A 57,671-nucleotide genomic window follows, 5' to 3' on the forward strand; every position below is an offset into this window, starting at 1 on the left:
CGGCGCGGCGGTCGCCGCCTGGGGCGCGTACGCGGCGGCGCTGGCGGCGGGCCGGACCCGGGCCGTGCGCGAGCGGCCGGCGGGCGGCGAGGAGCACGAACTGGTCGTCGGCCTGTCGGCGCCGTCCGGGCCGGGCGCCGCGGCCGCCGCGTACCAGCAGGCCGAGCAGGCGCTGTCGGTGGCGCGGCGGCGCGGGCGGGTGCTCGTCGAGCACGAGCGGCTCGCCTCCGGCTCGGTGCTGCCGCTGCTCGCCGACGACGCGGTGCGGGCGTTCGCCGACGGGCTGCTGCGGGCGCTGCGCGAGCACGACGCGACCGGCCGCGGGAACCTCGTCGCCTCCCTGCGGGCCTGGCTGTCCCGGCACGGGCAGTGGGACGCGGCGGCGGCCGACCTCGGTGTGCACCGGCACACGCTGCGCTACCGGATGCGGCGCGTGGAGGAGATCCTCGGCCGGTCGCTGGACGACCCGGACGTGCGGATGGAGCTGTGGCTGGCGCTGAAGGCGACCGCCGGCGAGTAGCCGTACGCCAATCCGGCGCGTCCTCGCCGGTCACTGCTACGCCCCGGACAAACGACCCTCCGCCGTCCGGCCCCTACCGTGGATCCAGCAGATCATGTACCCACCCCCGATGCGGAAGGGCCGGAACCCACCCATGCCCCAGGAAAAGAACGTGGGGGCCACCCACGCCTTCTGGCTCGCCGGCCGCCAGGCCACCGGCGAGGACACCTTCGACGTCACCTCCCCGTGGGACGGCCGTCTCGTCGGCACGGTGAGCGTGCCGACCGACGCGCAGACCGAGGAGGCCGTGGCCGCCGCGTACGCCGTCCGGGACGAGTTCGCCGCCACCCCCGCCCACGCACGGGCCGCCGCCCTCGACCACGTCGCCCGGCGCCTGGCCGAGCGCACCGAGGAGATCGCGCGGCTGATCTCCGCCGAGAACGGCAAGCCGGTCAAGTGGGCCCGGGGCGAGGTCGGGCGCGCGGTGTCGGTGTTCCGGTTCGCGGCCGAGGAGGCCCGGCGGTTCAACGGCGGCGAGGCCCAGCGCCTGGACACCGACCCCGGCGGCCAGGGGCGGCTCGCCCTCACCCGCCGCTTCCCCAAGGGTGTCGTGCTCGGCATCGCGCCGTTCAACTTCCCGCTGAACCTGTGCGCCCACAAGGTCGCCCCGGCCGTCGCCGCCGGCGCGCCGATCATCCTCAAGCCGGCCCCGGCGACCCCGCTGTCCGCGCTGGTCCTCGGCGAGCTGCTGGCCGAGACCGAGCTGCCGGCCGGCTCCTGGAGCATCCTGCCGGTGCCCAACGACCGCATGCCCGCCCTCGTCCAGGACGAGCGCCTGCCGGTCATCTCCTTCACCGGCTCCGAGAAGGTCGGCTACGCGATCATGGACTCGGTGCCGCGCAAGCACTGCACGCTGGAGCTGGGCGGCAACGGCGCGGCGGTCGTGCTGGCCGACTGGGCGAGTGACGAGGACCTGGACCGGGCCGCGGCGCGCATCGCCACCTTCTCCAACTACCAGGGCGGCCAGTCCTGCATCTCCGTGCAGCGCGTGATCGCCGACGCCTCGGTGTACGACCGGCTGCTGCCGCGCATCGTCGCCGCCGTCGAGGCCCAGGTCACCGGCGACCCGAACGACGACGCCACCGACGTCGGCCCGCTGATCAGCGAGGACGCCGCCCGGCGGGTGGAGGCGTGGGTGGACGAGGCCGTGGCGGCCGGGGCCGCGCTGCTCACCGGCGGCAAGCGCGGCGGCGCCTCCTACGCGCCGACCGTCCTGGCCGACGTGCCGGCCGGCGTGACGATCTCCTGCGAGGAGGTCTTCGGGCCCGTCCTGACCGTGCAGAGGGCGGACGGGGAGGCTGCGGCCTTCGCCGCCGTCAACGACTCCAAGTACGGCCTCCAGGCGGGCGTGTTCACGCACGACCTGCAGGCCGCCTTCCGCGCCCATCGGGCCCTGGAGGTCGGCGGCGTGGTCATCGGCGACGTGCCCTCCTACCGCGCCGACCAGATGCCGTACGGCGGCGTCAAGCAGTCCGGCGTGGGCCGCGAGGGCGTGCGGTTCGCGATGGAGGACTACACCTACGAGCGGGTGATGGTCCTCACCGGACTCGCCCTCTAGCCGACGGGAACCCCCCCGCAGGCTCCGCGAAGGGGCCCGGCGCCGATGCCTCCGGCGCCGGGCCCCTTCCTGCCGTCGGTCCGCTCCGGACCCTCAGCCGGAGAAGCCGACGTGCGCGAGCCGCAGCGGGCCGCGCAGCCTCAGACGCACGTCGTGCACGCCCCGGGCGGCGGCCGGCGCGCCGAGGGTGGTGTAGTCGTACGGGCCGGAGGCGGGCGCCCCGGGGGTCAGCGCGGCGAGCACCGGACCGTCGTCGAGCAGGACCTCGACGGTGCCCTCGCCCGCCACCGTCACGGTCACCTCCGCGACGCCCGCCCCGAAGTCGCAGCGGCGGAAGACCAGTTCACCGGTCCGCCCGGCCGCGGGCGTCACCGCGTCGCCCGCCTCCTTCGTCCGGTCGACGATCTCGACGCCGCTCTGCTCGTCGAAGTCGGCCGCCGCCAGGCCGCGCCGCAGCACCGGGCGCGGCGCGGCCGGCTCGCCGTCGAGCGTGACGGTCGTCCGCAGCCGGACGTCCTCGCTGGAGGCGCCCGCCAGCAGGGCGTACGGGCCCGGCTCCACCCGCCACCGGCCGTGCGCCACGTCCCAGAACGCGAAGGCGGACAGCGGCACCTCGAAGTCCGCCTCGGCCGTCTCGCCCGGGGCGAGCGTGAGACGGCGGTGCCCCACCAGCTCGCGGCGCGGACGCGGGACCGACGGGTCGAGGGCCCGCACGTAGAGCTGGGCCACCTCGTCGGCGGTGACGTCGCCGGTGTTGGTGACCGTGAACGACACGTGCACCGCCGTCTCGCCCACCCGGGCCGCCAGGCCGCCGTAGGCGAAGGACGCGTACGACAGGCCGTGCCCGAACGGGAACAGGGGCGTGCCCTCGAAGTACAGGTAGGTCTGGCGGCCGCCGATCACGTCGTAGTCGAGCAGGCCGGGCAGGTCGGCGTCGTCGGCGTACCAGGTCTGCGGCAGGCGCCCGGCGGGGGAGACGTCGCCGGCCAGGACGCGGGCCAGGGCGGCGCCGGCGGCCTGGCCGCCGTGCGCCGTCCACAGCAGGGCCGGCAGGTCCGCGTGGTCGACGGCGTACGGGTAGGAGGAGACCAGCGCCAGCACCGTGTCCGGGTTGGCGGCGCGGGCGGCGCGCAGCAGCCGCTCCTGGTGCCCGGGCAGCCGCAGCGTCGTGCGGTCCTCGGTCTCGCGGCCGTTGATGTGCGGGTCGTTGCCCGCGACCACCACGACCACGTCGGCCCGGGCCGCGGCGCGCGCCACCGCCTCCTCGCCGCGCTCGACGACGACCAGCTCGAAGACCTCCGGATCCCCCTCGTCCGGGGCGGCAACCCGCACGCCGTCGGCGGCGACCGTCACGTGGCGGCCCGTTCCCGTGTGCCTGAGGAGGTGACCGTCGCCGTGGGGTTCCAGACGGAACGTCTCCTGCACGACCCAGCCCCCCGGCTGGTCCGCCGAGGCGCGGAGCCGGCCGTCCTCGGCGACCGAGAGGTAGCGGCCGTCGGGCGCGCGCAGGGTGAGGACGCCCTCGCCCCAGTCGGCCAGGGCGAGTTCGGTGCCGGCGGCACCGGTGGTCAGCGGGGGCAGGTCGGTGCGGCCGGCGAGCAGCGCCGGGTCGAGGGCGCCCTCGGCGCCGCGCACCTCCTCGGGGGCGTCCTCGGCCGCGGGCACCTGGAGGAACGTCCCCGCACGGGTCTTCAGCAGGATGCGGTCCACGCCCTCCGCGAACTCCACGTGCCCGGCGCCGAACCGCTCGCGCAGGCCCTCCAGCGGGGTGGAGCGGCGGATCAGCGTGCCGCTGTACCAGTCGAGCTTGCACTCGTCGGCGAGCAGGCCCACCACGGCGAGGCGGGTGGCGCCCGGGGCGAGGGGGAGCAGGCGGTCGTTCTTCAGCAGCACGACCGCCTGCTCGGCGGCCTCCTGCGCCAGGGCGCGGTGCTCCGGCGTGTCGAACGCGCCGGGGTCGTCGTGGGCGTCGAACTCGCCGAGCCGGAAGCGGACCGAGAGCTGGCGGCGGACGGCGGCGTCGACGTCGGCCTCGGTGAGCAGGCCCCGCTCCAGCGCCCGCCGGACCCGTCCGACGATCGTCGAGGAGTCCGTGCCGTGGTCGGTGAAGCTGTCCACGCCGGCCCGCAGCGCGGCGGCGGTCGCCTCCTCGTGGGTGGCGAAGTAGTGCTCGGAGTCGACCAGGTTGGAGGGCGCCCCCGCGTCCGAGCAGACCAGCAGCTCCTCGTCCGTCCAGGTGCGCAGGTGCTCGCGCAGATAGGGCGAGACGTGGTTGGGGCGGCCGTTGACCAGGTTGTACGCCGGCATGACCCCGGCCACCGCGCCCGCCTCGACGGTCTCGCGGAAGGCGCGCAGGTCGTACTCGTGCAGCACGCGCGGGCGGACCGAGCTCGACGTGGTGTCCCGGTTCGTCTCGTTGTTGTGCGCGAGCCAGTGCTTCAGCACCGGCGCCGTGCGCCAGTACACCGGGTGGCCGCCGCGCAGACCGCGGGTGTAGGCGGTGGCGATGGCCGAGGTGAGCTTCGGGTCCTCGGAGTAGCCCTCCTCGTTGCGGCCCCACAGGGGGTGGCGCAGCAGATTGACCACCGGCGCCCAGACGTTGAGGCCGACGCGCTCGTCCCGGGCCCGCATCGCGCGGGCCTCCTGGGACACCGCCTCGCCGACCCGCCGCACGAGGTCCGGGTTCCAGGTCGCGCCGAGCCCCACCGCCTGCGGGAACACCGTCGCCGGGCCCATCCACGCCACGCCGTGCAGCGCCTCCTGGCCGGTGCGGAAGGCGGCGACGCCGAGCCGCTCGACGGCGGGCGCGAACTGGTGCAGGAACGCCGTCTTCTCCTCCAGGGTGAGCCGCGACAACAGGTCGTCGACGCGCTTCGCGAGCGGCAGGCTCGGGTCGCGGAAAGGCGGTGCGGGCGGCGTGGGTTCGGTCACGTGAGGTTCCCTTTGCGAAGGAGCGGCGAGGCGCTTTCGAAGCGCTTCGATGCTCATTCGCCTCGGGTCGGGTGTCAAGACACTCCGACGCGACAACCGCGAATCCTCGCCGACATTCCAAGCCGGCCAGGAGAGCGGCCGGGTCCCTGGAGACCTCCGAGGAATCTTGGGAACGACCCTTGTGCGCCCCCAGGCGTTCACTTAACCTCGCAGCAACATCGAAGCGCTTCGACGAAGAGGTCGCCGCCGGGCGGTGCGCACTCGTCGGACGACCGCTTCAGCTCAGCCAGTTCCACTCGAGACACCGCAGCCGACGGCCCACCGCCGGGTGTCCTGGTGCGCCACGAAGGGTTGACGCAATGACGCCGAACGCCTCCGCCCCCACCCGGAGAAGCTTCCTCGCCTCCACGGCGGTCGCCACCGCAGCGGTGGCGGGAGGGATGCCCCTGCTCGCCGCGTGCGGCGGCGGATCCGGCGCCGGTTCGCGCGAGGGCACCACGTCGGGCAAGGACGCCAGGAAACTGCTGCCGGCGTACGTGGCCGGCAACGTCGTCACCCCCGACATCCCCAGCAAGAACGGCTCCGCGGTCGGCTTCACCGGCAAGCTCGACCTCGCGGACCTGAAGACGTCGGTGCCCGAGAAGCTGGGCAGGGGCAGCCGGATCACCGTCATGTCGCCGTTCTGGGGCTCCCCGCCCAAGGACGGCAACGCCTACTACAAGGCGATGAACGACCTCATCGGCGTCGACGTGGTCTGGCGGAACCAGGACGGCAACACCTACGACCAGAAGCTCGGCGCGGTCCTCGCCTCCAGCGACGTGCCCGACGTGGTGGTCGTGCCCGGCTGGAACATGACGGGCAAGATCCCCAGCGCCGTCATCGGCAAGTTCGCCGACCTGGGCCCCTACCTGTCCGGCGACGCGGTCAAGGACTACCCGAACCTCGCGGCGATCCCCACCGACGCCTGGCAGCGCTCCCTCTTCGGCGGCAAGCTGCGCGGCCTGCCCATGCCGTCCTCGTACGTCACCGGCATCGTGCCCCTGTACCGCAAGGACGTCTTCGACGAGGAGGGGTACGAGGTCCCCGGGTCGGCCGACGAGTTCATGGCGCTGGCCAAGGAGATCACCAACGCCAGGGCCAAGCGCTGGGCCTGCCTGGACATGAAGTGGACCGCCTTCAACGCCTTCGGCGTGCTCTCCGGCGAGGAGAAGTCGCTCGGCTGGAACGAGGTCGACGGCAAGCTGGTCTACCGCGTCGAGACCGACGAGTACCTCGAGGCGCTGGAGTGGACGCGCAAGCTGTTCGCCGCCGGCGTCGTCCACCCCGACGCCGAGCTGGGCAAGAGCAACGCCACCGACCCCGGGCCCAAGTTCGCCGCGGGCGAGTTCCTCATCTACAACCAGGACATGTCGCAGTGGTGGAGCCGCACCGCCGAACAGGCCACGCAGAACCCGGACTTCGAGATCTGGGGCATGGACATCTTCGGCCACGACGGCGGTGACCCCACGCTGTGGGCCAAGAACCCGGCCGGCATCTTCGCCTTCGTCAACAAGAAGGCGTCCGAGGACAAGATCCGCGACGTGCTGGCCGTCGCCAACGTCACCGCCGCGCCGTACGGCACCAAGGAGTACATGCTCACCAACTACGGCGTGGAGGGCACCCACTACACGGTCGAGGACGGCGTCCCCACCAAGACCGACCAGGGCAACATCGACGTGATGAACGCCTACGTGATGATCGCCAGCCCCGCTCCGACCATCGCCCACCCCGACTTCCCCGAGGTCGCCAGGGGCCAGGTCGAGTGGCAGCAGCGGATGGGCGCCTTCACCAGGAAGTCGGCGTTCTACGGCATGCAGATCACCGAGCCCGCCCGCTGGACCAACCTCTCCAACGACTTCGAGCAGCTGGAGGACGACTTCGTCCGCGGCCGCAAGAAGATGAGCGACGTGCAGCAGGCCGTCTCCGACTGGCGGAGCAAGGGCGGCGACGAACTGCGCGACTGGTACAAGAAGCTGCTCGACGAGAACGGCTCGGCGGCGAGCTGACCGGCACCGAGGCGAGGAGAACGGCCGTGTCCCACAGCACGGTGCCTCGGAGCGGGACCGAGGCCGACATGACGGAGAAGACCCCGGCGCCGCCCGGCGACGCCGCCGGGCCCGGGAAGAAACCGACCGGAAGACCGAGCCTGAGGCTCCGGTTCAGGCGCGACCGCGTCCTGCTGCTGATGACGCTGCCGGCCGTCCTGCTGGTGCTGCTCTTCAACTACGCACCGATCCTGGGCAACGTCGTCGCCTTCCAGGAGTACGACCCCTACGTCAGCGACAACGGGGTCGTCTCCATCCTGCACAGCCCCTGGGTGGGCCTGGACAACTTCCAGCGCATCTTCGAGGACTCGGCCTTCTGGAACGCCGTGCGGAACACGCTGGTGCTGTTCTTCCTCCAGCTGGTGCTGTTCTTCCCGGTCCCCGTCCTGCTCGCGCTGCTCATCAACAGCGTGGTCCGGCCCCGGGTGCGGGCGGTCGCGCAGGCCGTCCTGTACCTGCCGCACTTCTTCTCCTGGGTGCTGGTCATCGCCGTCTTCCAGCAGATCTTCGGCGGCGCCGGGATCCTCTCCCAGCTGCTGCGGCAGCACGGGTACGACGGGCTCGACCTCATGACCGACCCGGACACCTTCGCGCTCCTGATCACCGCGCAGAGCGTGTGGAAGGACGCCGGCTGGGGGATCATCGTCTTCCTCGCCGCGCTGGCCTCGGTCAGCCCCGACCTGTACGAGGCCGCCGCGATGGACGGCGCCGGACGCTGGCGCCGCATGTGGCACGTCACCCTGCCCGCGCTGCGCCCGGTGATCGCCCTGCTGCTGGTGCTGCGGGTCGGCGACGCCCTCACCGTCGGCTTCGAGCAGATCCTGCTCCAGCGCGACGCCGTCGGACCGGGGGCCGCGGAGGTCCTGGACACGTTCGTGTGGTGGAACGGCGTGCGCAACCAGGACTTCGGCTACGCGGCCGCCGCGGGCCTGATCAAGGGCGTCGTCAGTCTCGGCCTGGTCCTGGCCGCGAACAAGGTGGCCCACCTCATGGGCGAGCAGGGGGTGTACAAGAAATGACCGCCGTGATCGACGAACCCGCGCACCGGCCCGCCCGCGGGCCCGGCCGGTGGGCCGCGCCGCCCCGGCCGGTGTGGGAGGAGAAGCCCGGCCCGGCCGGACTCGCCGCCAAGGGGCTGGTGCTGGCCCTGGCCTGCCTGGCGATCCTGTTCCCGCTGTGGATCGTCGTGGTCACCAGCCTGTCCTCGCGCCGGGCCATCGACGAGGCCGGCGGCCTGGTGGTGATCCCCGAGGACATCACCTTCGTCGCCTACCAGGAACTGCTCAGCGGCGGCCAGGTCACCCGCGCCGCGGTCATCAGCGTCCTGGTCACCCTCGTCGGCACGCTGTTCTCGATGACGGTGTCGGTGCTGTGCGCCTACGGCCTGTCCCGCAGCGGCTCCCTGGGCCACCGCTGGCTGCTGATGCTGCTGCTGGCCACCATGTTCTTCAGCGCCGGCCTCATCCCCACGTACCTGCTGGTGCAGTCGCTGGGGCTGACGGACAGCTATCTGGCGCTGATCCTGCCGAGCGCGGTCAGCGTCTTCAACATCCTGGTGCTGCGCGGCTTCTTCATGGGCATCTCGCAGGAGCTGATCGACAGCGCCCGGATCGACGGCGCCGGGGACGTCCGCATCCTGTGGCAGATCGTCGTGCCGCTCTCCCGGGCGGTCCTGGCGGTGATCACCCTGTTCTACGCCGTCGGGTACTGGAGTGCCTGGTTCAACGCCTCCCTCTACCTGAACGACCAGGACATGATGCCGCTGCAGAACGTCATGATCCAGCTCGTGCAGAAGCAGGAGGCGCCGGTCGGCCTCGGCCAGGCGATCAAGACCGGGGAGCTGTCCGGCCTGGCCGTGCAGATGGCCGTCATGGTCATGGCCCTGCTGCCCGTCGCCGTCCTGTCGCCGTTCGTCCAGCGCCACTTCAAGAAGGGCATGCTCACCGGCGCCGTCAAGGGCTGACCCCCGCGCCGGACACCCGGAAGACCCCGCCGCGGCCGACCTGCTCCTGCCCAGCGGTCGGCCGCGGCGGCCCCAGACCCCCGAGCCGCACAGAACGAGGTATGTCATGTACGCGTCCCGTCTGAGCCGTCGTGCCGTTCTCGCCGGGACCGCGGCCACCGCCGCGTTCGCCGCCCTGCCGTCCGCCGGGGGACGGGCGCACGCCGCCGAACCGGCCGCCGCCCCCGCCTACCGCTGGCGCAACGCCGTCATCGGCGGCACCGGCTTCATCACCGGCGTCCTCTTCCACCCCTCGGTGCGCGGCCTGGCCTACGCCCGCACCGACATCGGCGGCGCCTACCGCTGGGACGACCGGGCCGCCCGCTGGATCCCGCTGCTGGACCACCTCGGCTGGGACGACTGGAACCTGCTCGGCGTGGAGGCGATGGCCGTCGACCCCGCCCACCCCGACCGGCTCTACCTCGCCGTCGGCACCTACGCCCAGCCCTGGGCGTCCGACGGCGCCGTCCTGCGCTCCGAGGACCGCGGCGCCACCTGGCGGCGCACCGACCTCACCGTCAAGCTCGGCGCCAACGAGGACGGACGCGGCTGCGGGGAGCGGCTGCTGGTCGACCCGCGCGACAGCGACACCCTGTGGCTGGGCACCCGGCACGACGGGCTGCTGAAGTCGGCCGACCGGGGCGCCACCTGGCAGCCCGCGGCCTTCCCGGCCGCCCCCCGCGCCACCGGCCAGGGCATCACCCTCCTGGTCGCCGCGGGCCGCGCCGTCTACGCCGGCTGGGGCGACGGCGACGGCACCGCCGCCGCCCTGTTCCGCACCACCGACGGCACCACCTGGGAGGCCGTCCCCGGACAGCCCGCCGGCCCCGCCGCGAAGGTCCCGATCCGCGCCGCCTACGACCGGCACGCCCGCGAGCTGTACGTCACGTACGCCGACGCGCCCGGTCCCAACGGCCAGTCCGACGGCAGCGTGCACAAGCTGCGCACCACCGACGGCCGGTGGACCGAGGTCACCCCGGTGAAGCCGGGCGGCACCACCGCCGAGGGAGCGGCCGACACCTTCGGCTACGGCGGCGTCGCCGTCGACGCCCGCCGCCCCGGCACCGTCGTCGTCTCCACCAACAACCGCTGGGCGGCCGTCGACACCGTCTTCCGCTCCACCGACGGCGGCCGCACCTGGACGTCCCTGAAGGACACGGCCGTCCTCGACGTCTCCGAGACGCCCTACCTGAAGTGGGGCGAGGACGAGCCCAAGTTCGGCTGGTGGATCCAGGCCCTCGCCCTCGACCCGTACGACTCCCGGCACCTCGTGTACGGCACCGGCGCCACCCTGTACGGCACCCGGGACCTGAGGAACTGGGCCCCGCGGATCCGCGGCCTGGAGGAGACCTCCGTGCGCCAGCTGATCTCGCCGCCCACCGGCCGGGCGCACCTGATCAGCGGGTCCGGGGACATCGGCGTGCTGTACCACGAGTCCCTCGCGGCGTCCCCCGCGCGCGGCATGGCGACCAACCCCGTGACCGGCACGGCGACCGGGCTGGCGCAGGCCGCGCTCAGACCGTCGTACGTGGTGCGCGCCGGCTGGGGCGACCACGGCAACGGCGCGTCCTCGCACGACGGCGGCCGCACCTGGGCGCCCTTCGCGAGCCAGCCGGAGATCGCCCGGAACGCGCCCGGGCCGATCGCGACGAGCGCCGACGGCGGCGTGCTGCTGTGGTCCTTCGTGCACGGGGACGGCACCGGGCACGCCGCCCACCGCTCGGCGGACGACGGGGCGACGTGGTCGCAGGTCGCCTCCTTCCCCAAAGGCGCCGTACCGGTCGCCGACCCGCTCGACCCCGCGCGCTTCTACGCCTACGACACCGGCACGGGCACGCTGTACGCCAGCACCGACGGCGGCCGCACCTTCACCGCGCGGGCCACCGGACTGCCCTCGGGGGACAGCCAGTTCAAGCTGGCCGCCGCCCCGGGCCGGTCCGGCGACCTGTGGCTGAGCGCCAAGGAGAACGGGCTGTACCGCTCCACCGACGGCGGCGCGGCCTTCACGAAGGCGGGCAGCTGCCGGGCCTCGTACTGCCTCGGCTTCGGCCGGGCCGCCCGCGGCGCCTCCTACCCGGCGCTCTACCAGGTCGGCTCGGTGGGGACCGGTGTCGCCGTCCTGCGCTCCGACGACGAGGCGAGGACCTGGGTGCGGATCAACGACGACGCCCACCAGTGGGGCTGGACCGGCGAGGCGATCACCGGCGACCCGCGCGTGTACGGCCGGGTCTACCTCGCCACCAACGGCCGCGGCATCCAGTACGGGGAGCCGGTGTGATGCCGGACCTGAGCGACGTCACCCGCGGCCGCATCCTCTACGGCGGCGACTACAACCCCGAGCAGTGGCCCGAGGAGACCTGGCACGAGGACGTCCGCCTGATGAAGGACGCCGGCGTCAACTCCGTCACCGTCGGCGTGTTCTCCTGGGCCAGGCTCGAACCCCGCCCCGGGGAACGGGACTTCGGCTGGCTGGACCGGCTGATGGACCTGCTGCACGAGGCCGGCGTCGGCGTCGTCCTCGCCACCCCCACCGCCTCGCCCCCGCCGTGGCTGGGCCGGCTGCACCCGGAGACGCTGCCCCGCGACGAGGACGGCCGCACCGAGTGGTGGGGCGGCCGGCAGCACTTCTCGCACTCCAGCGCCGCCTACCGCCGCCACGCCGCCGCCATCACCGAGGCCCTGGCCGCCCGCTACGCCGGCCACCCGGCCCTGACCATGTGGCACATCAACAACGAGTACTGCACCTACGACCACGGCGACGAGGCCGCCGCCCGCTTCCGCGCCTGGCTCCGGGACCGGTACGGCACCCTGGAGGCGCTCAACACCGCCTGGGGCACCGCCTTCTGGAGCCAGGGCTACGGCGACTGGGCGGAGATCCTGCCGCCCCGCCGCACCCACTACCTGAAGAACCCCGCCCAGGTCCTGGACTTCCGGCGCTTCACCTCCGACATGCTCCTGGAGTGCTACGCCGCCGAGCGCGACATCGTCCGCCGCCACACCCCGCACCTGCCGGTCACCACCAACTTCATGCCGCTGTGGTTCGGGCAGGACGGCTGGCGCTGGGCCGAGGAGGAGGACGTCGTCTCCGTCGACCTCTACCCCGACCCGCGCGACCCGCTCGGCGCCCAGGAGGGCGCCCTGGTGCAGGACCTGACGCGCTCGCAGGCCCGGGGGCCCTGGATGCTGATGGAGCAGGCGACGGGCGCGGTCGGCTGGCGGGACGTGGACCAGCCCAAGCCGCGCGGCCTGAACCGCCTGTGGTCCCTCCAGGCCGTGGCCCGCGGCGCGGACGCCGTCTGCTACTTCCAGTGGCGCCAGTCCCGGCAGGGCGCGGAGAAGTTCCACTCCGCGATGGTCGGCCACGCGGGGCCGCGAGGCCGCGCCTTCCAGGAGGTCAAGCGGCTCGGCGCCGACCTGGCGAGGATCGCCCCCCACGTGTCCGGCACGCGGATCGCGGCCGACGTCGCCGTCCTGCACGACTGGCACGCCTGGTGGGCCGCCACCCAGGAGGCCCGCCCCTTCTCCCGGGCGGATCCGCCCGTCGTCCTGCGCGCCTGGCACCGCGCCCTGTGGGAGGCGCACCTCACCACCGACTTCGCCCACCCCGAGCACGACCTGTCCCGCTACCGCATGGTGGTCGCCCCGCAGCTCTACCTGCTCACCGACGCGGCCGTCGACAACCTCCTGTCCTACGTCCGCGGCGGCGGCACCCTGGTGTGCGGCTTCCTCACCGGCATCGCCGACCGGGACGACCGGGTGCGGCCCGGCGGCATGGACGCCCGGCTGCGCGAGCTGTTCGGCATCCGCGTCCTGCACGAGTGGTGGCCGCTGCCCGCCGGGGAGACCGTCGGGTGCGACGGCTTCCGCGGCACCCTGTGGTCGGAGGAGCTGGAGGCCGACGGCACCGCCGACGAGACCGTCCCGTACCGCGGCGGTGAGCTGGACGGGCTGCCCGCCGTGCTGGGCAAGGGCCGCGCCTGGTACGTCTCGACGCTCCCGGAACCCGAGGCGCTGCGCGGCCTGCTCGCGGACATCGCCGCCGGCGCGGGCGTCCGTCCGGTGCTCGACCGGATCCCGGCGGGCGTCGAGGCCGTGCGCCGCGGCGACCTGCTGTTCCTGCTGAACCACGGGCGCGCGCCGGTGACCGTCGAGGTGCCGGGCGGCCACCGCGACCTGCTGACGGGGGAGACGGTCACCGACCGGGCCGAGCTGGGCCGCTACGGCGTACGGGTGCTGGCGTCATGACCGGCGGCCCCGTCCACGGCACCTGGGAACCCCGCCCGGCCGCCCGCTGGGAGGACGGCTTCCTCAGCGGCAACGGCCACCACGGCGCCCTGGTGTTCGGCGGCCCGGACGACGAACGGGTCGTCGTCACCCACCACACCCTCGTCCGCCCCCTGCCCGGCGAGCAGCGCCGGCCCCCGGAGCTGGCCGCCGCGCTGCCCGCCCTCCAGGACCGGCTGCTGGCGGGCGACCGCACCGCCGCCGAGGACTTCACCGACGGCCGCCCGCTGCAGTGGGTGCGCCCCTTCCACCCCGCCTTCCAGGTGCGGCTGCGCGGACAGGCCGGCGACGGGCGGCCCTACCGCCGGTCGGTCGACTTCACCACCGGCGAGGTGACCGCCGAGTGCGGGAAGCGGACCGGCCGGGTCTTCGTCTCCCGCGCCGACGACGTGATCGTCCAGCGGGTCACCGCCCCGCACCTCGCCCTCGGCCTCCGCCTGGACCCCCGCCTGCCCGGCGCCCCCACCGGGCTGCGCATCGGCCAGGGATCCGTCCTCACCCCCGAGGGCGCCCTGCTGAGCCTGCGCGTCCGCTACCCCGGCAGCGACCTCGCCTGCACCGGCGTCACCCTGATCGCCGTCACCGGCGGCACCACCGCCCTCGCGCCGCCCGGCGTGCGCGTCGAGGGCGCCCGGGAGGTGCTGCTGCTGACCCGGGTGCGCCGGCACACCGGCGAGGCGGACGCGGCCGCCGAGGGCCGCGCCCTGCGCGACCTGCTGCACGGGGCGTCGTACGACGACCTCCTCGGCCGGCACCTCGCCCTGCACCGCACCGCCTACGAGCGCGTCACCCTCGACCTCGCCGCCGACCCGGCCGAACGCGCCCTGCCCGGCTCCGAGCTGCTCCGGCGGACCGGCGGCCCGGCCCTGCTGGAACGGCTGTTCGCCGCCGGCCGCTACCACCTGCTGTCCGCCAGCGGTCTCAACCCGCCCCGCCTGACCGGGCTGTGGACCGGCGACTGGGACACGGCCTGGTCGGGCGCCTTCACCCACGACGCCAACCTCAACCTCCAGACCGCCTCCGCCGCCGCCGCGGCCCTGCCCGAGGTCACCGAGGCCCTGGCGTCCCTGGTCCACCGGCAGCTCCCCGACTGGCGGGACAACGCCCGCGCGGTCTTCGGCGCCCGGGGCGTGGTCGCGCCCGCGCACAGCGACGGCGAGAGCGGGCACGCGTACCACTTCAGCCGCGAGTACCCCCTGCACCTGTGGACCGCGGGCGCCGACTGGCTGCTCAAACCGCTCGTCGACCACGACGAGACCTACGGCGTGCGCGACCCGCGCACCGCCGCCGCCCTCGCCGAGGTCGCCCTCTTCTACGAGGACTTCCTCACCCGCACCGACGCCGACGGCCGGCTCGTCGTCGTCCCCTCCTACTCCCCGGAGAACCGGCCCGCGAACGCGAGCTGGGGCACCCTCGACGCGGCGATGGACCTCTCGGCCGCCCGGCACGCCCTGCGCACGGCCGCCGCCTACCACCCGGAGCACGCCGACCGCTGGCACGCCCTCGCCGACCGCCTCCCGCCGCACCGGGTCAACGCCGACGGCGCCCTCGCCGAATGGGCCCGGCCCGGCCTGGCGGACTCCTACGACCACCGCCACCTCAGCCACCTCTACGGCGTCTGGCCGCTCGACGAGATCACCCCGTACGACACCCCCGGCCTGGCCGCGGCCGCCCACCGGGCGCTGGAGCTGCGCGGCGCCGAGAACGACTCCGCGCACGGCCACCTCCACCACGCCCTCGTCGCGGCCCGCCTCGGGGACGGCGGGCGCGTCGCCCACGCCCTGCGCCAGGTCCTGGACGGCGACTTCTTCCACGCCTCCCTGATGAGCGCGCACTACCCGGACCGGGACGTCTACAACGCGGACGCCGCGCACACCCTGCCGGCCGTGCTGATCGAGACGCTCGTGCACTCCACGCCCGGCCGGCTGGTGCTGCTGCCCGCGCTGCCGGGCGCGTACCCGAGCGGCGAACTGAGGGGCGTGCGCACCCGGTTCGGCGCGGAACTGGACCTCGCCTGGAACCCGCGGGAGGCCACGGCCCTCCTCCGGCCGGCCCGCACCGTGCGCATCGAACTCAGGACCCCCTCCGGCGCGGAGCCGCTCGACCTCGTCGCCGGAGAAGACCGCGTCCTTCGCGTGAAGGCGCGGTGATCCACCGCGATCCCCCCACCCATGGAAGGGACACCATGGCAACACGCACACCGAGCCGTCTCGCCAAGGCCCTGCTGGCCCCGGCCCTGGCCCTGGGCGCCACCGTCGGCCTGGCCGCCGCGCCCGCCCAGGCCGCCGTCTGGAGCTCCTGCGACCAGTGGGGCAACACGACGCTCGACGGCTACACGCTCTACAACAACATCTGGGGCTCCGGCGCCGGCCGCCAGTGCATCTGGGCCGACTCCGGCACCAAATGGGGCGTCGACGCCGACCACCCGAACACCGGCGGCATCAAGTCCTACCCCAACGCCAAGAAGGTGATCAACAAGCCGATCACCTCCCTCACCTCGCTCACCAGCAGCTACAACGTCACCGTCCCGTCGGCCGGCGCGTACAACACCTCGTACGACATCTGGGACACCGACTACGACTACGAGATCATGCTCTGGGTGAACCACCACGGGGCCGTCGGCCCGCTGGGCACCTCCCAGGGCAGCGTCACCCTCGGCGGCCACACCTGGAACGTCTACAAGGGCGACAACGGCGCCAACGAGGTCTTCTCGTTCCTGCGCACCTCCGACTCCACCTCCGGCACGGTCAGCATCCTGCCGATCCTGAAGTGGATCAAGGACACCAAGGGCTGGATGGGCAACGAGACCATCGGCGACGTGCAGTTCGGCTACGAGATCACCTCGTCGTCCGGCGGCCTGGACTTCACCACCAACAACCTGACGGTCAGCAGCAGCTGACCCCGCACGGCCGCGCGGCCCGCCCCCTCCGGCCAAAGGGGGCGGGCCGCGCTCCGCCTCACCCGGCGACGGGCAGCCGGGCGTCGTCCCGCAGGAACAGCGGGATGCGGTCCAGCGGCGCGTCCACCGTCACCGGCCGGCCGCCCTCGTACACCTGCCCGGTCCAGGCGTCCGTCCAGCGCGCGCCCGCCGGCAGGTGGACCGTGCGGGCCGTCGCGCCCGCCTCCAGGACGGGCGCGACCAGCAGGTCCGGGCCGAACAGGTAGGCGTCGTCGACCGACCAGGCCGCCCGGTCCCCGGGGAACTCCAGGAACAGCGGCCGCATCACCGGCAGGCCCTCCTCGTGGGCCTCGCGCATGACCCGCAGGACGTACGGCTTCAGGCGCTCCCGCAGGTGCAGGTACTTCTCCAGGATCGCGCCGGCCTCCTCGCCGTAGGACCAGACCTCGTTCGGGCCGCCGGTCATCTCCGGGCCCAGCGGCATGCCCGGGTCGCGGAAGCCGTGCAGGCGCATCAGCGGCGACAGCGCGCCGAACTGGAACCAGCGGACCATCACCTCGCGGTAGGCCGGGTCGTCCGGGTCGCCGCCGTGGAAGCCGCCGATGTCGGTGTTCCACCAGGGGATGCCCGACAGGGCCGTGTTCAGGCCGGCCGCGATCTGGCGGCGCAGGGTCGCGAAGTCGGTGCCGATGTCCCCGGACCACAGGGCGGCGCCGTAGCGCTGGCTGCCCGCCCACGCCGAGCGGTTGAGGGTGATCACCTCCTCCTCGCCGGCCGCGCGCAGCCCCTCGTGGAAGGTGCGGGAGTTCTCGGCCGGGTAGAGGTTGCCGACCTCCAGGCCCGGGCCCGCCCAGTAGCGCAGGTTCTCCGGGAAGCCGGGCTTCAGCTCCGGCTCGCAGGCGTCCAGCCAGAACGCGGTGATGCCGTACGGGTCGAGGTAGTTCTCCTTCACCCTCGACCACACGAACTGCCGGGCCTCGGGGTTGGTGGCGTCGTAGAAGGCCACCTGGACCGGGGCGGCGACCTCCTTGTCCGGCCAGTCGGCGTGGGCCATCGGGCCGTACTGGGTGCCGATGAAGTAGCCCCTCATCTCCATCAGCCGGTGGTTCTCGCTCAGCGGGGACACCGAGGGCCAGACGCTGACCACCAGCTTGATGCCCAGTTCGGCCAGCTCGCGCACCATGGCCGCCGGGTCCGGCCACTCCTTCGGGTCGAACTTCCACTCGCCCAGGTGCGTCCAGTGGAAGAAGTCGCACACGATCACGTCGATGGGCAGGTTCCGCCGCTTGTACTCCCGCGCCACGGCGAGGAGTTCGTCCTGGGTGCGGTAGCGCAGCTTGCACTGCCAGAAGCCCGCCGCCCACTCGGGCAGCATCGGGGTGCGGCCGGTCACCGCGCTGTAGCGGCGCTGCGCCTGGGCCGGGGCGCCCGCGGTGATCCAGTAGTCGATCTGGCGGGCGGAGTCCGCCACCCACCGGGTGCCGTTGTGCGCCAGTTCCACCCGGCCGATCGCGGGATTGTTCCACAGCAGCGTGTAGCCGCGGCTGGAGGTGAGCACCGGGACGGAGACCTCGGCGTTGCGCTGCACCAGGTCCACCACCAGGCCCTTCTGGTCCAGCCGCCCGTGCTGGTGCTGGCCGAGGCCGTACAGCCGCTCGTCGTCGTAGGCGGCGAACCGCTGCTCCAGACGGTGGTGGCCGTTGCCGACCGCGGTGTGGAGGCGGGGGCCGGGCCACCAGAAGTGGGCGCGTTCCTCGGCGAGCAGCTCGGTGCGGTCGTCCGTGCGCAGGAAACGGATCATGCCCTCGGCGTCGATCTCGACGGTCAGCGCGCCGACCGTCAGCGTCCCCGTGCCGTCCACCACCTCGACCGTGCTCTCGGCGGCCGGCGGCTCGTCGAGCAGTGCGCCCGGCAGCCCTTCGAGGACCGGCCCGCCGAGCCGGGCCCGGACCCGGACCGCGTCCGGTCCCCACGGCTCGATCCGGACGGTCTCCTGGCGGCCGCTCCACTCCAGCGCGCCGTCCCGCTCGCGGAACGTGCCGACGGTGGGGGAGGACTGGGCGAGGCTGACCGCGCCCGGCTGGGGCCGTTTCTCGGCAGGCTGAGTCACGAGGGATGCTCCTGAGGAGAGTGCGGGCAGGGGAGTGCCGGCAGGGGCGCCGGCGGGGGAGCGCGGGCCGGGGGAGCCGGCCGGGGGAGGGGCGGGACGGGCCGGTGGAGGAGGCGGGCGGGAGGTGCCGACGGGAGGTGCGGGCGGGGGTGCGGGCGGGGCAGCGCCCCGGTGCGGGCGGACCGCCGCGCGGGCGGGCGGACCCGGGGGCTGCGGCCGGGCCGGGCGCTACGGCCGGCCGGGCGCCGGTCCCGAGCTCGCCCGGACCGTCAACTCGGGCGCGATCAGCACGACCTCGTCGCTGCCGCGCCCGTCGAGCTTGGCGACCAGGTGTTCCACGGCGTGCCGGCCCATCTCCTGCGCGGGGATGGCGACCGAGGTCAGCCGCACCGAGGCTTGGGTGGCGACCTGGTCGGGGCAGACCGCCACCACCGACACGTCCTCGGGCACGGCCCGCCCCTGCTGGCGCAGCAGGGCGAGCAGCGGTTCGACCGCCGCCTCGTTCTGCACGACGAAGCCCGTGGTGCCGGGCCGCTCGTCGAAGATCCGGGCGAGGGTCACGGCCGTCGCGTCGTACCCGCCCTCGCAGGGGCGGTGCAGCAGCCGCAGCCCCAGCTCCCGCGCCCGGGCGCGCAGCCCCTCCAGGGTGCGCTCCGCGAAGCCGGTGTGCCGCTCGTACACCGCGGGGGCCTCGCCGATGACAGCGATGTCGCGGTGCCCCAGCTTCGCCAGGTGCTCCACGCACAGCGCGCCGGTCGCCGCGAAGTCCAGGTCGACGCAGGTCAGCCCGGAGGTGTCGGCGGGCAGCCCGATCAGCACCGACGGCTGGTCGGTCGCGCGCAGCAACGGCAGCCGCTCGTCGTCGAGTTCGACGTCCATCAGGATCATCGCGTCGGCCAGCCCGCTGCCGGTGACGCGGCGCACCGCGTCCGGGCCCTCCTCGCCGGTGAGCAGCAGCACGTCGTACCCGTGCGTGCGCGCGGTGGTCGCCACCGCGATGGCGATCTCCATCATCACCGGCACGTACATGTCCGTGCGCAGCGGGACCATCAGCGCGATGATGTTCGACCTGCTGCTGGCCAGGGCACGGGCGCCGGCGTTCGGGTGGTACCCGAGCTCGCGGATGCTCCGCTCGACCCGCTGCCGGGTGGTCGCGGAGATGGACCGCTTGCCGCTGAGGACATAGCTCACCGTGCTCGCCGAGACTCCGGCGTGCTGGGCGACCTCGGCGAGGGTGACCATCCAGCTCTCCAAGCTTGTGAAGCGCTTCGACAGTGCGCGCTGCTGACAGATACGGTTGAGGGTGGTTCGACAGTAGCTCCAGCACGAGTGGGTGTCCATAGGCTGTCGAAGCGCTTCGACTCCTTTCCTTCACCACGCTGCGGCAGGGGCGGCGGCCCGCCCGGCCGACGGCCGCCGGGGAGCCGCGAGGAGCCGTGGGAGGGCACGGGGAGGACGTCACCGTCCCCCGGAACGGCCCCCGGCGCAACACCGGGGACCGCGGACGCCGGCGGCCTCCCGGTCGCTCGTTCGGCGCAGGCCGCCCGGCGGGCGGCGCGCGGGCCTCCGGCGCCGGGGCCCGCAAGGGCTCCGGCCGCCCCGGCGCCCGGCCGGCGACGGCCGGACGGCCGCGCGAGGGGTGGTGGGGTCGCCCCGGATCGGGTACATACGATCGGGTAGCACCCGTCGGTAACCAAAAGGCCCGAGAACCCGATTCGCGGCGAGGTGAGCCTCATGTCCGCTCCCACCACACCCTCCCGACCCGCCGTCACCGAACGTGAGGCCCGCCAGGTGGCGGAGGCGGCCCGGGAACAGGACTGGCGCAAGCCCAGCTTCGCCAGGGAACTGTTCCTCGGCCGCTTCCGGCTCGACCTCATCCACCCCCATCCGCTGCCGGCCGACGAGGACGTCCAGCGCGGCGAGGAGTTCCTCGCCAAGCTGCGCGACTTCTGCGAGACGAAGGTCGACGGCGCGGCGATCGAACGCGAGGCGCGGATCCCCGACGAGGTGATCAACGGGCTCAAGGAGCTCGGCGCCCTCGGCATGAAGATCGACACCAGGTACGGCGGCCTGGGCCTGACCCAGGTCTACTACAACAGGGCCCTCGCCCTGGCCGGCTCCGCCAGCCCGGCGATCGGCGCGCTGCTGTCGGCCCACCAGTCGATCGGCGTCCCGCAGCCGCTGAAGCTGTTCGGCACGCGGGAGCAGAAGGAGACGTTCCTGCCGCGCTGCGCCCGCACCGACATCTCGGCCTTCCTGCTGACCGAGCCGGACGTCGGCTCGGACCCGGCGCGCCTGGCCACCACCGCCGTCCCGGACGGCGACGACTACGTCCTGGACGGCGTCAAGCTGTGGACGACCAACGGCGTCGTCGCCGACCTGCTCGTCGTCATGGCCCGCGTGCCGAGGTCCGAGGGCCACCGCGGCGGCATCACCGCCTTCGTCGTCGAGGCCGCCTCCGAGGGCATCACCGTCGAGAACCGCAACGCCTTCATGGGCCTGCGCGGCCTGGAGAACGGCGTCACCCGCTTCCACCGGGTCCGCGTCCCGGCCGCGAACCGCATCGGCCCCGAGGGCGCCGGCCTGAAGATCGCGCTCACCACCCTCAACACCGGCCGGCTCTCGCTGCCCGCGATGTGCGCCGGCGCCGGCAAGTGGTGCCTGAAGATCGCCCGCGAGTGGTCCGGCGCGCGGGAGCAGTGGGGCAAGCCGGTGGCGCGGCACGAGGCGGTCGGCTCGAAGATCGCGTTCATCGCGGCGACGACCTTCGCCCTGGAGGCCGTCCTCGACCTGTCCTCGCAGATGGCCGACGAGGACCGCAACGACATCCGCATCGAGGCCGCCCTCGCCAAGCTCTACGGCTCCGAGACGGCCTGGCTGATGGCCGACCACCTGGTCCAGATCCGCGGCGGCCGCGGCTTCGAGACGGCCGAGTCCCTCCGGGCCCGCGGCGAGCGCGCGGTGCCCGCCGAGCAGATGCTGCGCGACCTGCGGATCAACCGCATCTTCGAGGGCTCGACCGAGATCATGCACCTGCTGATCGCACGCGAGGCGGTCGACGCCCACCTGTCGGTCGCGGGCGACCTGATCGACCCGGACAAGTCCCTGTCCGACAAGGCGCGGGCGGGCGCGCAGGCCGGCGCCTTCTACGCCAGGTGGCTGCCGAAGCTTCTCGCCGGCCCCGGCCAGCTGCCGCGCTCCTACGGCGAGTTCCGGCACGGCATCGACCTCTCGCCGCACCTGCGCTACGTCGAGCGCACCGCCCGCAGGCTGGCCCGCTCCACCTTCTACGCGATGTCCCGCTGGCAGGGCCGGATGGAGACCAAGCAGGGTTTCCTCGGCCGGGTCGTCGACATCGGCGCGGAGCTGTTCGCGATGAGCGCGGCCTGCGTCCGCGCGGAACACCTGCGCCGCCGGGGCGAGCACGGCCGCGAGGCCTACCAGCTCGCCGACGCCTTCTGCCGCCAGGCCCGCATCCGCGTCGAGGAGCTCTTCGGCCGGCTGTGGACCAACACCGACGACCTCGACCGCAAGGTCGTCGAGAACGTCCTGGCGGGCCGCTACGAGTGGCTGGAGCACGGCATCGTCGACCCGTCGGGCGACGGCCCGTGGATCGCCGACGCGACCCCGGGACCGTCCCGGAAGGAGAACGTCCACCGCCCCGTCAGGTGACCCGCGCCACGCCCGTCCCCGCCCCGCGGAACCCCGGGGCGGGGACGGGCCCCGCCCGGGGACGCGCTGTCCTGCCTCCCGCCCGGTGCGGCCACAATGGGGGAATGAGCGACAGCCCTGCCCCCCTCGCCGACCCGCACCTCGTCTACGACCCCGTGGCGGGCGACGGCCCGAAGGACGTGGTGATCCTCGGCTCCACCGGATCGATCGGCACCCAGGCCATCGACCTCGTCCTGCGCAACCCCGACCGCTTCCGGGTCACCGGCCTGTCCGCCAACGGCGGCCGGGTCGCCCTCCTGGCCGAGCAGGCGTACCGGCTGAGGGTGCGCACGGTCGCGGTCGCCCGCGCGGACGTCGTACCGGCGCTGCGCGAGGCGCTCGCCGCGCAGTACGGCGCGGGGGAGCCGCTCCCGGAGATCCTCGCCGGACCGGACGCGGCCACACAGCTCGCCGCCTCCGACTGCCACACCGTGCTCAACGGCATCACCGGCTCCATCGGTCTCGCCCCGACCCTGGCCGCCCTGGAGGCGGGCCGCACCCTCGCGCTCGCCAACAAGGAGTCGCTCATCGTCGGCGGCCCGCTGGTCAAGGCCCTCGCCAAGCCCGGGCAGATCATCCCGGTCGACTCCGAGCACGCCGCCCTCTTCCAGGCGCTCGCCGCCGGCACCCGCGCCGACGTGCGCAAGCTCGTCGTCACCGCCTCCGGCGGCCCCTTCCGCGGCCGGACCAAGGAGGAGCTCGCGCACGTCACCGTCGAGGACGCCCTCGCCCACCCCACCTGGGCCATGGGCCCGGTGATCACGATCAACTCCGCGACCCTCGTCAACAAGGGCCTGGAGGTGATCGAGGCGCACCTGCTCTACGACATCCCCTTCGACCGCATCGAGGTGGTCGTGCACCCCCAGTCCTACGTCCACTCGATGGTCGAGTTCACGGACGGGTCGACGCTGGCCCAGGCGACGCCCCCCGACATGCGCGGGCCCATCGCCGTCGGCCTCGGCTGGCCCGAGCGCGTCCCCGACGCGGCCCCCGCCTTCGACTGGAGCAAGGCCTCCACCTGGGAGTTCTTCCCGCTCGACAACGAGGCCTTCCCCTCGGTGGACCTCGCCCGGCACGTGGGCGGGCTCGCGGGCACGGCCCCGGCGGTGTTCAATGCCGCCAACGAGGAGTGCGTGGAGGCGTTCCGCGCCGGCGCGCTGCCCTTCAACGGCATCATGGAGACCGTGACCCGGGTGGTGGAGGAGCACGGCGTCCCGCGCACGGGAACCTCCCTGACCGTCGCGGACGTCCTCGAAGCGGAGACCTGGGCGCGGACCCGGGCCCGGGAACTGGCGGCACAGACGGCGGAGGCCCGTGCATGACGACCCTGATGTTCATCCTCGGCATAGTCGTCTTCGCGTTCGGCCTGCTCTTCTCGATCGCCTGGCACGAGCTGGGGCACCTGTCCACCGCCAAGATGTTCGGCATCCGCGTGCCCCAGTACATGGTCGGCTTCGGCCCGACCCTCTTCTCGCGCCGCAAGGGCGAGACCGAGTACGGCATCAAGGCCATCCCGATGGGCGGCTACATCCGCATGATCGGCATGTTCCCGCCCGGCCCCGACGGCCGGCTGGAGGCCCGCTCCACCTCGCCCTGGCGCGGCATGATCGAGGACGCCCGCGCCCAGTCCTTCGAGGAGCTGCGCCCCGGCGACGAGAACCGCCTGTTCTACACGCGCGCCCCCTGGAAGCGCGTGATCGTGATGTTCGCGGGCCCCTTCATGAACCTGGTCCTGGCGGTGGCGCTGTTCCTCACCGTCCTGATGGGCTTCGGCATCACCCAGCAGACCACCACGGTCAGCTCGGTCTCCCGGTGCGTCATCGCGCAGAGCGAGAACCGCGACGACTGCCGCGCGTCCGACCCGGCCGCCCCGGCCGCGGCCGCCGGCCTGAAGGCGGGCGACCGGATCGTCGCCTTCGACGGGGTGCGCACCGACAGCTGGAACGAGCTCTCCGACCTCATCCGCGCCCACCCCGGCGAGGACGTGCCGATCGTCGTCGAACGCGAGGGCGAGGAGGTGACCCTGCACGCGACGATCGCCACCAACCAGGTCGCGAAGAAGGACTCCAGCGGGCGGATCGTCGAGGGCGAGTACGTCACCGCCGGCTTCCTCGGCTTCAGCGCCGCCACCGGCGTCGTGAAACAGGACTTCGGCCAGTCCGTGACGTGGATGGGGGACCGGATCGGCGAGGCCGTCGACTCCATCGCCGCCCTGCCGGGCAAGATCCCCGCCCTGTGGGACGCGGCCTTCGGCGACGGCCCGCGCGAACCCGACTCCCCGATGGGCGTGGTCGGCGCGGCCCGCGTCGGCGGCGAGATCTTCACCCTGGACATCCCGCCGACCCAGCAGCTGGCCATGTTCGTGATGCTGGTCGCCGGCTTCAACCTCTCCCTGTTCCTGTTCAACATGCTCCCGCTGCTGCCGCTCGACGGCGGCCACATCGCGGGCGCGCTGTGGGAGTCGCTGCGCCGCAACACGGCGAAGCTGCTGCGCCGCCCGGACCCGGGCCCGTTCGACGTGGCGAAGCTGATGCCGGTGGCGTACGTGGTCGCCGGGATCTTCATCTGCTTCACGCTGCTGGTGCTCGTCGCGGACGTGGTCAATCCGGTGAGGATCTCCTAGCCGCGACGGGCTCGCGGCGGCCCGGGACGCTCCGGCCCGGGCCGCCGCCGTCCGCGCGGGCCGGGGAACGGGATGTGCCCGGCCCGGCGCCCGTGCCGTAATCTCGAAGCCTGGAGCCCGCTGCTCACGGGACCGGACCTTGATCCACGACTTGGGGTTGCACAGCAGATGACTGCGATTTCTCTCGGCATGCCGTCCGTTCCGACCAAGCTCGCCGAGCGCCGGAAGAGCCGGCAGATCCAGGTCGGATCCGTGGCGGTGGGCGGGGACGCGCCGGTGTCGGTGCAGTCGATGACGACCACGCGGACGTCCGACATCGGGGCCACGCTGCAGCAGATCGCGGAGCTGACCGCGTCCGGCTGCCAGATCGTGCGGGTGGCCTGTCCCACCCAGGACGACGCCGACGCGCTGCCGGTGATCGCGCGCAAGTCGCAGATCCCGGTGATCGCCGACATCCACTTCCAGCCCAAGTACGTCTTCGCCGCGATCGAGGCGGGCTGTGCGGCGGTGCGGGTCAACCCGGGCAACATCAAGAAGTTCGACGACCAGGTCAAGGAGATCGCCCGGGCGGCCAAGGACCACGGCACCCCGATCCGGATCGGGGTCAACGCCGGCTCGCTGGACCGGCGGCTGCTGCAGAAGTACGGCAAGGCCACCCCGGAGGCGCTGGTGGAGTCCGCGCTGTGGGAGGCCTCCCTGTTCGAGGAGCACGACTTCCGCGACATCAAGATCTCGGTGAAGCACAACGACCCGGTGGTGATGATCGAGGCCTACCGGCAGCTGGCCGAGCAGTGCGACTACCCGCTGCACCTGGGGGTGACCGAGGCGGGTCCGGCCTTCCAGGGCACGATCAAGTCGGCGGTGGCCTTCGGGGCGCTGCTGTCCCAGGGCATCGGGGACACCATCCGGGTGTCGCTGTCGGCGCCGCCGGCGGAGGAGGTCAAGGTCGGCATCCAGATCCTGGAGGCGCTGAACCTGCGCCAGCGGGGACTGGAGATCGTCTCGTGCCCGTCGTGCGGGCGGGCCCAGGTGGACGTGTACAAGCTGGCCGAGGAGGTCACCGCGGGCCTGACCGGGATGGACGTGCCGCTGCGGGTGGCGGTGATGGGCTGCGTGGTCAACGGACCCGGCGAGGCCCGGGAGGCCGATCTGGGGGTGGCCTCCGGCAACGGCAAGGGGCAGATCTTCGTCAAGGGCGAGGTCATCAAGACCGTCCCCGAGTCCAAGATCGTGGAGACCCTGATCGAGGAGGCCATGAAGCTCGCCGCACAGATGGAGAAGGACGGCGTGCCCTCCGGCGAGCCGTCGGTCGCCGTCGCGGGCTGACGGCCCCGCCGCCCCGGCAGGCACGGCGGCCCCGGCCGCCCACCGCCGTCCCGTCCGGACATCGCGCCGGCCCCCCCCCGGGGGGTCGGCGCGGCACATTTCCGGCAGGTACAGTGCGGAAATCAGCAGACCCCAGTGTGTGAGGCCCCGCACGTGTTGACGCAGACCACCTCCCGGGTCCTCGAACCGGACGACCTGGACGCCGCACTCGCCATACTCGACCGCGAGCCGGTCGCCAACGCCTTCGTGACGTCCCGCGTACGGGTCGCCGGGCTCGACCCGTGGCGGCTCGGCGGCGAGATGTGGGGCTGGTACGAGGACGGCACGCTGACGTCCCTGTGCTACGCGGGCGCCAACCTCGTCCCCATCTGCGCCACCCCGCGCGCGGTGCGCGCCTTCGCCGACCGGGCCCGGCGCGCCGGCCGCCGCTGCTCCTCCATCGTCGGCCCCGCCGAACCCACCGCCCAGCTGTGGCGGCTGCTCGAACCCAGCTGGGGCCCGGCCCGCGAGGTCCGCGCCCACCAGCCCCTCATGGTCACCGACCGCATGCCCGACGACATCGCCCCGGACCCCCGCGTCCGCCGCGTCCGCAAGGACGAGATGGAGGCGATCCTGCCGGCGTGCGTGGCGATGTTCACCGAGGAGGTCGGCGTCTCCCCGCTGGCCGGCGACGGCGGCCTGCTCTACCAGGCCCGGGTCGCCGAACTCGTCGGCTCCGGCCGCTCCTTCGCCCGGTTCGACGCCGACGGCAAGGTCGTCTTCAAGGCCGAGATCGGCGCCGCCACCGACCGCGCCTGCCAGATCCAGGGCGTGTGGGTGGCCCCCGAGCACCGGGGCCGGGGCCTGGCGGCACCGGGCATGGCGGCGGTCCTGCGCTACGCGCTGGCGGACGTAGCCCCCGTGGTGAGCCTGTACGTCAACGACTTCAACACGGCGGCCAGAAGGACGTACCGGCGCGTGGGCTTCCAGGAGGCCGGCGCCTTCATGAGCGTGCTGTTCTGAGGGCGCCCCGCGGCCGCGGGGCCCCGCGGTGCGCGCCTTCGCCGCGCGGGCACGCGCGCCCCGCGCCACCGGCCCCCCGGACGACGCCGCGACCCCTGTAGGCTCCCCGCCATGGACCTCGTGATCGGCCCCCTGGACCTCTCCGCCCACGTCGACGAGGCCCTCGCCGTCCAGGCGGTGGCGTTCGGCCTGGGCGCCGAGGAAGTCGCCGTACGCCGCCAGATCGTCCTGCGCCACATGACCCACCCCGGCGCCCGCGCCCTCGGCGCCACCACCCGGCAGGGCCGCCTCGTGGGGTTCGTCTACGGCATGCCCAACGACCGCGCCCACTGGTGGTCCACGATCGTCGAGCCGTACCTGCGCGCCGAGGGGCACGAGGGGTGGCTCGACGACTCCTTCGTGATCACCGAGCTGCACGTCCACCCGGACTGGCAGAACCGCGGCATCGGCCGCTCCCTGATCACCACGATCACCGACAGCGCCGCCGAACCCCGCTCGATCCTCTCCGCGATCGACACCGACAGCCCCGCCCGCGCCCTGTACCGCTCCCTGGGGTACCGGGACCTCGCCCGCCAGGTCCTCTTCCCCAGCGCCCCCAAGCCGTACGCCGTGATGGGCGCCCCGCTGCCGCTGCGCAGGCGATAACCGATTTCCGCCGCGCCGGACCGCCCGGTTAACCTCGTTTGCCATCACCCTCCCCGAGCTCCCGGCTCCGCCCGAGCGGGGAACCCCCAGCAGCAGGAGATACGAGAACCATGGCGAACGCACCGGTCCAGCGCATGTCCCAGTTGATGGCGAAGACGTTGCGCGACGACCCGGCGGACGCCGAGGTCCTCAGCCACAAGCTGCTCGTCCGCGCCGGCTACGTGCGCCGCACCGCCGCCGGCATCTGGTCCTGGCTGCCGCTCGGCAAGAAGGTCCTCGCCAACGTGGAGCGCATCGTCCGCGAGGAGATGGACGCGATCGGCGCCCAGGAGGTGCTGCTCCCCGCCCTGCTGCCGCGCGAGCCGTACGAGGCGACCGGCCGCTGGGACGAGTACGGCCCCGAGCTGTTCCGCCTGCAGGACCGCAAGGGCGGCGACTACCTCCTCGGCCCCACCCACGAGGAGATCTTCACGCTCCTGGTGAAGGACCAGGCGTCCTCCTACAAGGACCTCCCGGTCATCCTCTACCAGATCCAGTCCAAGTACCGGGACGAGGCCCGGCCCCGCGCGGGCATCCTGCGCGGCCGCGAGTTCCTGATGAAGGACTCGTACTCCTTCGACCTCGCCGACGAGGGCCTCGCCGAGTCCTACGCCCTGCACCGCCAGGCCTACCAGCGCATCTTCGAGCGCCTCGGCCTCGACTACCGCATCTGCGCCGCGACCGCGGGCGCGATGGGCGGCTCCAGGTCGGAGGAGTTCCTCGCCCCGGCCGAGGCCGGCGAGGACACCTTCGCGGACTGCCCGAACTGCGACTTCGCCGCCAACACCGAGGCGATCACCTACGAGCTGAAGCCGCAGGACGCCTCCGGCGTGCCCGCGGCCGAGGAGATCCCCACCCCGGACACCCCGACCATCGAGACCCTCGCCGCCTCCCTCGGCGTCCCGGCCTCCGCCACCCTGAAGAACCTCCTGATCAAGGTGGACGGCGAGATCGTCGCCGTCGGCGTCCCCGGCGACCGCGAGGTCGACATGGACAAGGTCGAGGCGCACTTCGCCCCGGCGGCCGTCGAGATGGTCACCGAGGAGGACTTCGCCGTCCGGCGGGACCTGGTCCGCGGCTACGTCGGCCCGCAGGGCCTGGAGAAGGTCAGGTACCTCGCCGACCCGCGCGTGGCGCCGGGCACCGCGTGGATCACGGGCGCCAACAAGGAGCACGTGCACGCGAAGAACGTCGTCGCCGGCCGCGACTTCGAGGTCGACGAGTACGTCGACGTCGTGGTCGTGCGGGAGGGCGACCCCTGCCCGAAGTGCGGCACCGGCCTGAAGCTGGACCGCGCCATCGAGATCGGCCACATCTTCCAGCTGGGCCGCAAGTACACCGACGCCCTCAAGCTCGACGTCCTCGGCCAGAACGGCAAGCCGGTCCGCGTCACCATGGGCTCCTACGGCATCGGCGTCTCCCGCGCGGTCGCCGCCCTCGCCGAGCAGCACGCCGACGACAAGGGCCTGGTCTGGCCCAAGGAGATCGCCCCGGCCGACGTCCACGTGGTCGCCGCCGGCAAGGCCCTGCAGACCGAACTGGCCCTCGACGTCTCCGGGAAGCTGGCCGCCGCCGGCGTCCGCGTCCTGGTCGACGACCGGGCCGGCGTCTCCCCGGGCGTGAAGTTCACCGACGCCGAGCTGATCGGCGTACCGCAGATCCTGGTGGCCGGGCGGCGCGCCGGCGAGGGCGTCGTCGAGCTGAAGGACCGCAGGACCGGCGAGCGCGAGGAGCTCACGGTGCAGGAGGCAATCGCCCGCCTGACGGCGTAGGCACGCCGGCGCCGGACCGCGCCCCCTTCGAAGGACGCGGCACACCGCCGGACACGGCCGGGTGCGCGTGCGGGGAAGGGGGCGCCCGGCCGGAACGGCTCCCGGCGCCCTACAGCCAGCCCGCGAACTCCAGCAGCAGTTCCGCGTCCCGTTCCCGCCCGACCCGCCGCGCCCGCACCCCCGACTCCACGGCCCGGAACAGCGTCCAGCCGCGCAGGCGGTCCTGGTCCACCTCCAGCGACTCCGCGAGCCGCTTCACCCTCCGCCGGGTCGTCGCCGCGCCCGACGGCCGGGCGATCAGGTCCTCCACCCGGTCCCGCACCAGCCGCGCCAGGTCGAAGGCGCACTCGCCGACCACCGGGTCCGGCCCCACGGCCAGCCACGGCATCCGCTCCCCGGCCAGCACCTTGCTCTGCCGGAAGGTGCCGTGCAGCAGCCGCTCCTCCGGCGGCGCGGCCAGCAGCTCCGCGCGGACGGCGAGCGCCGCCTCCACCAGGGGCGCCACCTCCGGATGGGCCGCGGCCCCCGCCCGCATCGCCTCCGCCTGCCGCCCCGTCCGCTCGGCCACGGTCTCGAACGGGTGAGCCGCGTCGCCGCCGGGCGGCTCGACCCACAGCCGCCGCAGCGTCCCCGCCGCCTCCAGCAACGCCTTCGCCTCCGGCAACGACCGCACGGAGACGTCCGGGCGCAGCCGCTCCAGCAGCAGCACGCCCTCGGTCACGGGGGACTCCAGCAGCCGTACGGCGCCCCGGCCGCCCCAGTGGGCGAGCGCCGCCCGCTCGCTCTCCGGGCGGGCCCGGCGCGGCGCCAGCTTGAGCACGGCGGGCGTCCCGTCCGGCCGCCGCACCAGCAGCACCAGGCTGCTGCGCCCGCCGGGCACCTGCACCCGCTCCACGGTCAGCTCGCGCAGCGCGACGGACTGCCGCACCAGGTCGGGCAGCCTCTCCAGCCAGCCGTCGCCGTCCGGCGCCGTCTCACCGAGCGCCCTGACCAGACGCTGCGGCGGTTCGAAAGCCATGCGCGAGTCGTCCCCTTCTGTTCGCGGTGTGCCGTGCCCGTCACGCCGAGGGCGCCGCCGGTGCCGAGGCGGCACCGGCCCGCTCGGCGAGACCAGGGAAGGCTACGCTCCCGCCACGCCAGCGCACCGCCCGCACCGCCGCCTCCCGCAGCGCCCCGGCGGCCGTCGCCCGCCGCTCGCCCCCGGCCGCCCGCACCAGGTCGGAGTAGACCCCGGCCACCCGCTCCTCCAGCTCGGCGGCCAGCCGCACGGCCGCGGCCGAGTCCGGCACCGGGAACGGCAGCGCGTACCCCGCGGCCGCGGCGACCGGCTCGCCGCCCAGGTCCCGCACCTCGCGCACCAGCGCGTCCCGGCGCGCCCGGTGCGCGTCGTACGCCGCGCGTGCCTCGGTGCGCCGCTCCGGCCGGACGCGCCCGCCGACGACGCCGTAGCCGTACACCGCCGCGTGCTCGGCCGCCAGGGCGGCCTGGAGGGCGTCCAGCTCCCCGTCCTTCGCCTTGCTCACCCGTCACCCTCCGTCAGCAGATACACGTGCGCCGCCCCGGCCGCCGCCACGGAGGCCAGCAGCCGCGCCAGCTCGCCCGGCACGTCCAGCAGCGCCGCGGCCCGCCGGTCGGCGAGCGTCCGCTCGTCCGCGGCGAGAGCGGCGAGGGCGTCCCGCGCGTCCTCCGGCACGGCACCGGGCCCGTCCCCCGGACCGGCGCCGGACGCCTCCCCCGGACCGGTGGCCGGCGCGGAGACGGAAGGCGCACCGGAAGCCGGTGCGGAAGGCGCACCGGAGGGCGTCGCGGACGACGGCGCCCCCACGCCTCCCCGGCCCCCGCCGAACGCCTCCGCGTGCCGCACGACCTCCTCCCGCAGCGGCCGCAGCCGCTTCGCCAGCCCCGGATGCGCCGCGATCACCGCGTCGTACCGCGCGGCCAGCCGCTCGCTGTCCCGGGCCGCACGCGCGCGGGCCCGTGCGGCGGCCGACGGGCTGCCGCCCGTGCCGCCGGAGTTCCCGGACCCGTCGGAGCAGCCCATGAGCAGGGCGGCCCCGGCGGTGGAGGCGAGCAGGCTCCTTCGGCGCGGCCCCGAGGGGGCACGCGGCGGTGTGGCGAACGGCACGGCAGACGTCCTCGGGAACTCGTGCGAAAACCGAAAAGGGCAGCGGAACGGGTGTGCGCCCGTGATCACGGTACCCGGGCATCTGTCCGACACCGCTCAGCGGCGCCGCCGCGCCCGGCGCGGACCGGTGGACGGCAGCACCCCGCGGAACCGGATACCCTTTGACCAGACAGCGACCATCCCACAACAGCACACGCGGCCGAGGAGTCACCCGGATGAGCACCACCCAGAGCGAGAGGCTGCGAGAACTGCTGGAACCGCTCGTCACCTCCCAGGGGCTGGATCTCGAAGAGATCGCGGTGGACTCCGTCGGACGCAAGCGCGTGCTGCGCGTCGTCGTCGACTCCGACACCGGTGCCGATCTGGACCGGATCGCCGATGTGAGCCGCGTGCTCTCGGCGAAGCTCGACGAGACGGACGCGATGGGCGAGGGGGAGTACACCCTCGAAGTCGGCACCCCGGGCGCGGAGCGCCTCCTCACCGAACACCGGCACTACGTGCGCGCCACCGGCCGGCTGGTGAAGTTCCAGTTGGCCCAGGGCGGCGAGCTGGTGGCCAGGATCCTGACCGTCGACGACGAGGGCGTCGACGTCGAGGTGCCCGGGGTCAGGGGGCGCAGGCCCACCGCGCGCAGGCTCGCCTTCGGGGACGTCGCCAGGGCGCGCGTCCAGGTCGAGTTCAACCGCAAGGACGACGAGTCCGGCCAGAAGGAAGAGGAGGCGTAGCCGTGGACATCGACATGAGTGCCCTGCGGGGCTTGGTACGGGAGAAGGAGATCTCCTTCGACCTGCTGGTCGAGGCGATCGAGGCGGCCCTCCTCATCGCCTACCACCGCACCGAGGGAAGCCGCCGCCACGCGCGGGTGGAGCTCGACCGGAAGACCGGCCACGTGACCGTGTGGGCGAAGGAGGACCCCGAGGACCTCGAGGAGGGCCAGGAGCCCCGCGAGTTCGACGACACGCCGTCCGGTTTCGGCCGTATCGCCGCCACCACGGCCAAGCAGGTCATCCTGCAGCGCCTGCGCGACGCCGAGGACGACGCGACGCTCGGCGAGTACGCCGGCCGGGAGGGCGACATCGTCACCGGCGTGGTCCAGCAGGGCCGCGACCCGAAGAACGTCCTCGTCGACATCGGCAAGCTGGAGGCCATCCTGCCGGTGCAGGAGCAGGTCCCGGGCGAGCAGTACCCGCACGGCATGCGCCTGCGCAGTTACGTCGTCCGGGTGGCCAAGGGCGTCCGCGGCCCCTCCGTGACCCTCTCCCGCACGCACCCCAACCTGGTGAAGAAGCTCTTCGCCCTGGAGGTGCCGGAGATCGCCGACGGGTCCGTGGAGATCGCCGCGATCGCCCGCGAGGCCGGCCACCGCACCAAGATCGCCGTACGGTCCACCCGGTCGGGGCTGAACGCCAAGGGCGCCTGCATCGGCCCCATGGGCGGCCGTGTGCGCAATGTCATGGGCGAACTGAACGGTGAGAAGATCGACATCGTCGACTGGTCGGACGACCCGGCCGAGATGGTGGCGAACGCGCTCTCGCCGGCCCGTGTCTCCAGGGTGGACATCGTGGACATGGCGACTCGCTCGGCCCGTGTGACGGTGCCCGACTACCAGCTGTCGCTGGCCATCGGCAAGGAAGGGCAGAACGCCCGGCTCGCGGCCCGGCTGACCGGCTGGCGGATCGACATCCGCCCGGACACCGAGCAGGCGTCCGAGCGAGCACCTGAGCGGCCCTCCGAGCGGACGTCCGAGCGGAGGCCCGGATAGAGGTCCGGGCGGATGTTCGGCCGGTCGTCCGAACGGCCGGAAGATTGCCGGGCGGCGACCGGGGAACATCGGGAATAGATCTGAGCCGCAGGTCGCTGAGAACACGACAACGACCGTTCGATTCCCGCCCCACAGGGGTGAGGTCGGTACGGGGAGGTAGACTGAGAAGTGTCTGGCCGGACACGTGCCCGCGTACGCCCTGAGCGCACCTGCGTGGGATGCCGGGAGCGGGCGGCCAAGACCGAACTGCTGCGGATCGTGGCGGCCGGGGACGCATGCGTCCCCGATCCTCGCGGTACGCTGCCCGGCCGGGGTGCGTACGTACACCCCGCCCTGGCCTGTCTCGACCAGGCGGTGCGCCGCCGGGCGTTCCCACGGGCGCTGCGCGTCCCGGGACCGCTCGACGTAAAGGCGTTGCGTCACCACGTCGAGCAGGCACAAGGTTGCTGAGCAGGCAACACGGCAAGAAAGACGTACCGCGCGGAACCCCGCGCGGTCTGGTACCTCGCGAGTCGAAAGCAGGTCGAGATTGCGATGAGCACTCGATGAGTACGCGATGAGTACGCCCATGAACTAGCGACGGTCCGGCCGCAACCCGGACCTCAAAGGAGCGAAGTGGCTAAGGTCCGGGTCTACGAACTCGCCAAGGAGTTCGGTGTCGAGAGCAAGGTCGTCATGGCCAAGCTCCAGGAGCTCGGTGAATTCGTCCGTTCGGCGTCTTCGACGATCGAAGCGCCCGTGGTACGCAAACTGACTGACGCCTTCCAGCAGGGCAGCGGCAACGGCAGGTCCGCCGCCAAGCCCGCAGCCCCCAGGAAGGCCGCCCCCCGTCCCGCCGCGCCCTCTCCGGCGCAGGCGGCCCGTCCGGCTGCCCCGAAGCCGCCGGCCGCACCCAAGCCGCCGGCCGCCCAGCAGCCCGCGGCCCCGTCGGCCCCCGTGCCGACCCCCGGCCCGCGTCCGACGCCGGGCCCCCGCCCCGCGCCGCGTCCGGCCCCGGCGGCCCCGGAGTTCACGGCCCCGCCGTCGGCTCCGGCCCCGTCCTCCGCGCCGAAGCCCGGCACCCGCCCCGGCGCGCCGAAGCCCGGCGCCCGTCCCGGCGGCGGCCAGGGCCAGCAGGGCCAGCGCCCCGCCGCGCAGGGCGGCCCGCGTCCCGGCGCCCCCGCGCCGCGTCCGGGCGCCCGTCCGGCCGGTCCCCGTCCGGGCAACAACCCCTTCACCTCCGGTGGCTCCACCGGCATGGCGCGTCCGCAGGCGCCGCGTCCGCAGGGCGCGCGTCCCGGCGGCCCCGGCGGCCCCGGCCGCGGGCCCCGTCCGCAGGCGCCCGGCGCCCAGGGCGGCGGTCCGCGTCCGCAGGCTCCGGGCGGTCCGCGTCCCCAGGCCCCGGGCGGTCCGCGACCGACCCCGGGCTCGATGCCGCGTCCGCAGGGCGGTCCGCGTCCCGGCCCCGCCGGTCCGCGGCCGAACCCCGGCATGATGCCGCAGCGTCCCGCTGCCGGCCCGCGTCCCGGCCCCGGCGGCCCCGCCTTCGAGGTGATCTACCTCCTGGAGGCCGAGGACGCGGCCGTGGCGCGGCTGCGGGAACGGCTCGACGCCCTCGGGGACTCGCTCGTCGTGGTCGGCGGGGACGGGCTGTGGAACGTCCATGTGCACGTGGACGACGCGGGCGCCGCCGTGGAGGCGGGCGTCGAGGCCGGACGGCCGCACCGCATCCGGATCACGCACTTCGGCGCCGGGGACGCGCACACCACCGGCGGCGAGCGGCCGGCCCGGGAGCGGGCCCGGCGCGCCGTCGTCGCCGTCGTGCCCGGCGAGGGCCTGGCCGGACTGTACGCCGAGGCCGGCGCGACCACCGTGCTCGCCCGCCCCGGGGAGCCGCCCGCCAGCGGGGAGCTCCTGGCGGCCCTGCGGCGGGCCCACGCGCACGAGGTGGTGCTGCTGCCCAACGACGCCGACCTGCGCCACACCGCGGCCGCGGCGGCCGAGCAGGCCCGCGCGGAGGGCATCCGCGTCGCCCTCATCCCGACCCGCTCCGCGGTCCAGGGCATCGCGGCGCTCGCCGTGCACGAACCCGGGCGGCGCTTCGACGAGGACGTCGTGGCGATGACCTCGGCGGCCGGCGCGACCCGGTACGCCGAGATCACCGTCGCCGAACGCCAGGCGTGGACCACCGCCGGCATCTGCCAGGCCGGCGACGTCCTCGGCCTCATCGACGGCGACGTGGCCGTGATCGGCCCGGACGTCACCGCCACCGCCGAGACCGTCCTCGACCGGATGCTCCGGGCGGGCGGCGAGATGGTCACCCTGGTCCTCGGCGACGAGGCGCCCGAGTCCGTCGCCGACCGCCTCGAAACCCGCGTCCGCGAGTCCTACCTCGCCGTGGACACGGTGGTGTACCGGGGCGGCCGGCAGGGGGCCCTGCTGCTCATCGGGGTCGAGTAGCGCCGGCGCCCGCCCGGGGCGTCGGCCGGCCCTCAGCCCGTCCGCTCCCGCGCCAGCCGGAGCAGCTGCTCCGCCTCCGCCCGCCGGGCCCGTACCGCCTCGGCCCCGCCGTCCGCGTCCTCGTACGCCGCCAGCACCGCACGCGCGCGTGCCGCCGCCCGCGCGGGGCGGCTCAGGTCGGTCTCCAGCCAGCCGGCGGAGAGCTCGGCGCCGGTGCGGCTGTGCAGGGCGGTGCCGCCCAGCGAGGCGAAGACCTCGATCGCCCGCTCCGTCCGGGCGAGGGCGGCCTCGAAGACGGCCCGGATCGCCTCGTCCCCGGCGTCGTCGGAGACGGACCGGGCGAGCAGGTCGCCGTACTGCCGGTGGGTGTGGCCGAGCTCGGCGACGAGCTGCCGGCGGGCCTTCGCGCCGTCCGCCGCGTCCAGCGCCGCCTCGCACACGCGCACCGCCTCCGCCATCAGCGCCTGCGCCTCCCGCGGGTCCTCCCGCGCGCGCAGCGCGAGCCACGCGCGGGCGCGCAGGGAGCGGACGAGGCCGTGGACGTCGCCGAGGTCGCGCCACAGGGCGCCCGCGCGCGCGTACGCCTGCTCCGCCTCGGCGGGCAGCCCCGCCCGCTCCAGGGACTCGGCGGCGAGATGGGCGAGGGTCGCGTGGTCGCGCTGCTCGGGCCAGTGCCGGGCGGTCTCCGCCGCCCGCAGCCGGTGCTCGGCCGCCGCCCGGTGCTCCCCGAGCTCGCTCAGGCAGTCCCCGAGCCACCACCGCGCCTGGACGACCGCGCCGTCGCCGTGCGTCTCGGCCGCCAGGTCGGGCAGCGCCGACTCCAGCACCTCGGCGGCCTCGGCCCACCGCCCCTGCCGCAGCAGGAACCCGCCCAGCAGGTGCCGCGCCCAGGCGCCGAGCGTCGGGCCCTCACCGGCCTCGTCGGCCCAGTGCGCGGCCTGAAGGGCGTGCTCGGCGGCCTCCTCGGCGAGGTCCCGGCCGCCGAGCACCTCGGCGAGCTGCAGGTGCAGCTGGGCCCGCCCGGTCGCCTCCAGGTGCGGTCCGCCGTGCTCCAGGGCCGACCGCAGGGCCCGCTCCGTCTCCGCGACGTCGCCGAGGTGGTGGGCCAGCTGGGCGAGCCGGGCCTCGTACTCGACCGCGAACCAGGGCAGCCCCGCGCCGGTGAACACCTCGGCGGCCCGCGCGAACAGCTCCGCGCCCGCCCGCACGTCCCCGCGGCGGGACGCCAGCTCCGCGAGCATCGCCAGCGCCTCGGCCTGCCGCGCGGCGAGCCGTACGTGGTCACCGGTGCGCCCCTCGACGAGCGCCAGCACCTCCCGCACCGCCGCCTCGGCCGCTTCGGCGGCCGACGGCTCGACGGGGCCCTCGGCCCCGTGCACCCGCCGCATCAGGATCCGCGCCCGGCTCAGCACCACGGTCGCCGTCTGCCGCAGGCCCGTGCCGCCCTCGGCGTACAGCGCGAGGACCCGGTCGTACGGCTCGGCGACCGCGGCCAGCGCCCCGTCGACGTCCCCGGCGAGCGCGCGGACGTAGGCGGCCCGCGCGCGTGCCGCCAGGGACTCGCCCGGGTCGCCCGCCTCCGCGTACAGCTCGGCCGCGCGTTCGAGCAGCTCGGCGCCGTCCGGGCCGAGGCGCATCGACTCGTGGTCGGCGATCTCCGCCCGGTCGCGCGCGTCCAGCTCGGCGTCCCGCGCGGCCCTGGCCACCGCCGCCCACGCCTCCATGGCGTGCGGCTGCAGGGTGTCCGACAGCCGCCGCGCCTCGGCGAGCAGGGCGGGCAGGTCGGGCGGGCCGGGCTCCTCCGGCCGCGCCGGAGCCGGCGAGGGGGCCGCCGGCGTCCCCGCCCGCGCCGCCCGCACCCCCAGCGGCAGCCGTTCCGCCAGCGGCGCCCGGTCCATCCGCGCGCGCACCCGCCGGCCCACGTGCGGCGTGCCGTTGCGCCGGTCGAAGCGCTCCGCGAGCGCCAGCGCCTCCGCGCGCGCGTGCGCGGCGAGTTCGCGCGCGGTCCACGCCCGGCCGGCCGGGCCGGGCACCCGCCGGTCGCCCAGCCCGAGCCCGGTCAGGCGGTCCATGAGCAGGGCCGTCACGGCCATGAAGTCCATCCTGCTGCGCGGGTGCCCGTCGTCGGTGAAGTACGCCGGCCGCTGGGCCAGCAGCTCCAGGCCGCGCGCCTCGTTGCCGGTCAGCGCGCAGAACTCCACGTGGTCCGCGTACGCGCCGCGCATGCTCTCCATGGCGCGGACCAGCCGGAAGCCCCGCAGGTGGTGGGTGCGCGCCTCCTGGAGGCGGCCCAGGCGCAGCAGCGGCAGCAGGGAGGACGCGAGGACGGTGTGCGGCTCGTGGGCGCAGGTGAACTCGCCCTCCAGCACCGGCCGCCACAGCCGCAGCGCCTCCTCGTCCCGGCCCTGCTCCGCCTGCCACCAGCCCTGCCCGTGCAGCTCGCACGCGTGGCAGTCGGCCATGTCGTCCCGGTCGGCGGCCAGCCACGCGGCGTACGCCCGCTCGGCCCGCGCCACGTCCCCGACGTGCGCGGCCACGCTGAACTCGGCGCTGCGCACCGCCCGCTCGGAGTATCCGGCGAGCCGGTAGCGGCGCTCCATCTCGCCGAGCCACTTCTCGACCGAGGCGAGCGGGATGTGCGGCTGGTCGAGCATCCCGGCCGACATCCACTTGAAGACCCAGTGCAGGGAGTGGGCCTCGTACGCGTCGAAGTCCTCGGGGCGCTCGTCCCACATGCGCAGCAGCCGCGCGAAGGGGACGAACATCTTGTCCTTCTCGGAGCTGTAGTTGTAGACCTTCAGCTGGTGCCCGAGCGCCTCGATCACGGCGAGCGGGACGCCCAGCCGCTCCGCCTCGGCGAGCAGCTGCTCCGCGCGCGCGTTGCGGGCCGGCCCCTCCGGCTGCCCGGCGTTCTCCGCCATCGCCCGGCGCAGGGATTCGACGTCGGTGATCCCGTCCATCAGCGACCGTCCTCCCGGTGCGTGGCCCACTCCAGCAGGCCGATGAACGCCCGGTTCAGCAGGGCCGAGTCCGCGGGCCTGAGCGGGCGCTGCGCCATCAGCAGGGCCTGTCCGTACAGGGACTCGGTGGCGGTGCCGATCAGCTCCGGGTCGCCGAGCGAGCCGATCCGCCGCACCAGCGGGTTGAGGTGGTTGAGCACCAGACGCGCGCGGGGGGCGCCGCCGCGCAGCGAGCCGAGGATGCCCGCCCACAGGTCGTCGGCCTGCTCCTCGGCCTCGGCGCGGGCCTGCTCGTGGCGGGCCTGGCGGTCGTCCAGGTGCAGCGCGGGCACCGACAGCGGGTGGAAGGCGCGCAGCACCACGTCGCAGCCCAGCGGGTCGAGCCTGTCCCGCGCGGCGGCCAGGAAGCCCGCCAGGGCCAGCTCCTCGGCCGGGTCGACGGGGTCCAGGTGCGCGGTCACGGTCTCCGCGTCCAGCTCGGCGACCACGGTGCCCGGCCGCACCGAGGGCAGCGCCTCGACCAGTTCGCCGTCGTACGTGTAGCCGCCGTTGACCACGCCGATGCCCTGCGCGGACGCGATGGGCGCGACCTGCCGGTACTCCTCGACGGTCCGGGTGAAGTGCACCACCGGGTGCCGCTGCGCGAACTCCTCCAGCGACAGCCGCCCGTCGGTGGTCTCGAACGGCAGCCACGGCAGCATCGTGCGCAGCATCTCCCGGTCGTGCCGGGCGAGGGACTTCACGCCCAGGTGGTGCACCGACAGGAAGGCGGCCAGCCGTTCCGGGTCACCGGCCGCCAGGCCCGTCAGCCACGCGCGGATCCGCTCGCCGAGCGCCTCCCGCACGGCGGCCAGCGTCTCGTCCTCGTACAGCGACTCGCGCGAGGCCGTGGGCCTGAGGCTGTCGGTGTCGATCACGCAGCGCACGAAGAACGCCCAGTCCGGCAGCAGCTGTTCGGCCCGCTCGGTCAGCAGCATGCCCTTCAGGTGCACCCGGTGGCCCGCGCGCCGGGCCGGGCTCACCGCCGACGGCAGGACGTACGCCACCCCGCGCACCCCGGCCAGCGGGACGTCCAGGTCGATCGAGTCCAGCGGGGCGAAGCCGAACAGGTCGTGGCAGTGGCGGGCGAGGGCCACCCGCCGGGCGGCGGGGGAGGGGTAGGACCGGTCCCACGGCGCCGGCAGGTCGGTGACCGCCTCGTCGCCCACCCGCACGTCGTACGGCAGCAGCGAGCCGAAGTCCCGCGCCAGCTCCCGCACGCGCTCGCCCGTCAGCCACTGCGCGGCCCCGGCCCGCGCCACCAGGTGCACGGTGGTGCCGGGTTCCGGCCGGGCGTCGGGCGGCAGGGTCCGCACCACGTAGGAGCCGTCGTCCCGGGCCGTCCACTCCACGGGCGGCGCGTCGGGCGTACGGGCGCTGCGGCTGACGACCCGGATCCGCTCGGCGACCACGAAACAGGCCAGCAGGCCGATGCCGAACTGGCCGAGGAAGTCGGAGCGGGCCTCCTGCAGGCCCTCGGAGCGCTTGGAGCTGCGCCCGATGGTCGCGAGCAGGCTGTGCACGTCCGCCTCGGTGAGCCCGATCCCGGTGTCCTCCACGCGCAGGGCGCCGCCGTCCGCGTACAGCCGTACGCGGGCCGGGGCGCCGGGCTGTTCGGCACGGCGGGCGGTGACGGCGTCCACGGCGTTCTGCAGCAGCTCGCGCAGGTACACCCGGGGACTGGAGTAGAGGTGATGGGAGAGCAGGTCCACCAGGCCACGCAGGTCGACCTGGAACGTGTGCGGCGACGGGGGGTGCTGGCTTGCCTGGGACGGCTGTGAGGTCTGGGAGTCCATCGTCACGGCGCCGGTGGGGGGACGGGCGACGGCGCGGGGTCGGGCGGTCCCGGTGAGGCGGTGACCGCGAGGGATGGCCGGAGCGCGTCATCCTACGGCCGGAACCAGCCGCCTGACCAGGGGTTTCCATGGACGTATACGACGCGGTCGCCCGGGCGTCCGCAGCGCTGTCAGTGGCGTGGTGTGCAATGGGTCCGTGCCCGCACTGGAAGAACCGCTGCAACAACCACTGAAGTCGGTGCTCGGCCCCGCCACCGCGAAGGTGATGGCCGAGCACCTCGGCCTGCACACCGTCGGCGACCTCCTCCACCACTACCCGCGCCGGTACGAGGAGCGCGGCCAGCTCACCCACCTCGCCGACCTCCCCATGGACGAGCACGTCACGGTGGTCGCCCAGGTCGCCGACGCCCGCCTGCACACCTTCGCCTCCGCCAAGGCGCCGCGCGGCAAGGGCCAGCGCCTGGAGGTCACCATCACGGACGGCAGCGGCCGCCTCCAGCTCGTCTTCTTCGGCAACGGCGTGCACAAGCCCCACAAGGAACTCCTGCCGGGCACCCGCGCGCTGTTCGCGGGCAAGGTCTCCGTCTTCAACCGCCGCCTCCAACTCGCCCACCCCGCCTACGAACTGCTGCGCGGCGACGGGGAGGAGACCGTCGAGTCCTGGGCCGGCGCCCTGATCCCCATCTACCCGGCGACGGCCAAGCTGGAGTCCTGGAAGATCGGCAAGGCGATCCAGACGGTGCTGCCGAGCGCCCGGGAGGCCGCCGACCCGCTGCCGCCCGCCCTGCGGGAGGGCCGCGGCCTGGTCCCCCTGCCCGAGGCCCTGCTGAAGATCCACCGTCCGCACACCAAGGCGGACATCGCCGACGCCCGCGCCCGCCTGAAGTGGGACGAGGCCTTCGTCCTCCAGGTCGCCCTCGCCCGCCGCCGCCACGCCGACGCCCAGCTCCCGGCGGTCCCGCGCGTCCCCCGCCCGGACGGCCTGCTCGCCGCCTTCGACGCCCGCCTGCCCTTCACCCTCACCGAGGGCCAGCGGAAGGTCTCCGAGGAGATCTTCGGCGACCTCGCGACCGACCACCCGATGCACCGGCTGCTCCAGGGGGAGGTGGGGTCCGGCAAGACCCTGGTGGCCCTGCGCGCCATGCTCGCCGTCGTCGACGCCGGCGGGCAGGCCGCGATGCTCGCGCCCACCGAGGTGCTCGCCCAGCAACACCACCGGTCGGTCGTCGAGATGATGGGCGAGCTGGCCGAGGGCGGGATGCTCGGCGGCGCCGAGCACGCCACCAAGGTGGTGCTGCTCACCGGGTCCATGGGCGTCGCGGCCCGCCGCCAGGCGCTGCTGGACCTGGCCACCGGCGAGGCCGGCATCGTCATCGGCACGCACGCGCTGATCGAGGACAAGGTGCAGTTCCACGACCTGGGCCTGGTCGTGGTGGACGAGCAGCACCGCTTCGGCGTCGAGCAGCGCGACGCCCTGCGCGGCAAGGGCAGGCAACCGCCGCACCTGCTCGTCATGACCGCCACCCCCATCCCGCGCACGGTCGCCATGACCGTCTTCGGCGACCTGGAGACCTCCGTCCTGGACCAGCTGCCGGCCGGGCGTTCACCGATCGCCAGCCATGTCGTGCCGGCCGCCGACAAACCGCACTTCCTGGCCCGCGCCTGGGAGCGGGTGCGCGAGGAGGTGGCCGACGGCCACCAGGCATACGTCGTCTGCCCCCGCATCGGCGACGAGGAGGACGATCCGAAGACCGCGAAGAAGGCGCCGGACGGCGAGGCCGACAAGCGCCCGCCGCTCGCCGTCCTCGACGTCGCCGACCAGCTCGCGAAGGGGCCCCTCCAGGGCCTTCGGGTCGAGGTCCTGCACGGCCGGATGCAGCCCGACGACAAGGACGCCGTCATGCGCCGCTTCTCCGCCGGCGACGCCGACGTCCTGGTCGCCACGACCGTCGTCGAGGTCGGCGTCAACGTCCCCAACGCCACCGTCATGGTGATCATGGATGCCGACCGCTTCGGCGTCTCCCAGCTGCACCAGCTGCGCGGCCGGGTCGGCCGCGGCTCGGCCCCCGGCCTGTGCCTGCTGGTCACCGAGGCGCCGGAGGCGAGCGCCGCCCGCCGGCGCCTGAACGCGGTCGCCGCCACCCTCGACGGCTTCGAGCTCTCCCGTATCGACCTCGAGGAGCGCCGCGAGGGCGACGTCCTCGGCCAAGCCCAGTCCGGCACCCGCTCCTCCCTGCGGGTGCTCGCCGTCATCGAGGACGAGGAGATCATCGCCGAGGCCCGCGAGGCGGCCGCGGCGGTCGTCGCCGCCGACCCGGAGCTGACCCGCCTGCCGGCCCTGCGCACGGCGCTGGACGCCCTGCTGGACGAGGAGCGGGAGCAGTACCTGGAGAAGGGCTGACAGACTGGAGACGGCCGCCGTGCGAAGCCGTCGCGGCGGCCCGCCGCCCCGGGCCGCCGCCCGGCGGGCACGCCGTGCGAGCACACGGCAGCACACCGACAGCACACCGACAAGGACCCACAGATGACCCGCGTGATCGCCGGCCGGGCCGGTGGACGCCGTCTGGCCGTTCCGCCGGGGAACGGCACACGCCCCACCTCCGACCGCGCCCGCGAGGGCCTGTTCTCCACCTGGCAGTCCCTGCTGGGCGGCCCCCTGGACGGCGAGCGGGTCCTCGACCTGTACGCCGGTTCCGGCGCCGTCGGCCTGGAGGCGCTGTCCCGGGGCGCGGGCCACGTCCTGCTCGTCGAGGCCGACGCCCGGGCCGCCCGCACCGTCCGCGCGAACGTCGGGGCGCTGGGCCTGCCCGGCGCCGAGGTCCGGGCGGGCCGGGCGGAACAGGTCGTCCGCGCGGCGCCCCCCGGCCGGCCGTACGACATCGTCTTCCTCGACCCGCCCTACGCCGTCTCGGACGACGATCTCCGGGAGATCCTGCTCACACTCCGCTCGCAGGGGTGGCTCGCGCAGGAGGCCCTCGTCACCGTGGAGCGCAGCACCAGAGGGGGCGAGTTCCGGTGGCCGGAGGGGTTCGAGGCGATCCGGGCCCGTCGCTACGGCGAGGGAACGTTTTGGTACGGTCGCGCCGCCTCTACGTGCGAAGACGCACGATGACCGGACCGGAGAGCGAGGGATCACAAGTGCGCCGCGCCGTCTGTCCCGGGTCGTTCGACCCGATCACCAACGGACACCTCGACATCATCGCCCGCGCCTCCAGGCTGTACGACGAGGTCTACGTCGCGGTGATGATCAACCAGTCGAAGAAGGGCCTGTTCGGGATCGAGGAGCGGATCGACCTGATCCGCCAGGTCACCGCCGAGTACGACAACGTCCGGGTCGAGTCCTTCCACGGCCTCCTCGTCGACTTCTGCAAGCAGCGGGGGATCCCCGCCATCGTCAAGGGACTGCGGGCGGTCAGCGACTTCGACTACGAGCTGCAGATGGCCCAGATGAACAACGGCCTCTCGGGCGTGGAGACCCTCTTCATGCCCACCAACCCCACCTACAGCTTCCTGTCGTCCTCCCTGGTCAAGGAGGTCGCGACCTGGGGCGGCGACGTCTCCCACCTGGTGCCGGAGGCGGTCCTGGACGCCCTCGCCAAGAAGCTCGGGCACGGCTGACCCCGCCCGTCGGGGCCGTCCGGAGGCCGGCGGACCGTCACCCGGTGTCCCCCGGCCGCCCCGGGGCCGTACAGTCGTCCCGTCCGTCTCCAACACAGCTGTAGAGAGTGGCGAGCACACGGTGGACGTGCAGAAGAAGCTCGACGAGATCGTCGCGGTGGTTTCCGGTGCCCGGTCGATGCCGATGTCGGCCTCGTGCGTGGTCAACCGCGCCGAGCTGCTCTCGATGCTCGAGGAGCTGCGGGCCGCGCTGCCCGACTCCCTCGCCCAGGCCCAGGAGCTGATCGGCGACCGCGAGCAGCTGGTCGCCCAGGCCCGCCAGGAGGCCGAGCGGATCATCCAGAGCGCGCACGCCGAGCGCGGCTCCCTGATCTCCGGCACCGAGGTCGCCCGCCGCTCCCAGGCCGAGGCCGACCGGATCCTCGCCGAGGCCCGCCAGGAGGCCGAGGAGATCCGCGCCGAGGCCGACGAGTACGTCGACTCCAAGCTCGCCAACTTCGAGGTCGTCCTCACCAAGACCCTGGGCTCCGTCGGCCGCGGCCGCGAGAAGCTGCTCGGCACCGGCCCGGGCCTCGACGACCAGGGCTACGAGGACGAGGACGCCCCCGAGCGCAGCCACGACCCGGAGACCCTGCGCCGCACCGCCGACGCGTACGTCGACGCCAAGCTCGGCGCCTTCGAGGCGGTCCTCGCCAAGACCCTGGAGGCGGTCGGCCGCGGCCGGGAGAAGCTGCACGGCCGGATCGCCACCGACGACCTGGGCGCCCTCGCCGACGACACCACCACCGTCCAGCACTCCAGCGACGCGGACTACCTGGCGGACCTGGCGGCCCTCGCGCAGACCCCGGCCCAGCAGCCCGCCCGGCCCGCCCGGGAACCCGCCCCGGCCTACGACTACCCGCAGCAGGACCCGCAGCAGGACCCGTACGGCGGCTACCAGCAGCCCGCGTACGGCGGGCAGGACGCGTACGGCTACCAGCAGGCGGACCCGTACTCCTCCGGCTACGCCCCGGAGGCCGGCGCCCCCTTCCAGGGCTACGACCCCCAGCAGGCGGCCTACGACCCGCAGCAGGCCCAGCAGGACCCCCAGAGCCACCACGGATACGCCCAGCCGCAGGCGCACGCCCTGGACGAGACCAGCCTCTTCGACACCAGCATGATCAGCGCCGAGCAGCTGAGGGCCTACGAACAGGGCCGCGGCCAGTAGACCGGCCGCCGGATTGGGCCGTCGGCGAAAGGTCCAGTATCCTGGCTGTTCGGTCGCGAGTACGTCCGCGATCAACGCTGCCCGGGAACACCGAACGGCGGCGTCCCTCTGAGCTCGAAGAACGAAAGCAGGAATGGCTCTGAACGCCCGCCTCGACCACCGCAACCCCCTCGTGTTCGACACGCACGAGCTGGGTCGGCGGCCCGGTGCGCTGCAGCGCCTGACCCGCACGGTCGAGGCTCCCGCGGACTTCGGTCTCCAGGGGGTCGTCGGGGTGCCGCAGGGCGCTCCGGTGGAACTCGACCTCCGGCTCGAATCGGTCATGGAAGGGGTGCTCGTCACAGGCACCGCCCGTGCCACGGCCGAGGGGGAGTGCGTAAGGTGTCTGGAGCCGCTTCAGCTCGATGTCGAAGCGGACTTCCAGGAGATGTTCTCGTACCCTGACGCCGACGACCGGGGCCGCCCCGTTGCGGAACCCGGCGACGACGCCGAGGACGACGAGGACAGGCTCTTTGTCGAGGACGGTCTGATCGACCTCGAACCCGTGCTGCGTGATGCGGTGGTGCTCGCACTGCCGATGCAGCCGGTGTGCCGGGAAGACTGCCCCGGCCTGTGCCCCGAGTGCGGGGCGCGGCTGGCGGACGACCCGGACCACCACCACGACGCCGTCGACATCCGTTGGGCGGCTTTGCAGGGACTCGCCGACACCATGAAGGCCGGCGACAAGGACGAGACGAGCGGCGCCGAACCGGGCGTCGACGAGAAGCAGGAGAAGTAGCCGTGGCTGTTCCGAAGCGGAAGATGTCGCGCAGCAACACGCGCCACCGCCGGTCGCAGTGGAAGGCTGCGGTCCCCACCCTGGTTGCGTGCGAGCGCTGCCACGAGCCGAAGCTGCAGCACATCGCGTGCCCGTCGTGCGGCACCTACAACAAGCGCCAGGTCCTCGAGGTCTGAGCGGCTGGTGAGAGGCACTGTGTCCACGCCTAAGAAGCAATCTCCCCGCGTGAGCGGGGGACCGGCGGACAACCAGGCCTCGTCCCACACGCTTCTGGAAGGGCGGCTCGGCTACAAGGTCGAGTCCGCCCTTCTGGTGCGAGCCCTGACCCACCGTTCGTACGCGTACGAGAACGGCGGTCTGCCCACCAACGAGCGGCTGGAGTTCCTCGGGGACTCCGTGCTCGGCCTGGTGGTCACGGACACGCTGTACCGCATCCATCCCGACCTGCCCGAGGGCCAGCTGGCCAAGCTGCGGGCCGCGGTGGTGAACTCGCGCGCGCTGGCGGAGGTGGGGCGCAGCCTCGACCTGGGCTCCTTCATCCGGCTCGGCCGCGGTGAAGAGGGCACGGGCGGACGGGACAAGGCGTCCATCCTCGCCGACACCCTGGAAGCGGTGATCGGCGCGGTCTATCTCGACCAGGGCCTGGACTCGGCGGCGGAACTGGTGCACCGCCTGTTCGACCCGCTGATCGAGAAGTCCTCGAACCTCGGTGCCGGCCTGGACTGGAAGACGTCCCTCCAGGAACTCACCGCGACCGAGGGGCTCGGCGTGCCCGAGTACCTGGTCACGGAGACCGGTCCCGACCACGAGAAGACCTTCACTGCTGCCGCCCGCGTCGGGGGCGTCTCGTACGGCACCGGCACCGGCCGCAGCAAGAAGGAGGCGGAGCAGCAGGCCGCCGAGTCCGCCTGGCGGTCCATCCGCGCCGCGGCGGACGAGCGGGCCAAGGCGGCCGCGGAGGCCACCGAGGTGGTCGAGAAGGCCGAGGCCGGGGCGGCGCGAGCCGTCGCCGAGGGCAACGCCGACGCGCCGTCGCCCTCCGCCTGACGCGAGGAACGCACCGAGCGCCCGTCCCCGCACCGGGACGGGCGCTCGGCCCTTCGGACGGCCCCCGCCGGCACGCACGGCCCGGGGAAGCCGGCCGGCCCCGCCCACATGGGCGGGAAAGCCATACGACGGCCCTGACAGGCAGGTTCGGGCCATACAGGTGCGGACGGGAGAGCCCCATGCCCGAGTTGCCCGAGGTCGAAGTCGTCCGGCGCGGCCTGGAACGGTGGATCGCCCACCGCACCGTCGCCGACGCCGAGGTGCTGCACCCGCGCGCGGTGCGCCGGCACGTCGCCGGCGCCGACGACTTCGCGCACCGCCTCAAGGGCCACCGCGTCGGTGTCCCCAGCCGTCGCGGCAAGTACCTGTGGCTGCCCCTGGCGGACACCGGCCAGTCGGTCCTGGCCCACCTCGGCATGAGCGGCCAGCTCCTGGTCCAGCCGCGGACGGCGCCCGACGAGAAGCACCTGCGCATCCGGATCCGCTTCGCGGACGACCTCGGCACCGAGCTCCGCTTCGTCGACCAGCGCACCTTCGGCGGCCTGTCCCTGCACGACACCACCCCCGACGGCCTGCCCGACGTCATCGCGCACATCGCCCGCGACCCCCTCGACCCGCTCTTCGACGACGAGGCGTTCCACCTGGCGCTGCGCCGCAAGCGGACCACGATCAAACGCGCCCTGCTCGACCAGTCACTGATCAGCGGCGTCGGCAACATCTACGCGGACGAGGCCCTGTGGCGTGCCCGTCTGCACTACGAGCGTCCCACGGCCACCTTCACGCGCCCCCGCACCCTCGAACTCCTCGGCCACGTCCGGGACGTGATGAACGCGGCCCTCGCCGTGGGCGGCACCAGCTTCGACAGCCTGTACGTCAACGTCAACGGCGAGTCCGGTTACTTCGACCGCTCCCTGGACGCGTACGGCCGCGAGGGGCGGCCCTGCCGCCGGTGCGCCACGCCGATGCGCCGGCGTCCCTGGATGAACCGGTCCAGCCACTTCTGCCCGAAGTGTCAGCGGGCGCCGCGCGTGGCGTCGTAACGCTCCCGGGCGGACAGGACGTCGTCCATGCTGTCCTCCACGAACCGGATGAGCGCCAGCAGCCGCTCGGCCACCCCCCGGCCCAGCGGCGTCAGCTCGTAGTCCACGCGGGGCGGGTTGGTCGGCTGGGCCTCGCGGTGCACCAGGCCGTCGCGCTCCAGCGCGTGCAGCGTCTGGGACAGCATCTTCTCGCTCACGCCGTCGACGCGGCGGCGCAGCTCGTTGAAGCGGAGCGAGCCCTCGTGCAGGGCGCCGAGCGTCAGCGCGCCCCAGCGGCCCGTGACGTGCTCCAGCGTGCCGCGCGAGGGGCACGCCTTGGCGAACACGTTGTAGGGGAGGTTCCGCTCCTCCGCGCGCTCCTGGGTGACGTCCATGCCTCAAGCCTACGCGAACGCAGCGCTAACCAACAGGTTGCACTAACCAGAAGTTAGTGCTTTCCTTTTTGCAGTGCTGCCGAGTCGGCGTGCGCGCCGTCCCGGCGCGTTCCCCGCCTTCCGCCGTGCTTTCCGGTGCTTTCCCGTGCTTTCCCGTTTCCCCAAGGAGTGCAGAACCGTGACCACCCCTGTCGTCGTCTCCATCGCCTACCACTCCGGCTACGGCCACACCGCCGTCCTCGCCGAGGCCGTCCGCTCCGGTGCCGCGGAGGCGGGCGCCGAGGTCCATCTGATCAAGGTCGACGAGATCACCGAGGAGCAGTGGGCCACGCTCGACGGCTCGGACGCCATCGTGTTCGGTTCCCCGACCTACATGGGCACCGCATCCGGGGCCTTCCACGCCTTCGCCGAGGCGACGTCGGCGCGCTGGGCCACCCAGGCTTGGAAGGACAAGCTGGCCGCCGGCTTCACCAACTCCGGCTCCAAGAGCGGCGACAAGCTGCACACCCTGCAGTTCTTCCAGATCCTCGCGGCGCAGCTCGGCATGCACTGGGTCAACCTCGGCCTGCTGCCCGGCTGGAACAGCAGCACGGCCGCCGAGACCGACCTCAACCGCCTCGGCGTCTTCGCGGGCGCCGCCGCCCAGACCAACGTCGACGAGGGCCCGGAGGCCGTCCACAAGGCCGACATCGCGACGGCCGAGCACCTGGGGCGCCGGGTGGCCCGGACGGCGCGGGTGTTCGCGAACGGGCGGGCCGCGACCGCCGCGTGAGCGCGGGCGGCCGACGACGGACGGGCGGCTCCCCTCCGGGACGGGGGAGAGCCGCCCGGAACCGGCGCCGGTGCTCCCCGGCAGGCGACGCTCGCCCCGCCGCGCCCTCCACCACCGCACGGGCGTCCGCTCCCCGCACCGGCCGAGAGCCCGAGTACGCCCGACCGGGGCGAGAGCTCCCGGCCGGCACGCCGGGAGCCCGCACCCGACGCCGCGTCGCCCGCCCCGCGGGCGGGCGGCGGGAAGGCGACGACCGGGTCTAGTAGCCGAAGTCCTGCGTCCACCAAGGGCCGCCCGCACCGAAGTGCACGCCGACGCCCAGCGTCCTGAAATCGCAGTTCAGTATGTTCGCGCGGTGCCCCGGGCTGTTCATCCACGCCGCCATCACCGCCACCGCGTCGGTCTGGCCCCGGGCTATGTTCTCCCCGCCCAGGTTGCTGATGCCGGCCCGCTCGGCCCGGTCCCACGGCGTCGCGCGGCTGGGGTCGGTGTGGTCGAAGAAGCCCTGCTCGGCCATGGCGTCGCTGAAGTCCCCGGCCAGCTCCGCCAGCGCGCTGCTCGCGGTGACCGGGCTGCACCCCACCTTGGCCCGCTCCTCGTTGACGAGACCGAGCACCTGGGCCTCGGCGGCGGACTCCGCGGACGCCGCCGCGGGAGCGCCGGACCGCTCCGGCGTCTGGGTGACCGTGCGCGCGGGCGGCGCCGGCGTCGTCGCCGGCTGCTCGCCGGGGGCCGTGGAGGGCGTCTTCGGCTTCTGCGACGGCGTCTCGGCCGCAGTGGCCGACGGGGCCGCGGGGGACGCCGAGGGGGAGGCGGAGCTGTCGGGGCTCCGGCCGGCGGAGGCGTCGCCGCGCCCGTCGGCCACTCCGGCCTCCCCGGTGTCGCCGGCGCTGCCGGAGGTGCCGCCCTGCTCGGTCGGCAGACCGGCCGGCGAGTCCTGCGCCTGCACGCCGCCGGCGGCGCCGGGGACGCCGCCGAGCTTGTAGCTGTCGAGACCGGGCACCACACCGGTGGACACCGCGACCGCGCCGAGGGCGACCGCCGCCGAAACGCCGAGCAGTCCGGTGCGCACCGGCGCCGCGGCCTTCTTCCCGCGGCGGTGCGCGCCGGCGCGCCGGGAGCCGCCGCCGGGGACGAAGCCGCCGCCCCCGGCGGCGGTTCCCGGTAAGGCGTGGTCCGGGGAGGCGGCGGTCTCGCCGACCGGGAGGCGGCCGTGGTCCCCGTCCGCGGCGAAGAGGCGGGTCCCGTCCTCCGGGCGGGTCCCGGCGTACGCCTCGGGGTTCAGGCGGGGAGCGATGCCACCGGCGGGGCGGTCACCCGCGTACGAGTCCAGCGGGCCGTGGTCCCCCGGGGTGGAGCCGGGCGTCCGTATGACCCCTGTGGCGTGGCCGGCGGCGGAGCGTCGGTGGCGTCCCATGTCCTGGCCTTCCTCGTCCGGCGGTCTCGCGGTCGACTCGTCCTCGGTGATCGATCGAAGTCACGGAACTCGCTCGAACGTGTGAGTTCCGTGGGGGGATTCATCGGGTGGGGACGGTACCGCATGGCACCGGTGAAGGAAGTGCCCGCAGGGACTTCGGCCCGTTAGGTTGCCTTCATGAGCGAGGATGCACGGCTGGTCGCCTGGGTGCGCGGACATGTCCAGGGCGTGGGTTTCCGCTGGTTCACCCGGGCCAGGGCCCTGGAGATCGGCGGCCTGAGTGGTTTTGCTCTCAATCTGGCCGACGGGCGGGTCCAGGTGGTCGCGGAGGGCCCGCGGGAGCGCTGCGAAGGGCTTCTGGAGTGGCTCCGCGGCGACGACACGCCCGGCCGCGTGGACGGGGTCACCGAGATCTGGGACACACCCCGCGGCGGCTACGACGGCTTCGCCGTCCGCTGATCCCGGGCCCCCGGGCGGGCGGCCGGGAGCCGCCGCGCCTTCCCCCGGCGGCCACCCGGAGCGAAAACGTCCTGGTGATTGCGGAGAACCGCTTGCCGTGGCAGGCTCCACACGCAAAGATGATCGCCACGCCCTGAGGGCCCCGCAGGAGTCGCAGCGCCGCCGTTTCCGGCCGCGCGCCCCCGGGCTGCCCGCCCGTACAGGGCGTGATCGTGTTGACCGTCAAACTTTTTGGTGAGACGCTGAAAGCCCGCGCACCTTGACTGTTTGGCATGAATGAACGGCAGCACAACTCCACAGTGCCAGGCGCTCCGGGTGCGAATCCCTCACGACCCACACCGCATCGGTCGGTCACTCATTGTGGAGGACCATCCATCATGGCAAAGGCGCTTCTCGGTTACGTCGGCGGCTCCGACCCTCGACTCCTCGCCGAGATGCGACGGCTCCAGCAGCGCGTCCAGGACCTGGAATCCGAGCTCGTACGGATCCAGGCGGAGAACGACGCGCTGGCGGCTGCCGCTTCTCACGACAGGATCATGGAGAGCGCTGACGCACACCAGGCGGAGCCTGCGCTCACCTGATCACTGCACCGCTCCACAAAAGCACAAGCAGTGGTCGGGCCGTCCGTACGACCGCTCATGTGTCAGAGTTGCAAGGGACGCCTCGGCGTCCCTTCTTTCTTGCTCCGCGCATCCTTTCACTCTCTTTAACGTTTGGTGTGCCCTGCCTGTTCAGCGGCGAAACCGCGGGTTCGTGGAGTGGGCCGGACCCGCAGAGTAGAGTCCGACGGCGTGCACCTCAAGGCCCTGACCCTGCGCGGGTTCAAGTCGTTCGCCTCGGCGACCACCCTCCGGTTCGAGCCGGGGATCACGTGTGTCGTCGGCCCGAACGGCTCGGGCAAGTCCAACGTCGTGGACGCGCTCAGCTGGGTCATGGGTGAGCAGGGCGCCAAGTCGCTGCGCGGCGGCAAGATGGAGGACGTCATCTTCGCCGGCACCACCGGCCGCCCGCCGCTGGGCCGCGCCGAGGTGTCCTTGACCATCGACAACTCCGACGGCGCGCTGCCCATCGAGTACTCCGAGGTCACCATCACGCGGATCATGTTCCGCAACGGCGGCAGCGAGTACCAGATCAACGGCGACACCTGCCGGCTCCTCGACATCCAGGAACTGCTGTCCGACTCCGGCATCGGCCGCGAGATGCACGTCATCGTCGGCCAGGGGCAGCTCGACTCCGTGCTGCACGCCGACCCGACGGGCCGCCGCGCCTTCATCGAGGAGGCCGCCGGCGTCCTCAAGCACCGCAAGCGCAAGGAGAAGGCGCTGCGCAAGCTGGACGCGATGCAGGCCAACCTCGCGCGCGTGCAGGACCTCACCGACGAACTGCGCCGCCGGCTCAAGCCGCTCGGCCGGCAGGCCGCCGTCGCCCGCAGGGCCGCCGTCATCCAGGCCGACCTGCGCGACGCCCGCCTGCGGCTGCTGGCCGACGACCTGGTGCGGCTGCGCGAAGCGCTCCGGGCCGAGATCGCCGACGAGGCCGCGCTCAAGGCCCGCAAGGAAGCCGCCGAGCAGCAGCTGGAGCAGGCGCTGCGGCGCGAGGCCCTGCTGGAGGACGAGGTCCGCCGGCTCGCCCCGCGCCTGCAGCGCGCCCAGCGGACCTGGTACGAGCTCTCCCAGCTCGCCGAGCGGGTGCGCGGCACGGTCTCGCTGGCCGACGCGCGCGTGCGGAGCGCCACCTCCGCGCCCGTCGAGGAGCGGCGCGGCCGCGACCCGGAGGACCTGGAGCGCGAGGCCGCCCGCGTCCGCGAGCAGGAGGCCGAGCTCGAAGCGGCTCTGGAGGCGGCCCGGCGCGCCCTGGAGGACACGGTCGCCCACCGCGCCGAACTGGAACGCGGACTCGCCCAGGAGGAGCGGCGCCTGAGGGACGCCGCCCGCGCCATCGCGGACCGTCGCGAGGGCCTGGCCCGGCTGAAGGGGCAGGTCGGCGCGGCCCGTTCGCGCGCCGCCGCCGCCCAGGCCGAGATCGACCGGCTGGCCGCCGCCCGTGACGAGGCCCGGGAACGCGCCGTCCGCGCCCAGGAGGAGTACGAGGCGCTGAAGGCCGAGGTCGACGGCCTCGACGCCGGCGACACGGAACTGGCCGAGCGGCACGCGGCGGCCGGACGGCGGCTCGCCGAGGCCGAGGCCGCCCTCACCGCCGCCCGCGAGGCGGCCACCGCGGCCGAACGCGGACGCGCCGCCACCCAGGCCCGCCACGACGCCCTGGCCATGGGCCTGCGCCGCAAGGACGGCACCGGCGCGCTGCTCGCCGCGCGGGACCGCCTGTCCGGTCTGCTCGGCCCGGCCACCGAACTGCTCACCGTGGCGCCCGGATACGAGGTCCCCCTCGCCGCGGCCTTCGGCGCCGCCGCCGACGCCCTCGTGGTGACCGGCCCGTCCGCGGCCGCCGACGCCATCCGGCTGCTGCGCGAGCAGGACGCGGGCCGCGCCGCCCTCCTGCTCGCCGGCGCCCCCGGTGACGCACCGCGCGAGGCACCCGCCGACGGGCCGCCGTACGCCGCCGACCTGGTGCGCGGCCCCGCCGAACTCATGCCCGCCGTACGACGGCTGCTGCGCGGGATCGTCGTCGTGGACACCCTGGAGGACGCCGAGGACCTGGTGCGCGCGCGGCCCGGGCTGACCGCCGTCACCGCCGGGGGCGACGTGCTGGGCGCGCACTTCGCGCAGGGCGGTTCCGCCGGGGCGCCGAGCCTGCTGGAGGTCCAGGCCGCGGTGGACGAGGCCGCCGCCGAGCTGGCGGAGCTGGCGGTGCGGTGCGAGGAACTGGCCGGGGCGCAGGCCGCCGCGGCCGAGCGGCGCACGGAGTGCGCCGCGCTCGTCGAGGAGCTGGGGGAGCGGCGGCGGGCCGCCGAGCGGGAGAAGTCGGCCGTCGCCCAGCAGCTCGGGCGGCTCGCCGGCCGGGCGCGGGGCGCCGCCGAGGAGGCCGAGCGCTCCGCCGCCGCGGCGGCCCGGGCGCAGGAGGCCCTCGACCAGGCCCGCCAGGAGGCCGAGGAGCTCGCCGAACGGCTCGCCGTCGCCGAGGAGATGCCGGTCGAGGAGGAGCCCGACACGTCGGTACGGGACCGGCTCGCCGCCGACGGCGCCAACGCCCGCCAGACCGAGATGGAGGCCCGCCTCCAGGTCCGTACGCACGAGGAGCGGGTCAAGGGCCTCGCCGGGCGGGCCGACTCGCTCGACCGGGCCGCCCGCGCGGAACGCGAGGCCCGCGCGCGTGCCGAGCGGCGGCGGGCCCGGCTGCGGCACGAGGCGGCCGTCGCCGCGGCCGTCGCCGCCGGCGCCCGCCGGCTGCTCGCGCACGTCGAGGTCTCCCTCGCCCGCGCGGACGCCGGACGCGCCGCCGCCGAGGCCGCCAAGGCGCAGCGTGAGCAGGAACTCGCCCGGGCCCGTGCCGAAGGGCGCGACCTCAAGGCCGAGCTCGACAAGCTGACGGATTCGGTGCACCGCGGCGAGGTACTCGGTGCCGAGAAGCGGCTGCGCATCGAGCAGCTGGAGACGAAGGCGCTGGAGGAGCTGGGTGTCGAACCGGCGGGGCTGGTCGAGGAGTACGGCCCGCACCGGCTCGTGCCGCCCGCGCCCCCCGCCGAGGGCGAGGAGCTCCCGGAGGATCCGGAGCACCCGCGCAACCGGCCCCGGCCCTTCGTCCGGGCCGAGCAGGAGAAGCGGCTGAAGGCGGCCGAGCGGGCGTACCAGCAGCTCGGCAAGGTCAACCCGCTCGCCCTGGAGGAGTTCGCCGCGCTGGAGGAACGCCACCGGTTCCTCAGCGAGCAGCTGGAGGACCTGAAGAAGACCCGTGCCGACCTGCTCCAGGTCGTCAGGGAGGTCGACGAACGCGTCGAGCAGGTCTTCACCGAGGCGTTCCGCGACACCGCCCGCGAGTTCGAGGGCGTGTTCGGCCGGCTCTTCCCGGGCGGCGAGGGACGGCTGGTGCTGACCGACCCGGACCACATGCTCACCACGGGCGTCGACGTCGAGGCGCGCCCGCCGGGCAAGAAGGTCAAGCGCCTCTCCCTGCTCTCCGGCGGTGAGCGGTCGCTGACCGCCGTGGCGCTGCTGGTGTCGATCTTCAAGGCGCGGCCCAGCCCGTTCTACGTCATGGACGAGGTCGAGGCGGCGCTGGACGACACCAACCTGCAACGGCTGATCCGGATCATGCAGGAGCTGCGGGAGACCTCGCAGCTGATCGTGATCACGCACCAGAAGCGGACGATGGAGATCGCCGACGCCCTCTATGGCGTGTCCATGCAGGGCGATGGTGTGTCGAAGGTCATCTCCCAGCGCCTCCGCTGATGCGTGTCACCTACACAGGCCTTCACCTGCGCTCCCAAGAATCTTCAACTCTTTAACCCAAGTCCGGAGAGTCGTGGCTGAAAACTCACATGACTTGGCCTATTGACTTCGAAACTTGAAGGCATAGTCTCTGCAACGTTGCTTTTACCTTCAGGTACCTTCAAGCGGCACCTCGAAGGGCTCACCCCCACCCCGGCAGCGTTGCCGGTGGCCCGAGGAGTACACGTGACCAGCACTGCGCAGGCACCTCAGACAGGAGCCAGGACGGCTCAACCCGATCATCTCGGGCACGTCATCTTCATCGCGGCGGCGGCCGCGATGGGCGGCTTCCTCTTCGGCTACGACAGCTCCGTGATCAACGGCGCCGTCGAGGCCGTCCGGGACCGCTACGACATCGGCTCGGCGGCGCTGGCGCAGGTCATCGCCATCGCCCTGATCGGCTGCGCCATCGGTGCCGCGACCGCCGGCCGCATAGCCGACCGCATCGGACGCATCCGGTGCATGCAGATCGCCGCGGTCCTCTTCACGATCAGCGCCGTCGGCTCCGCGCTGCCGTTCTCGCTGTACGACCTCGCCTTCTGGCGTGTCGTCGGCGGCTTCGCCATCGGCATGGCCTCCGTGATCGGCCCGGCCTACATCGCCGAGGTCGCGCCGCCCGCCTACCGAGGCCGCCTGGGCTCCTTCCAGCAGGCCGCGATCGTCGTCGGCATCGCCGTGTCGCAGCTGGTCAACTGGGGTCTGCTGAACGCCGCCGACGGCGACCAGCGCGGTGAGCTGATGGGCCTGGAGGCCTGGCAGCTGATGCTCGGCGTCATGGTCGTCCCGGCGATCCTGTACGGCCTGCTCTCCTTCGCGATCCCCGAGTCCCCCCGCTTCCTGATCTCCGTGGGCAAGCACGAGCGCGCCCGTGAGATCCTCGCCGAGGTCGAGGGCAAGGACGTCGACCTGGACGCCCGCGTGACCGAGATCGAGTCGGCGATGCAGCGCGAGGAGAAGTCCAGCTTCAAGGACCTGCTCGGCGGCAGCTTCTTCTTCAAGCCGATCGTCTGGATCGGTATCGGCCTGTCGGTCTTCCAGCAGTTCGTCGGCATCAACGTCGCGTTCTACTACTCCTCGACGCTGTGGCAGTCGGTCGGCGTCGACCCGACGAACTCGTTCTTCTACTCCTTCACCACGTCGATCATCAACATCGTCGGCACCGTGATCGCGATGATCTTCGTGGACCGCGTCGGCCGCAAGCCGCTCGCCGTCATCGGCTCGATCGGCATGGTCGTCGGCCTGGCGCTGGAGGCCTGGGCGTTCTCCTACGACCTGGTCGACGGCAAGCTGCCCGCCACCCAGGGCTGGGTCGCCCTGATCGCCGCCCACGTGTTCGTGCTCTTCTTCGCCCTGTCCTGGGGTGTGGTCGTCTGGGTCATGCTCGGCGAGATGTTCCCGAACAAGATCCGCGCCGCCGCCCTGGGCGTGGCCGCCGCCGCCCAGTGGATCGCCAACTGGGCCATCACCGCGAGCTTCCCGTCGCTGGCCGACTGGAACCTCTCCGTCACCTACGTGATCTACACGGTCTTCGCCGCGCTCTCCGTCCCGTTCGTCCTGAAGTTCGTGAAGGAGACCAAGGGCAAGGCCCTGGAGGAGATGGGCTGAGCCTCGCCAGGAGGCCTCGGCCCCGAGGAGACCCGAGGAGAAGGGCCAAGTCCCCGCTGCCCCTCTCCTCGCACCCGAAAGGCGTACCGCCCCGGCCCACCCGCGTGTGGCCGGGGCGGTACGCCTTCGCGGCGCCGCGCCCGTGCCGGCGCCCGCCCGGGACGGACGACCGGTGCGGGCCCCGCGACCGCCCGCCGGGCCCGGAGGGCGGATGACGGCGCGTCAGATGTTCGCCGGGGTGTCGTGGGGGTCCATGGCCGATACTGGACGGGTTATGGACATCGTCATCCTTGCTGTAGTCAT

At 73.8% G+C, this 57,671-nt stretch carries 44 protein-coding genes (1 of these 44 running past the window's edge); 34 read left to right on the top strand and 10 right to left on the bottom strand.

Annotated features, from left to right (window positions below; genetic code table 11):
• Positions 1–520, top strand: a 520-nt coding sequence (locus ABD363_RS16665; protein WP_344604173.1) for a PucR family transcriptional regulator, incomplete at its 5' end; no start/stop codon positions are given.
• A 151-nt stretch (positions 521–671) separates the two neighbouring features.
• The gene (locus tag ABD363_RS16670) at positions 672–2,117 is read left to right on the top strand and encodes an aldehyde dehydrogenase family protein (protein WP_344604353.1); all 1,446 of its coding nucleotides are present in this window, start codon (positions 672–674) and stop codon (positions 2,115–2,117) included.
• 93 nt (positions 2,118–2,210) lie between these two features.
• Here ABD363_RS16670 and ABD363_RS16675 read toward each other — a convergent pair whose 3' ends face one another.
• Positions 2,211–5,048, bottom strand: a complete 2,838-nt coding sequence (locus ABD363_RS16675) for a glycoside hydrolase family 3 C-terminal domain-containing protein (protein WP_344604175.1) — start codon at positions 5,046–5,048, stop codon at positions 2,211–2,213.
• 359 nt (positions 5,049–5,407) lie between these two features.
• Between ABD363_RS16675 and ABD363_RS16680 the strand changes: the two genes are divergently transcribed.
• The 7 genes from ABD363_RS16680 (at position 5,408) to ABD363_RS16710 (ending at position 16,317) form a co-directional block, all read left to right on the top strand.
• Positions 5,408–7,093: an extracellular solute-binding protein gene (locus ABD363_RS16680; RefSeq protein ID WP_344604177.1), complete on the top strand. Its 1,686-nt coding sequence runs from the start codon at positions 5,408–5,410 to the stop codon at positions 7,091–7,093.
• A gap of 26 nt (positions 7,094–7,119) precedes the next feature.
• The gene (locus ABD363_RS16685) at positions 7,120–8,151 is read left to right on the top strand and encodes an ABC transporter permease (RefSeq protein ID WP_344604179.1); all 1,032 of its coding nucleotides are present in this window, start codon (positions 7,120–7,122) and stop codon (positions 8,149–8,151) included.
• On the top strand, positions 8,148–9,095 hold the full coding sequence (locus ABD363_RS16690; protein ID WP_344604181.1) for a carbohydrate ABC transporter permease: 948 nt from the start codon (positions 8,148–8,150) through the stop codon (positions 9,093–9,095). The genes ABD363_RS16685 and ABD363_RS16690 overlap by 4 nt, the downstream gene beginning before the upstream one ends.
• A gap of 106 nt (positions 9,096–9,201) precedes the next feature.
• Positions 9,202–11,412, top strand: a complete 2,211-nt coding sequence (locus ABD363_RS16695) for a WD40/YVTN/BNR-like repeat-containing protein (protein WP_344604183.1) — start codon at positions 9,202–9,204, stop codon at positions 11,410–11,412.
• Entirely contained in the window at positions 11,412–13,379 is a 1,968-nt protein-coding gene (locus tag ABD363_RS16700; RefSeq protein WP_344604185.1) for a beta-galactosidase, read from the top strand. The genes ABD363_RS16695 and ABD363_RS16700 overlap by 1 nt, the downstream gene beginning before the upstream one ends.
• Positions 13,376–15,568: a glycosyl hydrolase family 95 catalytic domain-containing protein gene (locus tag ABD363_RS16705; protein ID WP_344604187.1), complete on the top strand. Its 2,193-nt coding sequence runs from the start codon at positions 13,376–13,378 to the stop codon at positions 15,566–15,568. The genes ABD363_RS16700 and ABD363_RS16705 overlap by 4 nt, the downstream gene beginning before the upstream one ends.
• Before the next feature lie 35 nt (positions 15,569–15,603).
• Positions 15,604–16,317, top strand: a complete 714-nt coding sequence (locus tag ABD363_RS16710; RefSeq protein ID WP_344604189.1) for a glycoside hydrolase family 12 protein — start codon at positions 15,604–15,606, stop codon at positions 16,315–16,317.
• Between the two features lie 58 nt (positions 16,318–16,375).
• On the opposite strand, the gene ABD363_RS16715 is transcribed toward ABD363_RS16710, so the two are convergent.
• Together ABD363_RS16715 and ABD363_RS16720 are read right to left on the bottom strand one after the other, a co-directional pair.
• A complete protein-coding gene (locus tag ABD363_RS16715) occupies positions 16,376–18,427 on the bottom strand; it encodes a glycoside hydrolase family 31 protein (protein WP_344604191.1) in 2,052 nt (683 codons plus the stop codon).
• Between the two features lie 228 nt (positions 18,428–18,655).
• Positions 18,656–19,669, bottom strand: a complete 1,014-nt coding sequence (locus tag ABD363_RS16720; RefSeq protein WP_344604193.1) for a LacI family DNA-binding transcriptional regulator — start codon at positions 19,667–19,669, stop codon at positions 18,656–18,658.
• Positions 19,670–20,161: 492 nt separating this feature from the next.
• Here ABD363_RS16720 and ABD363_RS16725 point away from each other — a divergent pair, with 492 nt between their 5' ends.
• From ABD363_RS16725 to ABD363_RS16755, 7 genes are all read left to right on the top strand, one after another.
• Positions 20,162–22,099: an acyl-CoA dehydrogenase family protein gene (locus ABD363_RS16725; RefSeq protein WP_344604195.1), complete on the top strand. Its 1,938-nt coding sequence runs from the start codon at positions 20,162–20,164 to the stop codon at positions 22,097–22,099.
• Between the two features lie 104 nt (positions 22,100–22,203).
• Positions 22,204–23,460: a 1-deoxy-D-xylulose-5-phosphate reductoisomerase gene (gene dxr, locus ABD363_RS16730; protein ID WP_344604197.1), complete on the top strand. Its 1,257-nt coding sequence runs from the start codon at positions 22,204–22,206 to the stop codon at positions 23,458–23,460.
• Between the two features lie 8 nt (positions 23,461–23,468).
• Positions 23,469–24,761: a M50 family metallopeptidase gene (locus tag ABD363_RS16735; RefSeq protein WP_344604355.1), complete on the top strand. Its 1,293-nt coding sequence runs from the start codon at positions 23,469–23,471 to the stop codon at positions 24,759–24,761.
• Between the two features lie 168 nt (positions 24,762–24,929).
• Positions 24,930–26,087 carry a flavodoxin-dependent (E)-4-hydroxy-3-methylbut-2-enyl-diphosphate synthase gene (gene ispG / locus ABD363_RS16740; protein ID WP_344604199.1) on the top strand — a complete coding sequence of 386 codons (1,158 nt, stop codon included), beginning with the start codon at positions 24,930–24,932 and terminating at the stop codon, positions 26,085–26,087.
• 153 nt (positions 26,088–26,240) lie between these two features.
• The gene (locus ABD363_RS16745; RefSeq protein ID WP_344604201.1) at positions 26,241–27,089 is read left to right on the top strand and encodes a GNAT family N-acetyltransferase; all 849 of its coding nucleotides are present in this window, start codon (positions 26,241–26,243) and stop codon (positions 27,087–27,089) included.
• A 111-nt stretch (positions 27,090–27,200) separates the two neighbouring features.
• Positions 27,201–27,734 carry a GNAT family N-acetyltransferase gene (locus tag ABD363_RS16750; RefSeq protein ID WP_344604203.1) on the top strand — a complete coding sequence of 178 codons (534 nt, stop codon included), beginning with the start codon at positions 27,201–27,203 and terminating at the stop codon, positions 27,732–27,734.
• Between the two features lie 110 nt (positions 27,735–27,844).
• A complete protein-coding gene (locus ABD363_RS16755; RefSeq protein ID WP_344604205.1) occupies positions 27,845–29,545 on the top strand; it encodes a proline--tRNA ligase in 1,701 nt (566 codons plus the stop codon).
• A gap of 109 nt (positions 29,546–29,654) precedes the next feature.
• Here the strand turns inward: ABD363_RS16755 and ABD363_RS16760 are convergent, their stop codons facing one another.
• The 3 genes from ABD363_RS16760 to ABD363_RS16770 are packed head-to-tail and all read right to left on the bottom strand — an operon-like array spanning position 29,655 to position 31,670.
• A complete protein-coding gene (locus ABD363_RS16760; protein WP_344604207.1) occupies positions 29,655–30,563 on the bottom strand; it encodes an aminoglycoside phosphotransferase family protein in 909 nt (302 codons plus the stop codon).
• 40 nt (positions 30,564–30,603) lie between these two features.
• Positions 30,604–31,068 (bottom strand): ferritin-like domain-containing protein, encoded by a 465-nt coding sequence (locus tag ABD363_RS16765; protein ID WP_344604209.1) that lies wholly within the window; start codon positions 31,066–31,068, stop codon positions 30,604–30,606.
• Positions 31,065–31,670, bottom strand: coding sequence for a hypothetical protein (locus ABD363_RS16770; RefSeq protein ID WP_344604211.1), 606 nt, complete (start codon positions 31,668–31,670; stop codon positions 31,065–31,067). The genes ABD363_RS16765 and ABD363_RS16770 overlap by 4 nt, the downstream gene beginning before the upstream one ends.
• Before the next feature lie 215 nt (positions 31,671–31,885).
• Here ABD363_RS16770 and rimP point away from each other — a divergent pair, with 215 nt between their 5' ends.
• The 4 genes from rimP to ABD363_RS16790 all read left to right on the top strand — a co-directional run bounded on the left by rimP (position 31,886) and on the right by ABD363_RS16790 (position 35,871).
• Complete coding sequence (gene rimP, locus ABD363_RS16775; RefSeq protein WP_344604212.1) at positions 31,886–32,395, top strand: ribosome maturation factor RimP; 510 nt, start codon at positions 31,886–31,888, stop codon at positions 32,393–32,395.
• A 2-nt stretch (positions 32,396–32,397) separates the two neighbouring features.
• Entirely contained in the window at positions 32,398–33,432 is a 1,035-nt protein-coding gene (gene nusA, locus ABD363_RS16780) for a transcription termination factor NusA (protein ID WP_344604214.1), read from the top strand.
• A 168-nt stretch (positions 33,433–33,600) separates the two neighbouring features.
• Positions 33,601–33,882: a YlxR family protein gene (locus ABD363_RS16785; protein WP_344604216.1), complete on the top strand. Its 282-nt coding sequence runs from the start codon at positions 33,601–33,603 to the stop codon at positions 33,880–33,882.
• A 288-nt stretch (positions 33,883–34,170) separates the two neighbouring features.
• Positions 34,171–35,871, top strand: coding sequence for a DAK2 domain-containing protein (locus ABD363_RS16790; protein ID WP_425577993.1), 1,701 nt, complete (start codon positions 34,171–34,173; stop codon positions 35,869–35,871).
• A gap of 32 nt (positions 35,872–35,903) precedes the next feature.
• Here ABD363_RS16790 and ABD363_RS16795 read toward each other — a convergent pair whose 3' ends face one another.
• Both ABD363_RS16795 and ABD363_RS16800 read right to left on the bottom strand, forming a co-directional pair.
• Positions 35,904–38,831, bottom strand: coding sequence for a tetratricopeptide repeat protein (locus ABD363_RS16795; RefSeq protein ID WP_344604220.1), 2,928 nt, complete (start codon positions 38,829–38,831; stop codon positions 35,904–35,906).
• Positions 38,831–40,666 (bottom strand): HSP90 family protein, encoded by a 1,836-nt coding sequence (locus tag ABD363_RS16800; RefSeq protein ID WP_344604357.1) that lies wholly within the window; start codon positions 40,664–40,666, stop codon positions 38,831–38,833. Before ABD363_RS16800 ends, ABD363_RS16795 begins: the two co-directional genes overlap by 1 nt.
• A gap of 196 nt (positions 40,667–40,862) precedes the next feature.
• On the opposite strand from ABD363_RS16800, the gene recG reads away from it, so the two are divergent.
• The 8 genes from recG to mutM all read left to right on the top strand — a co-directional run bounded on the left by recG (position 40,863) and on the right by mutM (position 48,356).
• Positions 40,863–43,067: an ATP-dependent DNA helicase RecG gene (gene recG / locus ABD363_RS16805; protein ID WP_344604222.1), complete on the top strand. Its 2,205-nt coding sequence runs from the start codon at positions 40,863–40,865 to the stop codon at positions 43,065–43,067.
• A gap of 123 nt (positions 43,068–43,190) precedes the next feature.
• Positions 43,191–43,778 (top strand): 16S rRNA (guanine(966)-N(2))-methyltransferase RsmD, encoded by a 588-nt coding sequence (gene rsmD, locus ABD363_RS16810; RefSeq protein WP_344604224.1) that lies wholly within the window; start codon positions 43,191–43,193, stop codon positions 43,776–43,778.
• Between the two features lie 26 nt (positions 43,779–43,804).
• Entirely contained in the window at positions 43,805–44,284 is a 480-nt protein-coding gene (gene coaD, locus ABD363_RS16815) for a pantetheine-phosphate adenylyltransferase (RefSeq protein ID WP_344604359.1), read from the top strand.
• Positions 44,285–44,405: 121 nt separating this feature from the next.
• Positions 44,406–45,491, top strand: a complete 1,086-nt coding sequence (locus tag ABD363_RS16820) for a F0F1 ATP synthase subunit B (protein WP_344604226.1) — start codon at positions 44,406–44,408, stop codon at positions 45,489–45,491.
• A gap of 133 nt (positions 45,492–45,624) precedes the next feature.
• Positions 45,625–46,269 carry a YceD family protein gene (locus ABD363_RS16825; RefSeq protein ID WP_344604228.1) on the top strand — a complete coding sequence of 215 codons (645 nt, stop codon included), beginning with the start codon at positions 45,625–45,627 and terminating at the stop codon, positions 46,267–46,269.
• A gap of 2 nt (positions 46,270–46,271) precedes the next feature.
• Positions 46,272–46,445 (top strand): 50S ribosomal protein L32, encoded by a 174-nt coding sequence (gene rpmF / locus ABD363_RS16830; RefSeq protein ID WP_007493396.1) that lies wholly within the window; start codon positions 46,272–46,274, stop codon positions 46,443–46,445.
• Positions 46,446–46,452: 7 nt separating this feature from the next.
• The gene (rnc, locus tag ABD363_RS16835) at positions 46,453–47,316 is read left to right on the top strand and encodes a ribonuclease III (protein WP_344604230.1); all 864 of its coding nucleotides are present in this window, start codon (positions 46,453–46,455) and stop codon (positions 47,314–47,316) included.
• A 179-nt stretch (positions 47,317–47,495) separates the two neighbouring features.
• Positions 47,496–48,356: a bifunctional DNA-formamidopyrimidine glycosylase/DNA-(apurinic or apyrimidinic site) lyase gene (gene mutM, locus ABD363_RS16840; RefSeq protein ID WP_344604232.1), complete on the top strand. Its 861-nt coding sequence runs from the start codon at positions 47,496–47,498 to the stop codon at positions 48,354–48,356.
• On the opposite strand, the gene ABD363_RS16845 is transcribed toward mutM, so the two are convergent.
• Positions 48,329–48,730, bottom strand: coding sequence for a winged helix-turn-helix transcriptional regulator (locus ABD363_RS16845; RefSeq protein ID WP_344604235.1), 402 nt, complete (start codon positions 48,728–48,730; stop codon positions 48,329–48,331). The genes mutM and ABD363_RS16845 overlap by 28 nt on opposite strands.
• A 178-nt stretch (positions 48,731–48,908) precedes the next feature.
• On the opposite strand from ABD363_RS16845, the gene ABD363_RS16850 reads away from it, so the two are divergent.
• A complete protein-coding gene (locus tag ABD363_RS16850; protein WP_344604236.1) occupies positions 48,909–49,502 on the top strand; it encodes a flavodoxin family protein in 594 nt (197 codons plus the stop codon).
• Positions 49,503–49,761: 259 nt separating this feature from the next.
• Here ABD363_RS16850 and ABD363_RS16855 read toward each other — a convergent pair whose 3' ends face one another.
• Positions 49,762–50,919 carry a CAP domain-containing protein gene (locus tag ABD363_RS16855; RefSeq protein WP_344604238.1) on the bottom strand — a complete coding sequence of 386 codons (1,158 nt, stop codon included), beginning with the start codon at positions 50,917–50,919 and terminating at the stop codon, positions 49,762–49,764.
• A gap of 177 nt (positions 50,920–51,096) precedes the next feature.
• Between ABD363_RS16855 and ABD363_RS16860 the strand changes: the two genes are divergently transcribed.
• From ABD363_RS16860 to ftsY, 5 genes are all read left to right on the top strand, one after another.
• Complete coding sequence (locus tag ABD363_RS16860; protein WP_344604240.1) at positions 51,097–51,378, top strand: acylphosphatase; 282 nt, start codon at positions 51,097–51,099, stop codon at positions 51,376–51,378.
• Between the two features lie 377 nt (positions 51,379–51,755).
• Positions 51,756–51,959: a hypothetical protein gene (locus ABD363_RS16865; protein ID WP_344604242.1), complete on the top strand. Its 204-nt coding sequence runs from the start codon at positions 51,756–51,758 to the stop codon at positions 51,957–51,959.
• Between the two features lie 210 nt (positions 51,960–52,169).
• Entirely contained in the window at positions 52,170–55,724 is a 3,555-nt protein-coding gene (gene smc / locus ABD363_RS16870; RefSeq protein WP_344604244.1) for a chromosome segregation protein SMC, read from the top strand.
• Between the two features lie 225 nt (positions 55,725–55,949).
• Positions 55,950–57,368 carry a sugar porter family MFS transporter gene (locus ABD363_RS16875; RefSeq protein WP_344604246.1) on the top strand — a complete coding sequence of 473 codons (1,419 nt, stop codon included), beginning with the start codon at positions 55,950–55,952 and terminating at the stop codon, positions 57,366–57,368.
• A 274-nt stretch (positions 57,369–57,642) separates the two neighbouring features.
• Positions 57,643–57,671 carry the 5' end (the start) of a signal recognition particle-docking protein FtsY gene (gene ftsY, locus ABD363_RS16880; protein ID WP_344604362.1) on the top strand. It continues 1,177 nt past the right edge of the window, so the window shows 29 of its 1,206 coding nt (coding positions 1–29); its start codon is at positions 57,643–57,645; its stop codon lies off the right edge, out of view.

This window comes from Streptomyces glaucus (assembly GCF_039533365.1).
Taxonomy (GTDB): domain Bacteria; phylum Actinomycetota; class Actinomycetes; order Streptomycetales; family Streptomycetaceae; genus Streptomyces; species Streptomyces glaucus.

What these genes read in the sequence shown, in the direction of transcription:
- mutM (WP_344604232.1), top strand. Translation starts at nt 47,496, where the DNA reads ATGCCCGAGTTGCCCGAGGTCGAAGTCGTCCGGCGCGGCCTGGAACGG.
- ABD363_RS16760 (WP_344604207.1), bottom strand. Translation starts at nt 30,563, where the DNA reads ATGGCTTTCGAACCGCCGCAGCGTCTGGTCAGGGCGCTCGGTGAGACG.
- ABD363_RS16690 (WP_344604181.1), top strand. Translation starts at nt 8,148, where the DNA reads ATGACCGCCGTGATCGACGAACCCGCGCACCGGCCCGCCCGCGGGCCC.
- ABD363_RS16695 (WP_344604183.1), top strand. Translation starts at nt 9,202, where the DNA reads ATGTACGCGTCCCGTCTGAGCCGTCGTGCCGTTCTCGCCGGGACCGCG.
- ABD363_RS16705 (WP_344604187.1), top strand. Translation starts at nt 13,376, where the DNA reads ATGACCGGCGGCCCCGTCCACGGCACCTGGGAACCCCGCCCGGCCGCC.
- ABD363_RS16755 (WP_344604205.1), top strand. Translation starts at nt 27,845, where the DNA reads ATGGCGAACGCACCGGTCCAGCGCATGTCCCAGTTGATGGCGAAGACG.
- ABD363_RS16700 (WP_344604185.1), top strand. Translation starts at nt 11,412, where the DNA reads ATGCCGGACCTGAGCGACGTCACCCGCGGCCGCATCCTCTACGGCGGC.
- rsmD (WP_344604224.1), top strand. Translation starts at nt 43,191, where the DNA reads ATGACCCGCGTGATCGCCGGCCGGGCCGGTGGACGCCGTCTGGCCGTT.
- ABD363_RS16725 (WP_344604195.1), top strand. Translation starts at nt 20,162, where the DNA reads ATGTCCGCTCCCACCACACCCTCCCGACCCGCCGTCACCGAACGTGAG.
- ABD363_RS16860 (WP_344604240.1), top strand. Translation starts at nt 51,097, where the DNA reads ATGAGCGAGGATGCACGGCTGGTCGCCTGGGTGCGCGGACATGTCCAG.
- ABD363_RS16855 (WP_344604238.1), bottom strand. Translation starts at nt 50,919, where the DNA reads ATGGGACGCCACCGACGCTCCGCCGCCGGCCACGCCACAGGGGTCATA.
- ABD363_RS16720 (WP_344604193.1), bottom strand. Translation starts at nt 19,669, where the DNA reads ATGGTCACCCTCGCCGAGGTCGCCCAGCACGCCGGAGTCTCGGCGAGC.
- rimP (WP_344604212.1), top strand. Translation starts at nt 31,886, where the DNA reads ATGAGCACCACCCAGAGCGAGAGGCTGCGAGAACTGCTGGAACCGCTC.
- ispG (WP_344604199.1), top strand. Translation starts at nt 24,930, where the DNA reads ATGACTGCGATTTCTCTCGGCATGCCGTCCGTTCCGACCAAGCTCGCC.
- ABD363_RS16710 (WP_344604189.1), top strand. Translation starts at nt 15,604, where the DNA reads ATGGCAACACGCACACCGAGCCGTCTCGCCAAGGCCCTGCTGGCCCCG.
- ABD363_RS16680 (WP_344604177.1), top strand. Translation starts at nt 5,408, where the DNA reads ATGACGCCGAACGCCTCCGCCCCCACCCGGAGAAGCTTCCTCGCCTCC.
- ABD363_RS16865 (WP_344604242.1), top strand. Translation starts at nt 51,756, where the DNA reads ATGGCAAAGGCGCTTCTCGGTTACGTCGGCGGCTCCGACCCTCGACTC.
- ABD363_RS16795 (WP_344604220.1), bottom strand. Translation starts at nt 38,831, where the DNA reads ATGGACGGGATCACCGACGTCGAATCCCTGCGCCGGGCGATGGCGGAG.
- ABD363_RS16735 (WP_344604355.1), top strand. Translation starts at nt 23,469, where the DNA reads ATGTTCATCCTCGGCATAGTCGTCTTCGCGTTCGGCCTGCTCTTCTCG.
- ABD363_RS16845 (WP_344604235.1), bottom strand. Translation starts at nt 48,730, where the DNA reads ATGGACGTCACCCAGGAGCGCGCGGAGGAGCGGAACCTCCCCTACAAC.
- ABD363_RS16825 (WP_344604228.1), top strand. Translation starts at nt 45,625, where the DNA reads ATGGCTCTGAACGCCCGCCTCGACCACCGCAACCCCCTCGTGTTCGAC.
- ABD363_RS16800 (WP_344604357.1), bottom strand. Translation starts at nt 40,666, where the DNA reads ATGGACTCCCAGACCTCACAGCCGTCCCAGGCAAGCCAGCACCCCCCG.
- dxr (WP_344604197.1), top strand. Translation starts at nt 22,204, where the DNA reads ATGAGCGACAGCCCTGCCCCCCTCGCCGACCCGCACCTCGTCTACGAC.
- ABD363_RS16750 (WP_344604203.1), top strand. Translation starts at nt 27,201, where the DNA reads ATGGACCTCGTGATCGGCCCCCTGGACCTCTCCGCCCACGTCGACGAG.